At 34.0% G+C, this 55,853-nt stretch carries 44 protein-coding genes and 1 pseudogene; 28 read left to right on the top strand and 17 right to left on the bottom strand.

The features are described from left to right. Window positions 1-17 precede the first annotated feature (17 nt). The 9 genes from K5S59_RS23160 (at window position 18) to K5S59_RS23125 (ending at window position 9,670) form a co-directional block, all read left to right on the top strand. On the top strand, window positions 18-1,106 hold the full coding sequence (locus K5S59_RS23160) for a DUF6094 domain-containing protein (RefSeq protein ID WP_220784093.1): 1,089 nt from the start codon (window positions 18-20) through the stop codon (window positions 1,104-1,106). Between the two features lie 15 nt (window positions 1,107-1,121). Then, window positions 1,122-1,349, top strand: coding sequence for a hypothetical protein (locus K5S59_RS23155; protein WP_000114818.1), 228 nt, complete (start codon window positions 1,122-1,124; stop codon window positions 1,347-1,349). 71 nt (window positions 1,350-1,420) lie between these two features. Continuing rightward, the gene (locus tag K5S59_RS23150) at window positions 1,421-3,100 is read left to right on the top strand and encodes a DEAD/DEAH box helicase family protein (RefSeq protein ID WP_061129934.1); all 1,680 of its coding nucleotides are present in this window, start codon (window positions 1,421-1,423) and stop codon (window positions 3,098-3,100) included. Window positions 3,101-3,800: 700 nt separating this feature from the next. Next, on the top strand, window positions 3,801-5,600 hold the full coding sequence (gene ltrA, locus K5S59_RS23145) for a group II intron reverse transcriptase/maturase (RefSeq protein WP_001272779.1): 1,800 nt from the start codon (window positions 3,801-3,803) through the stop codon (window positions 5,598-5,600). 60 nt (window positions 5,601-5,660) lie between these two features. After that, window positions 5,661-5,891, top strand: coding sequence for a hypothetical protein (locus K5S59_RS30490; protein ID WP_309295228.1), 231 nt, complete (start codon window positions 5,661-5,663; stop codon window positions 5,889-5,891). Window positions 5,892-5,894: 3 nt separating this feature from the next. Next, a complete protein-coding gene (locus K5S59_RS23140) occupies window positions 5,895-7,343 on the top strand; it encodes a DEAD/DEAH box helicase (protein ID WP_309295229.1) in 1,449 nt (482 codons plus the stop codon). A 16-nt stretch (window positions 7,344-7,359) separates the two neighbouring features. After that, window positions 7,360-8,073, top strand: a complete 714-nt coding sequence (locus tag K5S59_RS23135; RefSeq protein WP_000494457.1) for a hypothetical protein — start codon at window positions 7,360-7,362, stop codon at window positions 8,071-8,073. A gap of 332 nt (window positions 8,074-8,405) precedes the next feature. Then, window positions 8,406-9,035, top strand: coding sequence for a hypothetical protein (locus tag K5S59_RS23130; protein ID WP_000586356.1), 630 nt, complete (start codon window positions 8,406-8,408; stop codon window positions 9,033-9,035). Then, window positions 9,035-9,670 carry a hypothetical protein gene (locus K5S59_RS23125; RefSeq protein ID WP_220784092.1) on the top strand — a complete coding sequence of 212 codons (636 nt, stop codon included), beginning with the start codon at window positions 9,035-9,037 and terminating at the stop codon, window positions 9,668-9,670. The genes K5S59_RS23130 and K5S59_RS23125 overlap by 1 nt, the downstream gene beginning before the upstream one ends. A gap of 50 nt (window positions 9,671-9,720) precedes the next feature. Here the strand turns inward: K5S59_RS23125 and K5S59_RS23120 are convergent, their stop codons facing one another. After that, window positions 9,721-10,335: a hypothetical protein gene (locus K5S59_RS23120; RefSeq protein WP_000377937.1), complete on the bottom strand. Its 615-nt coding sequence runs from the start codon at window positions 10,333-10,335 to the stop codon at window positions 9,721-9,723. Continuing rightward, window positions 10,319-10,909, bottom strand: a complete 591-nt coding sequence (locus K5S59_RS23115) for a hypothetical protein (protein ID WP_000916415.1) — start codon at window positions 10,907-10,909, stop codon at window positions 10,319-10,321. The genes K5S59_RS23120 and K5S59_RS23115 overlap by 17 nt, the downstream gene beginning before the upstream one ends. Before the next feature lie 125 nt (window positions 10,910-11,034). Here K5S59_RS23115 and K5S59_RS23110 point away from each other — a divergent pair, with 125 nt between their 5' ends. From K5S59_RS23110 to K5S59_RS23040, 15 genes are all read left to right on the top strand, one after another. Beyond that, window positions 11,035-11,418, top strand: a complete 384-nt coding sequence (locus K5S59_RS23110; protein WP_002163370.1) for a hypothetical protein — start codon at window positions 11,035-11,037, stop codon at window positions 11,416-11,418. A gap of 16 nt (window positions 11,419-11,434) precedes the next feature. Further along, window positions 11,435-12,073: a nuclease-related domain-containing protein gene (locus K5S59_RS23105; RefSeq protein ID WP_000865998.1), complete on the top strand. Its 639-nt coding sequence runs from the start codon at window positions 11,435-11,437 to the stop codon at window positions 12,071-12,073. Window positions 12,074-12,421: 348 nt separating this feature from the next. Beyond that, complete coding sequence (locus K5S59_RS30285; protein ID WP_000439354.1) at window positions 12,422-12,742, top strand: hypothetical protein; 321 nt, start codon at window positions 12,422-12,424, stop codon at window positions 12,740-12,742. Window positions 12,743-12,797: 55 nt separating this feature from the next. Next, entirely contained in the window at window positions 12,798-12,971 is a 174-nt protein-coding gene (locus tag K5S59_RS23095; RefSeq protein ID WP_002163368.1) for a hypothetical protein, read from the top strand. Between the two features lie 56 nt (window positions 12,972-13,027). After that, entirely contained in the window at window positions 13,028-13,453 is a 426-nt protein-coding gene (locus K5S59_RS23090) for a hypothetical protein (RefSeq protein WP_001082099.1), read from the top strand. Between the two features lie 41 nt (window positions 13,454-13,494). Further along, the gene (locus tag K5S59_RS23085; RefSeq protein ID WP_000339405.1) at window positions 13,495-13,890 is read left to right on the top strand and encodes a hypothetical protein; all 396 of its coding nucleotides are present in this window, start codon (window positions 13,495-13,497) and stop codon (window positions 13,888-13,890) included. 4 nt (window positions 13,891-13,894) lie between these two features. Beyond that, window positions 13,895-14,155 carry a hypothetical protein gene (locus K5S59_RS23080; protein WP_000930819.1) on the top strand — a complete coding sequence of 87 codons (261 nt, stop codon included), beginning with the start codon at window positions 13,895-13,897 and terminating at the stop codon, window positions 14,153-14,155. Between the two features lie 91 nt (window positions 14,156-14,246). Then, entirely contained in the window at window positions 14,247-14,510 is a 264-nt protein-coding gene (locus tag K5S59_RS23075; protein ID WP_011167263.1) for a hypothetical protein, read from the top strand. A gap of 222 nt (window positions 14,511-14,732) precedes the next feature. Further along, on the top strand, window positions 14,733-15,152 hold the full coding sequence (locus K5S59_RS23070; protein ID WP_001104249.1) for a hypothetical protein: 420 nt from the start codon (window positions 14,733-14,735) through the stop codon (window positions 15,150-15,152). A 292-nt stretch (window positions 15,153-15,444) separates the two neighbouring features. Beyond that, a complete protein-coding gene (locus K5S59_RS23065) occupies window positions 15,445-18,108 on the top strand; it encodes a type IA DNA topoisomerase (protein WP_000520746.1) in 2,664 nt (887 codons plus the stop codon). Window positions 18,109-18,298: 190 nt separating this feature from the next. Continuing rightward, on the top strand, window positions 18,299-18,943 hold the full coding sequence (locus K5S59_RS23060) for a thermonuclease family protein (RefSeq protein WP_000708141.1): 645 nt from the start codon (window positions 18,299-18,301) through the stop codon (window positions 18,941-18,943). A 33-nt stretch (window positions 18,944-18,976) separates the two neighbouring features. Continuing rightward, window positions 18,977-19,177 carry a hypothetical protein gene (locus K5S59_RS23055; protein WP_001014120.1) on the top strand — a complete coding sequence of 67 codons (201 nt, stop codon included), beginning with the start codon at window positions 18,977-18,979 and terminating at the stop codon, window positions 19,175-19,177. A gap of 76 nt (window positions 19,178-19,253) precedes the next feature. After that, complete coding sequence (locus K5S59_RS23050; RefSeq protein ID WP_000078380.1) at window positions 19,254-19,541, top strand: hypothetical protein; 288 nt, start codon at window positions 19,254-19,256, stop codon at window positions 19,539-19,541. Window positions 19,542-19,617: 76 nt separating this feature from the next. Next, the gene (locus K5S59_RS23045) at window positions 19,618-20,037 is read left to right on the top strand and encodes a disulfide oxidoreductase (protein WP_000454806.1); all 420 of its coding nucleotides are present in this window, start codon (window positions 19,618-19,620) and stop codon (window positions 20,035-20,037) included. Window positions 20,038-20,133: 96 nt separating this feature from the next. Continuing rightward, window positions 20,134-20,427, top strand: coding sequence for an ArsR/SmtB family transcription factor (locus tag K5S59_RS23040; RefSeq protein ID WP_000207870.1), 294 nt, complete (start codon window positions 20,134-20,136; stop codon window positions 20,425-20,427). 305 nt (window positions 20,428-20,732) lie between these two features. On the opposite strand, the gene hfq is transcribed toward K5S59_RS23040, so the two are convergent. From hfq to K5S59_RS23025, 3 genes are all read right to left on the bottom strand, one after another. Then, on the bottom strand, window positions 20,733-20,918 hold the full coding sequence (hfq, locus tag K5S59_RS23035) for an RNA chaperone Hfq (RefSeq protein WP_000557400.1): 186 nt from the start codon (window positions 20,916-20,918) through the stop codon (window positions 20,733-20,735). Window positions 20,919-21,093: 175 nt separating this feature from the next. After that, a complete protein-coding gene (locus K5S59_RS23030; RefSeq protein ID WP_001233271.1) occupies window positions 21,094-21,234 on the bottom strand; it encodes a hypothetical protein in 141 nt (46 codons plus the stop codon). Continuing rightward, complete coding sequence (locus K5S59_RS23025) at window positions 21,231-22,325, bottom strand: Rap family tetratricopeptide repeat protein (RefSeq protein ID WP_000561969.1); 1,095 nt, start codon at window positions 22,323-22,325, stop codon at window positions 21,231-21,233. The genes K5S59_RS23030 and K5S59_RS23025 overlap by 4 nt, the downstream gene beginning before the upstream one ends. A gap of 347 nt (window positions 22,326-22,672) precedes the next feature. Here K5S59_RS23025 and K5S59_RS23020 point away from each other — a divergent pair, with 347 nt between their 5' ends. Continuing rightward, a complete protein-coding gene (locus K5S59_RS23020) occupies window positions 22,673-23,068 on the top strand; it encodes a hypothetical protein (RefSeq protein ID WP_000549611.1) in 396 nt (131 codons plus the stop codon). Window positions 23,069-23,244: 176 nt separating this feature from the next. Beyond that, window positions 23,245-23,571 (top strand): hypothetical protein, encoded by a 327-nt coding sequence (locus K5S59_RS23015; RefSeq protein WP_000749219.1) that lies wholly within the window; start codon window positions 23,245-23,247, stop codon window positions 23,569-23,571. Window positions 23,572-23,642: 71 nt separating this feature from the next. On the opposite strand, the gene xerS is transcribed toward K5S59_RS23015, so the two are convergent. The 9 genes and pseudogenes from xerS to K5S59_RS22975 all read right to left on the bottom strand — a co-directional run bounded on the left by xerS (window position 23,643) and on the right by K5S59_RS22975 (window position 33,209). Continuing rightward, on the bottom strand, window positions 23,643-24,728 hold the full coding sequence (gene xerS / locus K5S59_RS23010) for a tyrosine recombinase XerS (protein ID WP_000066152.1): 1,086 nt from the start codon (window positions 24,726-24,728) through the stop codon (window positions 23,643-23,645). Between the two features lie 27 nt (window positions 24,729-24,755). Further along, the gene (locus tag K5S59_RS23005) at window positions 24,756-25,841 is read right to left on the bottom strand and encodes a PD-(D/E)XK nuclease family protein (RefSeq protein WP_002073815.1); all 1,086 of its coding nucleotides are present in this window, start codon (window positions 25,839-25,841) and stop codon (window positions 24,756-24,758) included. A gap of 187 nt (window positions 25,842-26,028) precedes the next feature. Then, complete coding sequence (locus tag K5S59_RS23000) at window positions 26,029-26,433, bottom strand: hypothetical protein (protein WP_000701128.1); 405 nt, start codon at window positions 26,431-26,433, stop codon at window positions 26,029-26,031. A 310-nt stretch (window positions 26,434-26,743) separates the two neighbouring features. Next, a complete protein-coding gene (locus K5S59_RS30280; RefSeq protein ID WP_001021329.1) occupies window positions 26,744-26,953 on the bottom strand; it encodes a hypothetical protein in 210 nt (69 codons plus the stop codon). Window positions 26,954-27,435: 482 nt separating this feature from the next. Then, window positions 27,436-28,446: a zinc-ribbon domain-containing protein gene (locus tag K5S59_RS22995; protein ID WP_000609152.1), complete on the bottom strand. Its 1,011-nt coding sequence runs from the start codon at window positions 28,444-28,446 to the stop codon at window positions 27,436-27,438. Between the two features lie 13 nt (window positions 28,447-28,459). After that, window positions 28,460-28,762: a hypothetical protein gene (locus K5S59_RS22990; RefSeq protein WP_000263523.1), complete on the bottom strand. Its 303-nt coding sequence runs from the start codon at window positions 28,760-28,762 to the stop codon at window positions 28,460-28,462. Between the two features lie 1,080 nt (window positions 28,763-29,842). After that, window positions 29,843-31,685: pseudogene (locus K5S59_RS22985) on the bottom strand (sensor histidine kinase). Continuing rightward, complete coding sequence (locus K5S59_RS22980; protein WP_000756749.1) at window positions 31,685-32,365, bottom strand: response regulator transcription factor; 681 nt, start codon at window positions 32,363-32,365, stop codon at window positions 31,685-31,687. Before K5S59_RS22980 ends, K5S59_RS22985 begins: the two are co-directional and overlap by 1 nt. 28 nt (window positions 32,366-32,393) lie before the next feature. After that, the gene (locus K5S59_RS22975) at window positions 32,394-33,209 is read right to left on the bottom strand and encodes a C39 family peptidase (protein WP_001997354.1); all 816 of its coding nucleotides are present in this window, start codon (window positions 33,207-33,209) and stop codon (window positions 32,394-32,396) included. A gap of 2,414 nt (window positions 33,210-35,623) precedes the next feature. On the opposite strand from K5S59_RS22975, the gene K5S59_RS22965 reads away from it, so the two are divergent. Together K5S59_RS22965 and K5S59_RS22960 are read left to right on the top strand one after the other, a co-directional pair. Then, window positions 35,624-36,154 carry a cysteine hydrolase family protein gene (locus K5S59_RS22965; RefSeq protein WP_000589748.1) on the top strand — a complete coding sequence of 177 codons (531 nt, stop codon included), beginning with the start codon at window positions 35,624-35,626 and terminating at the stop codon, window positions 36,152-36,154. Between the two features lie 477 nt (window positions 36,155-36,631). Continuing rightward, the gene (locus tag K5S59_RS22960) at window positions 36,632-51,664 is read left to right on the top strand and encodes a beta strand repeat-containing protein (RefSeq protein WP_001123145.1); all 15,033 of its coding nucleotides are present in this window, start codon (window positions 36,632-36,634) and stop codon (window positions 51,662-51,664) included. Between the two features lie 327 nt (window positions 51,665-51,991). Here the strand turns inward: K5S59_RS22960 and K5S59_RS22955 are convergent, their stop codons facing one another. The 3 genes from K5S59_RS22955 to K5S59_RS22945 all read right to left on the bottom strand — a co-directional run bounded on the left by K5S59_RS22955 (window position 51,992) and on the right by K5S59_RS22945 (window position 55,838). Next, a complete protein-coding gene (locus K5S59_RS22955) occupies window positions 51,992-53,152 on the bottom strand; it encodes a Ger(x)C family spore germination protein (RefSeq protein ID WP_061531599.1) in 1,161 nt (386 codons plus the stop codon). Between the two features lie 842 nt (window positions 53,153-53,994). Then, window positions 53,995-55,149, bottom strand: coding sequence for a Ger(x)C family spore germination protein (locus K5S59_RS22950; RefSeq protein WP_000766211.1), 1,155 nt, complete (start codon window positions 55,147-55,149; stop codon window positions 53,995-53,997). Continuing rightward, the gene (locus K5S59_RS22945; RefSeq protein ID WP_000290474.1) at window positions 55,146-55,838 is read right to left on the bottom strand and encodes a spore germination protein; all 693 of its coding nucleotides are present in this window, start codon (window positions 55,836-55,838) and stop codon (window positions 55,146-55,148) included. Before K5S59_RS22945 ends, K5S59_RS22950 begins: the two co-directional genes overlap by 4 nt. Between the last annotated feature and the right edge of the window lie 15 nt (window positions 55,839-55,853).

The raw sequence follows: 55,853 nt of genomic DNA, 5'->3' as shown, positions 1-55,853 counted from the left end.
AGACTTACCTATCGACAATTTTAGGAAATGATTTAGCGGCGGGATTTTATCCAACACCACTAACAGAAGGGAATCATTTAATACAGTTATTACAAATGGAATCAGAGCGAGCTTATGCTTGCTTTGATCCATGTTGTGGAGAAGGTACAATTTTACGAAGTTTTGCAGATGCGGTGAAACAAGTTGGTATACAACTTGATACATATGGTGTGGAATTAGATGCAAATCGATATAACAAAGCAAAAGAGCAATTAGACGTAGTAATACGCTCTAGCTTTGAAAGTATGATGATTAGTCATGACTATTTTCCACTTATCTTTTTAAACCCACCGTATAATACAGAGCTTCGGACAGAAAAAAAGAAATCAGAGAAAATGGATTTTAACTTCTTAAAGCGTGCACACCATTATTTACAAGACGGTGGCATTATGGTGTATGTCATTCCATACGATCGTTTTGCTCGAGATGAAATTAGCTACTTTTTAGCTAAGAATTACGAGGAAATCGGGTTAATGCGTTTTGGTGATGAAAATGAAGAATTTGAGCAATTTAAACAATGTGTCTTTATTGGCCGTAAGCGTGCAGCTACGAAAAATGATACATATTTTAACGATCGATTCGCTAATTTTTGTGAGAATATGTCAGAACTAGATTTTGTTAGAGAACATGTAAATACATTAGCGCAAATGGTGAATCGTAAAAGTTGGACTATACCTACATTACGAAATCAAAATAAATTAATTTTCACATCTCGCGTAGATTATAAAGATGCTTATGAAGGTGTAGGTAAATCAGAGGGGATCTTAACATTAAAGAAACGCTTAAATAGAGGAAATGGTTACTCACTTCAAGCTGAGAAAACAGCTGCAGAGAGAGCAAAGATGCCAATTGCTTCTGGACAATTAGGACTATTGCTGATAACGGGTGTGGCAGATGGATTGCTTGGTGAAGGTGATACACTCCATGCTGTTCGTGGTTCTGAAAATGTGTTTTTTGAAACTTCATTCGAGAAACTGGAAACAACAACGAAAGAAGTTGTATTACAAAAACGCCGCGCGAAATTTATCATCGCAACACCAACTGGTGAAGTCAAAGAACTTGTCTAGGAAAGGAAGAGAGATATGTCTGTACTGTTAGGGATAGGAGCACTATACATTGTATGGGAGTTTAGCAATCGTATATTTCGTATTGCTATTGTACTTACAGTTATTTGTTTATGTGCTTCTCAATTAGGTGCAGGTACATCTTTGGAAGTATTAGAGCAATTCTCTGTTTTTCAAGGTGCCAGTGATATGCTCCATGCGGCTGAACAATCATTACCAGAGTGGAAACAGTTTATAGATTTTTAACCAATAAATTGAATGAGTAGGACATGAAACGTATCGAATAAGATGCGTTTTTTATTTTAGGAGGGAAACTTATGTTACAAGAAATAATTCAACAAGATACATTTGACCAGGAACAAACACCAGCGATGTTGCAATTGGAGACAGGCACTGCTTCACATTCAGCTTTCTGCTTTGCTATGGCAGTTAATCATAACAACCAAATGCAATTTGCAGTGTTAGGTGCGAATGACAGTACATTAAAGTCATTCAGAGCAGCCATATCAATGGGTACTAGTCGTTTGTATTTTGGAGAGGGGCAAAAAGAAGAATTACATTATGTATTAGGCAAAAAAATGAATGTAAATTCGAAAGGGCAATTTGAGTTTATAAATACACAAACAGTAAATAGAAAAAAGGCAATTATTGCGTTTTCTAAAGAATTAGAAGAAAAGTATATTGTGGCAATTGATGAAGCACCAGAAATGCAAGTAAGAGATTTCTTAATGGCTCCTCCATATGGTCTCCCAATTTTAGAAGAATGGGCGAAACCAATTTATGAAGAGATGTTAACAAGAAATTTGTTACAACCATTAAATGTGTATTTTGATAGAAATGAATTTACTTCTCTATCTATTGCGCAGGTAGCGTTAAAAGAGGAGGATTGTAAAGAGTTTTTATCAGAAATGATACGTACTGGAAAATGTCAATTCCCGCAAGAGGGTACAGGTGAAAAGATCAATGAAATTAATGATTTAAATGAATATCTATTGGAATATTCGCCTGTCATGCTTGATAAAGTAACAAAATTAGATGAGCCTTTACATCAACCGATGAAAGAACAGGCATTATCTCATTTTGATACATACCAAAGACCATTATTCCCTGTACAGGCACATGTAGCAACAGGTGCAGCAAAAGCATTACAAGTACAAAAAGGGATCATTATACAGGGGGAAATGTCGAGCGGAAAAAGTGCAATTATGACAGCGACAGTAGATGGATATTTCCATTTGACAGGACAAAAAGGATATCGTACCTGCGTATTTGTGCCACCGACTCTAACTGAGAAGTGGGCAAAAGAAGAAATACGACACTTAATACCAGACGCAGATGTACATCTGATTAAACGTACAGAGGATTTAATTCGCATTCATCAATCTTGGATCCAGGCAGGAAGACCAAAACCAGAAAAGCCAACCTTCTTTGTCATTAGTTTTACTACAATGCGAGGGGATTCTATTAAACAGATGCCATTACCTTATAAGCAAATTGCACTTTCCAAGAAATCGGAGGAAGAGGTGCAAAGATATTATAAGAATGGATACTATTGTCCAGATTGTGGTGCTAAGTTACGTAAAAAAACGTCTTCTATTATAGTTCAACAAGCTAATGGTGAACAGAAAGAAGTCTGCCAGTATAAAGATTTTACAGCAAGTGACTTAGATTCGAAAACAAATAAAAATAGTGTATGTGCTGATTGTAATTCAAACATTTGGAGTCCAAAAGTAAAAACGAAATATGCGAGTTTTAAAGATTGGACCAAATATGAAAATAAATTAGTACAAGCAATAAAAGAGGGAAATAAACCGCTGCAAAAACAACTAGAGCTAGAGAATCGTGTGAAGCCATATGATGCGAAACAATCAGGAAGAGCATATCGAAAGGTAGCTACTGTTGAGTATATTCGTAGAAAAATGAAACACTTCTTTGATGCTCTTATCGTTGATGAAGTTCACGAATGTGTGACACGTTACCTTATAAGTGTCGCTTAATTGATACGAAATAGGTGGCCTAAAAGTATTTTAGGTACAACTGATATACCGATGTCAGGAATGAAAGCCGTCATGTTGAGCTGAAACTGACAGTCTAATACTCCTGCATGCATTTATCTTGATAGAGATACATTGCGTTATGTATGAAACTAGGTGAAGTCGGCTGAATCTAATTCTAAAGCCACTCTTACAGAGAGGGTATGGTTAGAGATAGGCCGGGACGCTATAAAATACCTATGATGAGAATGTTCCATGGGGAACTGACGAAGACTGCGAATGTACGCGCCTATAGGACTAAAGAATGGGAAACCTTTCTTGCTACTTATGTAGTGTGAGATACCGATGAGTAAGATTATTCGTTATGAAAATCGGCATAGTCAACAAAGAGACTATAAGGCTCACAGGTGTAAAGCAGCCATCTAAGGGTATATGTAAAGCTAGGTATATTGGAACGTGGTAAGCAGCCAACTTCTATACCAAACACCTATCAGTGGGAAGTTCACTATAAGATTCAATAATGAATCGAAATGTGTTTATGGTTGTGAAAGTAGGGTCACAGTACCGTTGAAGCTATGGAAACATAGTGGAGGGATAGGCCCAAGTCTAGTTTTACTAATAGAAATTCGAGTTAGAGTTGTAGCTCATATTTCGGGTAAGAAGGTGAGTTGGAAATCACTTAGAGGAGCTGATTTCTACACCAATGAGCGCGATAGCAAATCGACATAAACAATACTACGATTTCACAGGAATACAGAATGATTTATTCCAAAGAAGTCGTGAGGGTACTAAGAATTTCAAGAACCTACTAGAGATTGTCATTTCGGATGAAAATATTTTATTAGCATATAGGCAAGTTAAATCAAACACCGGTTCAAAAACCCCGGGTACTGATGACAAAACAATTTGGGATCTTGCTAATACTAATCAAGATGAGTTCATTCATTATATGAGAGAACTAGTGTTAAACTACAAACCAAAATCGGTTAGACGTGTATGGATAGATAAAAATTACTCAAAAGGGAAAAGACCTTTAGGTATTGCTTGCATACAAGACAGAATCGTCCAACAAATGTTCCTGAACGTTCTGGAACCAATATGCGAAGGGAAATTCTACAATCATTCTTATGGTTTTAGGCCAACACGTACTACACGACATGCGGTTGCAAGAGTTCAAACATTAGTAAATATCAATAAATATCACTACACGGTTGATATTGATATAAAAGGTTTCTTTGATAATGTAAATCACTCCATTCTTCTTAAACAAGTCTGGAATATTGGCATAAGAGACAAACGAGTAATCGCTGTAATTAGCAAAATGCTTAAAGCACCGATTAAAGGAGAAGGTATACCAACAAAAGGCGTACCCCAAGGTGGAATTCTTTCACCACTGCTTTCTAACATTGTCCTCAATGACTTAGACCAATGGGTAGCCGATCAATGGGAATGCTTTGAAACGAGGTACCAATACTCCGTCAACTATTCCAAATACGTTAACCTTAGAAGAAATTCTAAACTTAAAGAAGGATTCTTAGTGAGGTACGCAGATGATTTTAGAATCATGACTAACACTCACGATTCAGCGGTTAAATGGTTTCATGCAGTAGTTGATTTTTTAAATAAAAGATTAAAGCTTGAAATCTCACCAAATAAATCAAAAATTATTAATCTTCGAAAGAAGTCTTCTTCCTTCTTAGGTTATAAATTTAAATCTGCTATCAAGGGAAACAAAAGGGTATTCTTCTCGCATATAGATGATGACAAACAAAAACAAATCATCACGAAATTAAAAGAAAGAATCTATGAGATACAAAAGCATCCTTCGGCCGGCAATGCAAATCTTTACAATTCAGTAGTATTAGGAGTCCAAAATAATTTCCAATATGCTACTCACATTGTTAAGGATATGAGCGACATTGAATATAGGGTTTTACGAACTCTTAACAACCGACTGAAAAAAATTGCATGGTATGGCAAGCCCAATGAACTTCCAGAGAAAGGGGCATACCTAAAGTTTTACAAAAATACACGTAAAACATACAGGGTAGCAGGTGTATATCTTTTTCCTATAGGACAGGTTACAACAAAGAATAATCTAAATTATTCACAGTCCATTAACCCCTATACAGATGAAAAAGTATTCGATTGGGACAAAGAACTTACCGAGCTGATGAAATCCAGACTTCCTAATAGAAGCATCGAATATATGGACAATAGACTATCCAAATATTCCGCACAAAAAGGGAAATGTTTTATTACTGGATTACCGCTTAAAGCAAGAGATGTTCACTGTCATCATAAGAAACCCACTTTCCTTGGTGGAACAGATGAGTTTCAGAATCTTATCATCGTTCATAAAGATATCCATACACTAATCCATGCATCACTAGAAGGCACCATACTAAGGTATGTTAATAGATTCCGATTGCACACAAAACAAATTGAGAAAATCAACCAACTCAGGAAGCTATGTAAACTCGAAAGAATTACTATTAGATAAAACTAGAGGGAACGCCGTATGAGCTGAAAGGTTCACGTACGGTGTGGAGCGGGGGAAAAGGTGGAGATTACTTCAAAACCTTACCTATCGCTATTAAAGAGTGAAACAGCACAAGGAACTGCTTTAGGAAGTTTAGCAAGGGTTTGTAAGAAAGTCGTAGCTGGAACAGGTACATTATTTGGTGGGCGCGCAAGCGACGTATTCTATACGTTATGGCGTCTGTTCCCTCAAAAAATGGTGAAAAGTGGGTTTGAATATAGTTCTTTAATGGAATGGAATGAAACCTATTGAAATATCGAGAGAACATATTACCATGATGGTGAGGTCACATCTAATATAGCTTCACGTGGAGCACAAGGTAATTTAGATAAAACCAAGGTCGTACCTGGTATTTCACCTTATGTGTTTACCCAATTTTTAATGGATACAACCATTAATGTGCGCTTAAAAGATGTGTGGCCAAATCCTGTGGAGTTAATTAATGTACCTACGATTCTTGTCGATATGTCGGAAGAACAAAAACAGGCTTATGAGCATATGAAAGAATCTTTTGAGAAGGCGATTGAAGGGGCGAAAGGTACACCAGATGTTGGGAAACTATGGCTCTCTTATATTCGTACAGGAAATTCGTATCCAGACAATATGAATCACTACCCAAACTATCACTTAGATAATGCGGAAAGAGAATTAGTTTGGTCCAACGAAGAATTCAGATTTGATGAGGATTGTATACAGCCGAAGGAGAAGAAGCTGCAAGAAATATTGCATACTGAAATCTCTGAAGGCCGTCCAGCCATCATTTATGTATCTGATACAGGATCTACAGTGAAAGAACGAGACATTCAGCCTCGTTTACAAAAGGTTGCAGAGCAAGTGCCTGGGGCAAAAGTAGCTATACTTCGTACGAATACAGTTACTCCGCCAAAGCGCAGTGCATGGTTAAAAGAGCAAGTAAATAGCGGTGTGAATGTTATCATCTGTTCACAAGAATTAGTTAAGGTAGGATTGGACTTGCTGGCGACGCCAACATTAATTTTCTACCAATTATCATTCAGCTTATTTACATTAAATCAGGCTGCAAGAAGACATTGGCGCATTGGTCAAACAAAGCAATGCAGAACTTTCTATCTTGGATATCGAGAAACATTCCAAGAACAGATGGCGCAATTAATTGCCCAAAAGAATAAAGCTGCTGAAGCAATGAATGGTGATGCAACAAGTGATGGACTGAATGCAATGCTTGGTGATACAGGAGATCTTCAGACGTTATTAATCCAAAATATTAAAAGCGGGAATCAATTAAAAGGTTCAACAGAAGAGTGGACACAGGCAGCATCGGAAGAATCTAAGCGAGTACTTGCAAATATCGGTAAAGTAATTACACCAGTGTTTGAATCAATTGAGATCCAATTTACAAACTGGGTGAAAACATTACCGAGTACATTTGACGTATCGTATATGGAAGATGCGAAATTTGTGCAAAAAGCCGTTGAATATATCCAAGAAGAAAAAGTTCCTGGCGTTGTAGTAAAGCAACGTAAACTTGAAATTGACGGGAATGTAGAAGATATCATACGTACTTTAACAACATTGAATGCCGATAAGCGTATGCTTGTACAAAAACAAGACATTACACTCTGGGATGAATTGATTGTGGAAGTAGATGGTTCTCAAAAGAAAGGAAAAGGAAAACAAAAAAATAAAGTAATTGAAGGACAATTTGAGTTTGATTTATTTGGTTAAACGAGAGGGGAAAGTCATGTTTACGAAACTTCTTATCGCACTAATTTGCTATATGGTTTATGTAGTTTGCAAAACCAAAAGAAACATGTTGATAGAAGAGAAGAAAAAAGAAAAAGGGCCAGAACCGGTGGAACGACCTGTTTATTGGTGTCCGAGAGAAAATAGACCTATTGGTAGGGAACAAGAACGTGTTACTGTTCCAACGAAAGAGATTACCTTAGAAAAGGATGTAGCCAATATATACGATTTAGTTGCTACATCTATTCGAATAAATGTAGGCGAAGAAGAAAAAGCGTTTGAGCAGGACAAGGAAGTTGCAAAAGAAGTGGAGTATGCTGAAGAATTTCATCATACTCCTGCTTCTGAAGCAGAATATGGAATTCCTTTTCCGAGCGATGAGGATATACCAGAGGAAGTATTTAAATATGAGGAGACGTTTTCGGAACTAAAACAGTTGCCAATCCCACTAGAAACAGAACAGAATCTACCTTTTCCACAAGGAGTATCAGAGGTAGAAGATATGAATCGGGTTGGGTGGACTGCAAAAGTAATAAGACGAGAACAAGGACTGACACGCGTACTGAATATGTCGGATAACAAGCGTTATTGGATTCATACAGAGGGAGAAATCTTACCAGAAAATCAACCGTTGTATTTAGAATTACAAATTGATTCACCGTATTCTTATACATTAGTTGAATGGAGTGATAGACAACTAGGGAATATATAAATTAATTTCCTAGTTGTATTTTTATAGACAGATAGTATGAATGCAGCATTTTTCCACTCATTTGTACAAGGATAAAACATTTTTTTATTTTTGTACAAATGAGTGGGACAGAATGATTCACCATATAAGAATATTCGACTATAATGAGACATTGTACGTCATTGTAATATTAAAATGTTTAAGATTAAGTGATTATAATCTTAAAACAGGAGAACTGAGAACTCTCCGCAATATTACAATGCTTAAAATAGATTAAATCCAAACATGAGGATTATATGAAGTAAAAAATATTTATGAGTTAAAAAAATAACAATTTTGAAAGGTGAATGTAAATGATTATTAATTCCCTAAGTAACAATGTAGTAGAAAAATTAGAACAAACGGTGCGCTATGAAAAGAAACAAGTTCAGGTATTACGTGTAAGTAAAAGTAGCTCAAATGTACATGCTTATATGATTTTTCCGGAATTCTCAGAGGTTAAAATTTCAAATACCGAACTGGATGAATATATAGAAAACCTGTCAACAAGCGTGAAGTATGTCATTGATCGTAAGTTGAGTCAACAAGAAATCGAAAAGCAAAATCATTCTTTCATTATGACGTGTGAAGTTGAGGAAGATGGTGTGATAGATGATGAAACTCTTCATTTTAATACGACTTATGTTAAACCACCAACAATTGCAAATAAAGTATTTAAATTAGTATGTGGATTAGGAAATCGTCTAGATAGCCTAAAAGAGTTACATATCACAGTACTAAATAATAATATTAATCGAATTGAAATTGAATTTTACAATGAAAATGAAACATACATTGCAGTAGAGAAGGAAGAAATTGCGAATGCTATTATGGGAGCATATACGAAAGCAAATATCTATTATGCAGCAGATCTTTATTATGTTGCGGAAGGAAATCAAATCAAATTAAAAAGCGTTAAACCGAAATTAGCGGGTGATGTGTGATGAAACAAGAAAAAGGGATGATTGGAGTCCTATGTACGCTTATTTTAATGATTTTACTACTTATACCCTTACAAGCGGCTCAAGCTTCTGTAAAACCAAGTTTTAATGAAGGAAAAGGGAGCGAACTTTCGTCGTCCTTTCAAAAGGGATTAAACAATCGAGCAAAAGCAACAGAGAAAGATGATTCATTTGGCTCATCAATCATACAAAAGATTGAAGGTATGTATGCACCGGCTTTTAAAGTAGGAGTAAATATCTTTTCTATTTCATTCGTATTAGGCGTTATTGTCATGGTTATGGCATTAATTACAAAGAATGGTCAATGGATGAAGTGGGCGACTGGGAGTATGATTTTCTCATTTATTAGCATGATGTCCATGAGACTAAGTGTGTACTTCTTATTTAGTTCCGATGTATTTTCGTTTATGAACATCTTTACGGATTTTTTAGACCTGTTTAAAGCAACAGCACTTATTTTCACACCATTTATGTTAATTGCAGGTAGTCGTTTAAGAAAGATTCATGAAAGTACGAAACAGCCTGAGTATTATCGTTGGTCTAACCGTGTCATAACAGGATCTTGTTTGCTGTGTATGTTAGCCGTACTCGCTCCATGGCTATTTGCTAATATGTAAAGAACCATATATAAAGATGGAAAAGGTACTGAATCTAAATTCAGTACCTTTTATCTACCCATTAGGTTACTTCTTTCATATTCCGCAAATGTTTCCTTAGTTATAGGAGATAATATGCCACTTAGATACACTGCTCTATATAAAAAATATTGTTCATCTTTAGTTTGAATGGTAAGAGTTCCGTGTTCCTCATTATAGGGAATAATTCGATCAATTTTTAGTTGTTTTTTGTCGCAAATGATTTCTTGTATTGTATAGAGATTATGTATTGTCAATCTTTCGATATACAGACAACTACGCTCTAACAGATAGAAAGTGAGTGCCATTTGTAGAATGAACACAACTTGTAGTAGAGCTGGTATGCCTGCAAAACTGACAAGGAAAATGGAAACTAAAATAATATTTAACTCGGAAAACCATTTCTCGTATTGTTTCATAGAAAGAATACTTGTCTTTGTTTGAAAGACTAGGAACCTCGTTATAAGGAACAGAATTGTAAATATCCCTTCATAACTAAGCAAAATATGCCACTCCGAATTAGAAAGTTCCATGGCTAAATATATGATGCTGGTTGAAATAAGAATTGGTACGAGGTGTACCAGGGTAAATACTATTGTATGTTCTAACATTCTTTTCTTATAGATGTGATTAGTCATTGAATCCAAGTTTTCTAACTCCTTCTGCAATTTTCATGATGACACCGCCAATAAGTAGATGGTATTCGCCTATGCCCTTTTCGTTCACATACCAGCACATATAGTGTCTGATGCCTTCTTTTGCTCCGTGATCATGTAAAGGGAAAGGAGAAGCATATTTTTCTGGGCAGTTATTATTAAAAGGAACTTGTTCTGCAAGAGTAAAGCGTTTTTTTGAGTCATTTACAATCCAACAACCAAAATCTATTGTTCCATACCACATTGCATCTTTATGAATCGGATCAATAGAAGGTTGTGCTGGATAATTTTCAGCTAACATTTGCGCTTTTTCTTCACGAAGTCGTTGATGTATATGTGAATTCAATGGATCTTCCGTTCCAATTTCATAGGTTTCTTCAAAGTTCCCACATTCATAAGGGATAAGGGGATTATTTGAATCAGCTGCTAATTGTAGACTGCAAGAATCTGATTTTGAAAGATAATATACGCAGTCTTTGCAGGTGAAAAAGTTAGAAAAAGCTGAATCTGTTTTTGGTTCTGGTTCTGTTTCTGTTACGGTATTATCTACTACAAGTTTTAACATATCTATCACAATCCTTTATAGGCTATTTCAAAATTTAATATAGACGTATCATATCATGCTTATTTTTAAATGTAAATATTTTCCATTTAAAAATACCCTAATTTATTTTGAAAGGAATGTTTGTTTTGAGAAGAAATCGGGAATATATTGCTTTGCGAAATTCTATTTTAATAGGTTGGCTGCTTACAATTATCGTTATAAGTCTATCTATCTATTTTTCATCTATCGTATATTTACTAATTGGATGTTTCATTTTATCGCTAAAATACGGATTAACGGGCACTGTAAAGAATGTGGAAAAGCGTTTGCCTACCTGGGCAAATTTTGGGGTTATTGAAAAACCAGTAAATCGAAGAGTGACAAGACCGTTTCCGTTTAGGGGCGGGCTCCTTCTTTCATTAGCCTTAGGATTTGTAGAGATGGTGATAAAGGGCTTATGTATCTCATATTTTATTTTAGGATTAGAAACGTATATCTATCGTCTAATGCGCAAAAACGTAAGAGTGTGAAAAGGAGGATTTTACAATGAAAGTATTGATATTCGAATTAATTCTCATTGCAATTCTAATTCCATTGAATATTGTTGTGAAAAAACATGTACCAAAATGGAAAGCGAAAGTTGGAGAAAAATTAGTGAAGCGTACATTGAGCAAATTGGATTCAGAAAAGTATTGCGTGTTACATGATGTTACGATTCATACTGAGTATGGTGATACAACGCAAATTGACCATATTGTTATCGCGGAAACCGGTGTATTTGTTATAGAGACGAAAAACTACGAAGGTTGGATCTGTGGAAATGAGAAATCTGCAAGGTGGACACAGAGTATTTTTAGAAAGAAATCTTCTTTTCAAAATCCATTTCGACAAAATTATAAACATATAAAAGCTATTGAATGGGTAATGGAACAACAACTGCCGACCATCTCTATTGCAGCGTTCCATCCAAAATGCAGTCTAAAAAGAGTAAATGTTCAATCTAATGATAAACATGTCCTGTATTATAACGAACTACAAAAATGTATTGAATTATATACTGAAGCGCAACTAACAAATGATGAGGTCCAGCACATCTACCAAACAATATTGCGAGCGAACATTATGGATAAGGATATTGAAAAGAAACATGTGAAATATTTACATAATAAGTTCGCTAAACAATAAGAAATGGGGAAAGAGAGACATGTTATATGTAATAGGGTTCATAGTAATCTCCATAGTATCTATTCGTCTTAACATGAAGTATTATAAGCTAAAAGGAAACCAAAAAGATTTTGAGATGAAAAAGAATGATTAAAAATATATTTTAGAAATAAAGGGTGTATTTTGAGATGTCTGATGGAGTAAATATTATCTGTGATTATATAAATTAAATTGAGTAAGAATATAAAAAGTGTTATAATTAACGTAAGTTAATATATTGATATTACGTTGCAAAAGGACACACCTACGCAGACCACTGCCATAGGTGTGTCCTTTTTTAATGAAATATTAAATAAGGAGGGAGATACGGTGGAAAGATTTAATATTATGCTTAATGGTTGTCTCTTTCTGATCGTGTTTTTGGTTTTAATAATTACAATATATCATTTTACCTTATTTATAGTAAAAAGGAATATGAATAAGATGAAAAAAGAAATTAAAGTTGAAGTAACAAAAGACTCCTATATTTATAATAATAAAGGTGAAGTTATACAGGGTTTAAAAGAAGGTGAGCAATTTGTTGTAAAGTTGAATAATGATACATGGAAGTTCATTTGTGGTGAGATAGTAGTAGCGGAATATAATTACTTTGGAAAAATAAAGATGCATGATGGATTTAAATTAATTTAGGGGAAATTGTTAATTGGTTTTAAATTTGAAATTTGTAGAAAAGGAGCGAATCAAAATGAAAAAAATCAAAAAACGTCAAAATAATTCTCTTGTTCTCGGGAAACCCGGGAAAGGTACAAAGGTCCATTTTTTTGAAGAAAGTAACTTTAAACCGGAGCTTGCACCAAAAGGAGCTAATTTAAAACATATTCAAATTAACGGTAATAATATAGTAGTTATGTCCTATTAAAAATCCGATAATATTCCAATCACCCTGAAAAGGAATAAGTGAGGTGTAACCAATTGATGAATCGTAGTTTGATATATTGGAATGTTGAAGAAATCGATAGAAATATAGTTTTAATTACTTTGAAGAAAAATATTACTGTAACTAAAAAAAGTGTCTTACAACTCTATCAAAGATGCTTAACAATAGGTGAGAGTAGTATACAAATACCTATTACACCACTAAAAGCAAAATTTCACCGGGATTTTTATTCTTTTTATAAAGAGTATGCTCGTAAGAGCGAGGTAGATAACTATATATATTATGAAGAAACAAAGGTTGATTTTAACGAATTAATTATTTTTTTACCTTTCCTCGGTGTTATAGATTGTGATTTTACCAAGGGAGTAATGTTTGGTTACCGAAATGAAAAGGATTTAACGAAACTGCTTAATTTGTTAGATAAATCCTATGCAACTTTTCTTAATGGAAAATTACATAATTAACTTTCGCATAAATCATAATTAATCCAATAGGAGGCAATAGAATGGATGCGCTACAAGAATTAATATCAAAACATAATTGGAATTTACAATGTTGGGAAGATAGATATAGTAGAGGCATATGGGCAGTGGTTGCACCTCATCCGAATCACACATATGAAGTAAGAGAGATTACAGATGGTGAAGGAAAATTGAGTACGGAATTAGGGTTTTATTTCTATAATGAAGGCTCTTGGCTCCCTGTTGCTAATGGAGATAACCTAAAGGATGTATTAATGAAGCTAGATGACAAAATTAAACCGATGATTGATAACACTATATGGAGAAGAAGTGTATATGACACTTTTCAACACTTCCTTGAAGAAAACTATAGTTATTATGAATTGGAAGGTGCTCTTAAAAATAAAGTAAAGGTTTTACTAAAACCAGAGGGACTATAAATAGATGTTAAATTGCGAGGAAAGTGAGGATGAAGAGTTAATGGCAACTGGGAAACATTTTTATAAACATTTAGATAAGGAACAATATTGTAATGTAAATATCGAATTAAATATGGAGCAATTGGCTCAAATGGTTTGTAAAACAAACTATGGACTACATCGTTTTATCTCTGAAGTAATCGATATAAAGAGAACAAGTAAATGGCAAGAAGATAAAGAGTTTGCGGACGGTTTAGAGAGTTTATTGAATAAAGGTTATTTTTAAAGCTAATTGTTATTGTAATTGAGGTTAAATAATATTTTTAAAAATCCATTCGAATGTAGTAGCAAATAATTAAAAGCTTTAAATATAGGAGATGTTTATAGTGGGATTACTTTTTCAATGTGAAGATTGCGGTAAGGAAAACAATATTTCCGATATTAAGGGCACATGTGGAAATTGTGATAATAACAAAATGAAAAATTTTAAAGTTATCATAACTAGTGGAGAGTTAAGAGGAATGAGTGGAATGTATACTCTATCTAAAGCAAAAGAAATATTAGAATCGGCATTGAATAAAGAAAAAATTTTAATAATAGATCCTAAGAGTAATATTAATATGATTTTTATACAGAAATGAGATGATATTTATTGAGTCACGGAACTTTTAAAAGAGTGATTGTATTTATGACAGTTGTTTTTATTATTACTATGGGAATTTCATTTATTCTTAAAATGTTTGGTTGGCTTTAGATTCGAATAAAAATTATTACTTTAATTTAAATATGAGTTGATAACATGGGGACGTTTACAGCATTTCGTGGAAAAGTAATCACTGATGATAGAAAGGTGTGATTTTTAGATGAATTGGAAAGTGAATGCAGGAGCAGTTTTGTTTGGGATCTGCTTGGTATTTGGTTTTGTTTGGTACAGTGAATACCAAGGTAATAAATTGGTGGATCATATGTTGCAGGAACAAAAGGAACACTTAAGTGGCGAAGATAAACAAGGAGTAGTATTAGGGAAAGAGGAAAAGGAAGAAGATCTTGAAATGGATACAACCTTTGATACGTCTTCTATGTTTGTACCGGGTATTAACATGAGTGTACCGATGACAACGACAAGTACAAGCGTTTCTGATGGTGAGAAAAGGTATTATCTAAAAGTAAATGTAGAGGAGAAAGAATATAAAGTGTCAGTTGAGAAAAGCTTGTATGAACATATAAATATTGGAGATAACATCGATGTTGTGGTCGGTGATAATATGATTAGAACAAAATAAGGATATTTTAATTCAATTAAAAAAACAAGAACGATACTTAGTTTGAACAAGGTGAACTTAATAATTACCCTATTGGAGCAATAATATTAATAAGTTTATTATTTGCTAGCAATCTTAGTCTTAATTTCTTTTATTTTATATATATATATAAATACTATGTACGAAACATACAAACATAGATAATGTGCTATAATAGAAATAATCCAATACTAAAAAATCATATTGCAAAAGGACACACCTACGCATAACCATAGCGTAGGTGTGTCCTTTTTTTGTTTAAGGAGGAAAAGTTATGGGGAAAACGCTATTTATTGCAGAAAAATCAAAAGTGGCCAATGAAATTATGAAATCGCCACGATTCCGTCACTCACAAAAGTACATTGGTAGCAAGCCTTATTATGGTTATTATGAAAATGATCATTATATTGTCAGTTGGTGCCGTGGACATTTGCTGGAACTAAAAAATCCGGAAGAGATGGATCCAGAGTATAAAATGTTTAAGTTAGAACATTTACCTTTAATTTATCAGCCAGCTTATAAAGTGATACAAGAAAATGCTGAACAATTACAAATCCTTGTTAAACTACTGCAACGTCCTGATGTTGACCATGCGGTGAACGTATGTGACGCGGACCGAGAGGGAGAGTTAATCTATAGGGAAGTGTACGAATATGCAGGTGTGAATAAAAAGCAATCTCGCGTATTTAAATCCTCTTTTGAAGCTGCAGAACTTGAAGCAGCTCTCAATCGATTAGAAAGCGCATCTAAATACGATGGACTGGCGTATTCTGCTAAAGCAAGGCAGTATCTGGATTATCTATTAGGGATGAATATAACCAGGGGATGTACCACAAAATTAGCACAAAATAAATTCTTATTGTCATCTGGCCGTGTACAAATGTGTTTATTAAATGAGATACGCCAACGCGAATTAGCAATTGAAAACTATAGAGAGCAATCTTATTATCATCTGCAGCTAATAACAGATTTAGGACTTACACCGGTTATGAAAACAGAAGATCAAGTGTTAAACCCATCGCCATTAAGAAGTTTGGGAGAAAATTTGAAAGGGCAATATCTTGTAGTAGAAGAATTTAAAGAGGGAACCAGGAAGAAAAATCCTAAATTGCTATATAACTTAACAGATCTGTATAAAGATGCCCATGCGCAATTGCAAATTAATGCTGAAACTGCAAAAAAACATATTCAGAACTTGTATGAAGAAGGGTTTATTACATATCCTCGTTCATCTTCTAGGCATTTGCCTACAGAGCAAGTAGAGCGTGTAAAAGGTGTTATGCAGGCACTAGCTAAGAGTCAGTATTCTTTACTGGTACAATCCGTAGATATTGAAGCAATTGATGTGAAACATAAAACATTCAACGATGAGCTTGTATCAAGTCATTTTGCTATTATACCTACGACTAAACAATATCAAGAGGAAGGTCGTCCAGAGATTGAAAAACAACTATATAGCCTCGTAGTAAAACGTTTTGTGGGTAATTTCATGCGTCCTGCAGTATACCTGGTAAGAGAAGTATTACTTATTGACGCGATGGGAAATATCTATCAAACAAAAGAAAGTGTACTTCGAGAAAAAGGATTTCTAGAAGTGTTTCAAGAGGAAGTAGAGGAAGAAAGTGTGGAAGTATTTAAAATTCCTATTATGCAGAAAGGACAGGAACTTCAAATCTGCGATTTTGAATTACTAGAATCCAAAACAAAGAAACCTGCTCTACACACAGAAAGCTCCATTCTGACCTTTATGGAAACAGCAGGACGTAAAATAGACGATGAACATTTAAAGGAATTAATGAAGGGGAAAAGAATTGGAACCGTTGCAACCGAAGCAACCTTTATTCCAGCTTTACATGAGAAGAACTATATAGCCATTGAAAAAGGGAAAATTACTACGACTCCAATTGGACGTGCCTTTATTGAACAATTTCCTGTTCAACAAATTAAAGATCCACTATACACAGCTGAAATGGAAGGAATGATACACCGTATTGAAAAGAATGAAATGAGTTATGAAGACTTCATTGCCCAAACAAATACATTTGTACAAAAAATAGCACAAGAGATTATAAGAATACCTGACACGGTTTCGCACAATCTAATAGAGACCTGGAAGCAACAAATAGAAGTATGCCAATGTCCTTGTGGAAATGGAATAATTTTAGATAGAGGGAAATTTTTCGGGTGTAGCAATCATCCAAACTGTAACATTGGATTACCCAAAAGAATAAAAGAAAAAACGATTCCTGCAGCACAAATTAAAAAACTGTTTGAAGAAAATAAAACGGACATTATAAAAGGATTTAAATCTAATGGCAAAGAATTTTCTGCTTATTTAGCATTCGTTAACGGTGAAGTCAGCTTTAATTTGCCTTCAGTTGAAGAATTATCGCTAGGTCAGTGTCCAAAGTGTCAAAAAGGACAAATCCTAAACCGTAAAACGTTTTTTGGGTGCTCAGAATATCAAAACGGATGCGATTTTATGTTGCCGGCTAAAATTAAAGGAAAGAAATTATCCGATAGCCAGATTAAAAAACTAGTGAATAACAATGTAACAGACTTCATTAGTGGTTTTAGTGGAGAAAAAGGAGAATTCACAGCTGCGATTCGATTAAACCCGGACCTTAGTATTTGTTTTGAATTTCCAACTGCAGAGGATCGTACAGTAGGTAAATGCCCATTATGCCAGAGTAGAGTCATAATAGGGAAAACAAACTATCTATGCGAACAGTACAAGAAGGGCTGTGATTTCATTGTTTCAGGAATGATACTTGAAAAAAGAATTACAGCTAGTCAAATCAAGAAATTATTAGAAAAGAATATGACGGATACAATAAAAGGATTCATATCGAAAAAAACAGGAAAATCATTCGATGCGAAATTAACATATGACTCTACACAGAAGAGAGTCACGTTTATATATGAGAAGAAGAAATAATATCGCAAAATCTTAAATTTCATATATAAAATTAATAAGAAATATGATATGATGAAAGTAACAAAATACTTCTAAAACTATCTTGCAAAAGGACACACCTACGCATATATATGCCATAGGTGTGTCCTTTTTTATTTGTTTTTGAGATGCAGCTATTTACGAATTTTGATTAGGAGGAAGAAATTTCGATATGAAAATATGGATTAAGGCTATTTGTTTAACATCATTCGTACTTCAAATGGCAGCATGTAGCAATTCGACACAAATAAATAATGAATCAAGACCTGCCCAAGCAGTACAAAACGGGATACAACAGCACATGGAAGGGAAAGGTATTGTTGATGTTCCAGAAGCTTATAAGGGAAAAATAAAAGACTTAGAGACTGTTAAAGGGAAGGTATTACATATAAAGGACGGAGATACGATAGACGTGAACGTAAAGAGGCAGAAACAGACGGTACGGTTACTGTTATTGGATACTCCTGAGTCTGTATCTCAAAAAATCCCACCACAAAAGATGGGAAAAGAAGCCTCTTCCTTTTTAAAGAAACAACTAGAAGGGAAAAGTGTAACTTTGGTTTATGATCGGGGACAAAAAGAAGACAAATACGGTAGGAAATTGGCTTATGTATTTTGTAACGGAATACATATTAATGAATTAATGGTCAAGTCTGGTTATGGGATTATAGCCTATATCTCTAGACTTAATACTACATTTCTACCTGAAATGCTAGAAGCAGAAAAAGAAGCAAAAGAATTAAAGGCTGGTGTGTGGGGCATTAAAGGATTTGTAGATGAAAAGAATCGGCATTATAACCGTAATGATGCAGCTTAATATCAATACTTATTCCAAAAGGAGGTTTCTTGAATGAATGGGAACAAAAGAAACATGCTCTTATCTTTTTTTATTTCTACTTTTTTTATTTTTTTGAGTCTATTTCCATTTAGCGGTAATGAATTTGTATATGTTATTGCAAAAATTGGAGCTGCAGCCGGTGTAATAAATATTGTGATGATGAGTGTGGTCTTGTATTTTCAAAGCAAAAAAATGAGACACCTCTTAAATTAATACGGCAAAAACGCTTGTTTTCCTTACTCGTATACAAAAGAAAGGGGTAAGGAAAACCGAAAGGGGCATTTTTTAGATGAGTCAAATTCCAGGGTTTTTGAAGTTCGTTTTAGCAAAGGAAAGACGATATGTATATTTGGCTGTAGCAGAAAAGAAAAACAAACGAGTGAAAACACATATTGTATATAGATTCGGTCCACTAGAAACAGCATTAGAAACTATGTACGGAATGCGTGATGATTTTGAGAATTGCTTTCCACCAGAGTTGAAAGATAAGGGGTATGACTGGGAAGATCTAAATGATTGGATACTATCCATTGAAACCGGTTATTCCAAATACGGAAATAAATTAGTGACATTCTAAATAGATAATTGAGATAATATTGCATCCTTATTATAAAACCTTCAATACAATTAAAATCGTGTGAGGAGAACATAAAATGGAATGGATTCGTAAGTACCACATTGCAATTGCTTGGATGATAGCTACTAGTGCAATGCTAATTAGTTTATTTTTTAGTGAATGGATGAAGCTGCCGCCATGTGATTTATGCTGGTACCAAAGAATGGCCATGTATCCATTAGTATTAATATTGGGGATAGGAATGTATAGAAAAGATCCGCGCGTCAGCATGTATGCATTTCCATTTACGTGTATCGGTTTAATATTATCTGTATATCAAATTACAATACAAGCATTTCCTATTAATGAGATGAAGATTTGTTCAGTAGGAGTTTCATGTACAGAAGATTACTTAAATTTATTCGGTTTCATTTCGATACCTATGCTATCTTTTATTGGATTTTTAGTCATCATAATACTTATATATATTGAATCTGATAGAGAGACAAAAGAATAAACATTATAGTGGTTATGAACAATGTACTCAAGTAAACACAACATACTTAAAAATAGATAATTAAAATAAAACAAAATTATAAAAGGAGAAATTAAAATGACAACTATTCAAGCAAGTAATGAAATGTACAAAATCCCAGAGGCGGATGTAGAATTATTAAAGATTATGGCCCATCCAGTTAGGTTACAAATTGTGAAGGAGCTAGAACACCGCAAAATTTGTAATGTAACACAATTAACAGAGCTATTAGATGTCCCTCAATCAACTGTATCTCAGCACTTATCTAAGATGCGTGGCAAGATTCTCCGCTCGGAAAGAAGAGGGTTAGAGATGTACTATCATATTGCAAATTCCAAAGCATGTCAGATTGTTAGTGTACTAGGTTTATAAATACCTCAAATTAAATAGCGGATTATGAAATTAAAAATAAAATAAGGGCAGCCTAGCATAGCTGCCCTTATTTTATTTGTGATTTTGCATATATTTGTGCGCATTTAGTATAGCAAACATTATTCTTTGCTTTCAACCTTCAATATTTTTTGTTTCTCAATATGTTTAGTATGCTTTTATTTTATAATAAACTTAATTCTTTTTATTTATCTATATTTCCTGGGGTGAATCCTTTTATTAAGGATTCCTTTTTTGTTTTTACCACTTTTTAAATTAAAAAAATTCAATTTTAAGCAGATTTATATTTATAAAGAAACCGTTGAAATAGCTTGTTTATAAAGGAATTGTTGCTTTCCGTTACTGGAGACTAGCACTGAAAATTTATCAACAGCAATAATAATGCCAGGTACTCTTACTCCGTTTATTAAAAATATTGTTACTAGTCTTTGTTCCTCTATTAATTTTTTATAGAAATCTTCTTGTGTATGCATTAATAGTTAATTCCTCTCTTAAAATTTTAAGCTCCCTTTTATGGATGCAAAAGGAACCAGTTACTTTTAATTTCTATATTAAGATTCTGAAATGATTGTATTTTGTAATTTTATAATAGGGATCCCCATATAAAAATAAAAGTCCTCACAATGAAGTGAAGACCCTTGTTTTTTATCATCCGCCAGTATGGCCGTGAGCATATTGTACAATTTTTTCCTCACTAAGCGCTTTCTGTGTATCAGTTGCATGGCTAGAATTCAAAATAAATGTGAATGCAGCTGTAATCCCGATTAAGCTAAAAATTACTTTTCTCATTTTAAAGCCTCCTTCTCAAAGTTTTTTTCTTCGGCTTGATGGCTAAGGTAAAAATAATCACTTGCTTTTGAACGGTTATTCTCTTGATGGAATAAAACTGCTAATTTTTTAGCGTATTCTTGTACGTACTCATGTAGGTTTTCTCTCTCAAAATAAGAGATTCCTGTTTTAATTGTCTTTTCTAATTCGTCAGCGGTTACTTTTTGATTTAACTTTTCTAAAATCCAAAAGTGATGTTCGTACTCTTCATTTTTAAGCTCTTTACAAACTTCTAATCCTTTATCTATAAGGTTAGAAGTTTCCTCTGAATCTCCCATTTCCATATGCTCTCTAGCCTTAATAAAGATTGCTTTATAGTCTTTAGGGAGTTCTTGTATTACTTCAGATAAGTATCGTATTGCTAGTTCAGATAAATTTTGGCCAGCATACATTAATCCTAAGTTGTGACGAACAAACGTAATAAATTTTTCTTCACCTGATTTTTTAAATGTATTAATAGCTGTAATAAAGTGTTCTTCAGCTTCTTCAAATTGTTTTAAGTGTGTACAAGCTAAACCAATTAAATTATCACATAACGCAATAGTAGCCTCATATCCTGCATGCTTTTTAAAAATCTCTTTTGCCTTAGTTGCTTCTTTGATAGCCGCCAATGGCTTATAGATATGATAATGGAAAGTGGATAGTTTGAAATAAAATTCTCCATGTTCAACTTCATCCGGGATATGGTTTAATAGTTCTTCAGCTTTGTTGTAATGTTCTTTCGCACTTGTAAAGTTACCTGTAATATTTGAATGAATAGCTTTAAAGAAATGGTAGTAGTACGATAAAAACTGATCTGCAGGCACCTCTAATGATTCAACCTTATCAAAACTGTCTTTTCCAATGCTTAAACTATCAACCATATATTGATGACGAAAATCTAAAAGAGAATAGTATAAAAGCAGGTTTTGGTCCTCTTCAATATTGTGTATTTTTTGATCAATTTCAACTTTTAATTTATGCGCCTTTCCAATATGTCTGGCACGAATCTCTATATACCAGTCATTTAACATTTTTGTGATTTGCTCATTACCCTTTATCGAAGCAATCATTATATATTCCCCCATCCTATAGAGTATCCTATTTATTACCATCATAGCAGAAAAGCAGGATATATTATGTAATTTTAATTTATTTATCAATAAAATTCTGAAAAAAAAGTTAATTCACTCATCGCTCAAAAAACAACAATAAACTTCATTAAGTTTATTGTTGTTTTTCGTATATATAAAATATATAATTTATATATATATTATTCTAAAATTAATACTCTGAAAGGGGGAGTGCCGAGATGAATATTAATAAGCTATAAGTGAAGAAGAAGGAATTCAACTCAGTAAAGAAAGAATTGTAGAAGTAAGAGAGAAGTGATTTTCATAACTGGGAAGGGATAAATATAATGCATAAATCTAATGAAAAAACCAATGCAAATGTTATAGTGTGTTTTTTTATAACTATTATTACGATTATAATTGTGTGGTTTATTTTTCCGGCAATACAGTCAGCTATGACAGAATATGAAATTGAAGAAGAGACAGTAAAAAAAGGAAGGTTAGTACAGGCGAAGGTTATCGATAAAAAATTTATTGAAGGCGATCCTGGAAATCCTCTTATGGGTGATACAGGTTCTCCAGACAAACATCTTATTACATTATATACGAATGAAAAGATGCGAATTATAGACGTGAAAAGTGATGTTTTTAACCAAATTGATGTAGGTAATGAAATAAAGGCTTATGAATATAAAGAACGCATAACAATAGAACAAGAAAAGAGAAAAAGTGGTTGGGATTAAGGGCAACTGCTCCAAGTGAATATGAAAATTTCACCTTTATTTAGTTAAGGGGGGATAGAAAAATTGAACGGTGATTTTTCGTGATTACATATATAATACATAATATAATGATATAATGTATTATATAAAAACCTAATACGTTTAGTTTACATAAATTGAAATGGGGTTGAACAAGAATGAAAAAGAGTTTACTTGAAAAGATTTTAAGTGCATTATCAAATAATATACCCGCTAAGGGGCTTTCAAATTACTTATACCAACAAATTCAACAGTTAACATCACAAAAGGATATTGAAGCCTTTTCAGCTAATTTACAAGAACGAGTCAAGAATATTGAGTCAGCATCTCAATTCGAATTAGTGAATTTAGGCACAGCACTATATGCAGCGTTCTCAGCTGATAGAGAGTATAAAAAAGGTTGGATCGTAGATGCTTATTGGGAAGTGTATAATAAATGTAATTCAGCCAATCAAGCTGTATTAACTGGTGTTTCAGGCTGGTAAGTTTTTTTATCACTGAGTAATAAATTCAACAGTATAAAAACAGGATACTTCTTTAAGGAAGTATCCTGTTTTTATTCAAATTGTCTTTTTTCTAATCGATCAATGGCTTCGCGTTTCTTCTCGTTATTAATATTAGTATAAATACTAGTAACTTCAACAGAGGTATGGCCAAGTTGATCGCGTAATAATACTAGATCCTTATTTTCTTTATAATGATTTGTAGCATAGGTATGTCGTAGTTTATGAGGACTGCGTTTTTCATCAAATGCACTTGTATATTTATCTACTAAATTTTGTATGGCACGGACAGAAAGCTGGGTGTATTTTCCTTGGTACCTTGTTACAAACATAATTTCTTCTTCTGGAGGACAACCATACCTTTCTTGGCGTACTTTCAAATACTCTTGTACATCATCTAGACTGGATTGAGTAGCAAGTATGGATGATTTTTTATTCCCTTTACGAATCACTTTGATAGTTTTTTGGCGGAAATTAACGCTAGATAGGCTAAGACTTGCTAATTCTGATACACGTAGCCCTGTACCTAAAATAAGGCTAATTAAGGCAATATCACGTTCTTTGTCACGTAAAAAGTAATTGTATTTACGAGTAGAAGTTTCTTTCAGAATAAATTCATAATCGTTTGCTAGAAAGCGCAGGAATGCAGCATCATCATTATTATTAAATATCATATTCGCTACATCATCTGCTCTTGCTGCAGCATCTATTTTTTCTTTATGTAATTCTATTTTATCCATTACATTTCGTGAAAGATAGCTATTCCCATATTCATCTTCAGTTTTTTGTGAAAGGTATTTAAAAAGAGATTTTAAAGCCGAAAAGGTCCTGTTAATTGCTTTGATTTCAATACCTTCACTCTTAAGGTACATATGAAATCGATTCACTTCATTTAAAGGTAGGCTTTCTAACAATTCAATTGGAATTTCATGTATTTCAGTTGCGACATTTCCATTTATGACCGCTATTCGTTTCTCAATCATCCATTTAAAAAACTTTTCAAATTCTGTTATATATCCATATAAAGTAGCAGGGGAGAGCATTGCTTTCATTTCTATATATTCTACTACATACCAGGGCATATTTTTTTTGTGCTTTTCGACAAGTGATTTAAAGCGTTCTTTTTCTTTGTTACTCATTTTATACACCTCTAATACTTTGGAGTATTATACTGATTTACTTTTGGGAAATTCCCAATTAGATTTTTTTAATTCGGGATGAATTTTTTGAATAATTAATTCTGCTTTCATCATTATCTCTTCAAAACTCTCCGTTAAAAAGTCAAACTTCCATTTATATAGGGAGTTATATACTCTAGGTATTGATTGCCTACGAGCAATATTTCCCTTAATTTGGGGATTTTTAGATACTATTGAAATAATATTTGATTTTAATTGATGTAATTCTTGACTTGAAAGATACCCTTCCGTTGGTAATTTAACTTTTAAAATAAGATCTTGATAATTAAATTCCCAATAGAATGTTATTTTTTTATTAGAAATGGTTTTATCTAACCATCCTGGTTCCCAATTCATAATTGGATTATTATTACCACTGTAAATATTCCAGGCTATTTCGTTTTTTGAATTGGATTTTAGATGTTTGTAAAGGTAATAAAAAGCAGTGAAATGCGTACGATACCCGTTCTTGCGCCAAGAATCTTTATCTTTAATATTAGTTAAAGTAGGAAGTAAGTTCTTAATGGTTTTACCTTTTTTTAACTCGACTTGCAAAGAGTCCATCCAATCCCTGTATATATAGTGCTCACTATCAATGTTATTAAAGGCAGACATGATATCATTTAAGCAAAAAGTATTAAAGTGCTTATGTTTTGGAATCTGACAAATTTGAGAAGATCCAAACAGGAAAAGAATAAATATAGCATCTTCGCTGCTGTGAAAACCATCGTAGGTTGCAGTAAGTTGGTCTTTTTTGGCTATAGTGTCAACTTTCATTTCGATTACTATATATTTTAGGTCACCATTATTTAGTGTTATTTCAATAACAAGATCCACTCTTTTTCCACTTCCGATAGAAAATTCGGGTTTACACTCTATAAAATCAATATCCGAACTTTTGAAAGGGGGGAGGATGCCACACATTTTATATAAATTGCGAAGCACATTTGATTTTTCGTTGTGATCAATCAATTCATTGCTTGAGTCTAACAACCATTTTATAGCACCTGTATGAACTTTTTCAAACTGATACCCTACAATATCTACAAAATTAGATCTCACAGTAAAAAACATCCTTTCATAGTGGGAAATTTGATTATATACGAAGAATAAAAAAACAGCTATCTATTCTTCACGTTAAATACAATTTTAACGAACAAATGTTCTTGTCGTTTTGAAATCATATTCTATTTACTAATTCGCTTGAAAATTTCATTATGGATGATTCATACGTCATTCATACTATAACATTTACAAACTATTATTTAGTGTTGGGAAAGTAGGACTCTGTACTATAAGGCACTCTTGTATTCATTACCTGATAAATGGTTAACTGATCAGCTAATATTTGTTTTTCACTGGCATGGTATTCTTTAAATACTTGTAGTAAATTGAAGTAGACGGGTGTTTCTTCATAATATAATTCATTGTATGCTTCAATAAGATCTTCGAAATTATACTTCAAACCTTTACTGAAACATACTTTTTCATGTTTAAAACGAGGTTCCTCAAAGTAATCTTTTATTTCATTCCAAGCTGTCTCAATGTCTTTTCCGTCTCGTATTCTAGGAATCATTAAACCACAGAATAGTTGTACAAATGTTTCTGCTTGCAAATATCTTTTTTCTACTTTTTTTGTTTTTTCTTTCATAAAAGGAATTTTCATATTAATTCTCCTCAACTTATAATAAATGACAATAACATCATAACATATAAATAAGACAATACCAACTGTTCGTTAAATCGGAATTTAACGAACAGTTGAGGAAATGTGAGTTAAACTCCCCTCCTATCTTAATGTACTGTACAAAGGCATGAAACTCTAAACTCTCATTTTTGGGACTAGCTTGGGCCAAGAAAATCCAAACTAAAGTTTTATAGATTTACAGAACTAAATACATGTGATCTTGTGTGAACGTATATGTTTAAATACTACGTTACTTTTATTTATAAAAAAGGCATCCTAAGATGCCTATCTATTCTGTAACAAATTTAAATACATAGTACATAAAAAATAGACAAGATAGATAGGCTAGCCTGCCAGCAACGGATTCTCTCATAAATTTCATAAGTATGACTTTGACAAGCAATGCTAAGAATAACGGTATAAATAGTACCATAGCAAGTTTGATCGCTATGTCATTCATTATTGGATTAAATGGTTCGAAATTAATTATAATATTCACTTACCTTTCTCTTATCGTTCTATTTAAAGAATAAAATTATACAAATAAACTCGCTAAAAAGATACCATAAGGTTCCTTCCTCCAACTGAACAATCTTAATTTTAACCGGTTCTTTTGCAAATATAAGACGCATTTCAGGGAACAATCAGGATTCCTACCGAAATTGTTCTTTTTTGTCATATGCATGGCTTCTACTCCTATATAATATTATCCTTTATAACAAAAAAGCACTGCTATGATTTCTAGGAGTATTGAAAATGTTCTATCGTACTAAATTCACTTTATAAATAGAACATATAATAAAAGACCTTGCTACACAAAATAGCAAGGTCTAGATATAGTAAAATAAGCACCTTAGAGATTTATAGGTGCTTTTATTTAAATTCATTTCCACAAAATAAAATGTAAAAAACTAAAAAAGCAAAAAGGACACTTTTTTAGTTTTTTAGCTTCCCAGCACAAATTTGAAAAAAGATTTCAAGCTATCCTTCACTATCTTTAAATTTTCCTCTTAAATTCTTCTCAAAGATAACCCTATTATCTTCCATCTTATTATAAGTTTGAAATAAAGCTTCTCTTTTCTTTTTTCTTACCCTTGGTTCTGGAGGATAACATGACGGACATTTTGCAGCCCCTTCATGTCTAGCTTTGACCATTGCTTTATATTCATGTCCACACTTACCACAAATCCACCATGCTCTTTCGTTACATCTGGTAGATGTCTCCTCTGGTGTTGTTACACCATATACTTCTTTATTCTTTGTAGGATGCCATTCTTTTGCTATTTCTGGGTTATGAAGAGCAATTGACTGTTGATACTTTTCACAAGTTCTACATCCCTTACCATTTTTCACTCTTAAATTTATTTTTTCTCTCCACATATGACCTTCTTTACAAACCCACATTACTTCTTCATTTGAAGTATAAATTGCCTCATATGGATTTCGGAATTTCTGCCGATAACATGTGTCAAAGATACAAAACTCCTTTGCTATCTCTGGATACATTGTTGCTAATGAGTTGTCTTTGCAAACTTTCTTATTTGAACAGTATGGACACACAGTTTTATCATGAAGTCTACTTCTAACAGACTCCTTCCACTCATGACCCTTACCACATATCCACCATCTAACATTCCAATTCTCTTCATCAATCATCTCATTATCAGGTGTTACATCTGCATTTCTTTTGAAATTCCATTGCTTAGATAAATCTGGATCAATACATCTAAGTGATTTAGCTTCTATTTTATTAACATTGTTTAATTTATCTAGCTGCTGCTTTTTCTTCATACACTTTGGACAAAGCTCATCTTCAACTTTCAGCCTATCATTAGGAGTTGATCCCCAAACATGTCCCTCAGAGCACTCCCACCAAATATATTCGTAACTTCCATATGTAATATCTTCAGGATTCAAGTGACCATTCTTGATAGGATGCCATTCACTTAACAGCTTTTTAGAAAGACCTGTATTTATAAGTAAATTAATCATAGTATTCTCACCTCTATTTTTCTGATTCAATCCACCATTTGTCTGCGTTCAATTCTTCTGTAGTCATCTCATACTCATCTAATTTAACAATTTCATTTTCCCTATTAAAAAAGCAAGGCTTTACAAATATAGAAGCATTTCTATAACTATAACTTTCACCTTTATACGCTTCAATTTTAGAAATTTCTAGCTTATAAACATATAATGGATGTGAATATATTTGTCCAACTTTAAAAGTTTTATCACTATTGTTTTCCGAAGAAATCTCTTCAACTATCACTTTACTTGGAGTACCATGGAAATGACTATCCCACATTACGTTTCACCCTAACTTTAAATTTATTTAATTCTATTGTATCAGAATATTCACACGTGCAATTAGGAAAAAGGTATAATTTTATCATTATTTTCATCTATTATAATAAAATAAGTTAAAGATATTACTGGCTAAGTAGTTAAGAGTTTTTTGTCCTATGTTCAAAAGGTTTAGACTTTCATGTCCTGTTATTAAGACATGAAAGTACCTACAAAATTTATAATAATGGCTATTTATCAAAGATTCTTTATAAGTTTTTAGTTTAGAGTTTTTTGGAACTTGATTGGATAAGAAAATCAAGTTCCAAAACTTTATTGATATACAGAACTAAATACATGTAATCTTGTGTGAACGTATAGGCTTAAATACTACATTACTGTTATTTATAAAGAAAAGACATCCTAAGATGTCTTTCTACTCTGTAACAAATTTAAATACATAGTACATAAAAAATAGACAAGATAGATATGCTAGTCTGCCAGCAATCGATTCTCTCATAAATTTCATAAGTATGACTTTGATAAGCAAGGCTAAGAATAACGGTATAAAAAGTACCATAGTAAGTTTGATCGCTATGTCATTTATTGTTGGATTAAATGGTTCAAAATCAATTATAATATTTACTTACCTTTATGCAACTTCTTATTTATATAGTTTAATATAAATAAACTCGCTAAAATGATACCATAAAGTTCCTTTCTCTAACTGAACCACCTTAATTTTAACCGGTTCTGGTGCAAATATGCATGGCCTCTACTCCTATATGATATTACCCTTATATAACCAAAAAAAGCAACGCTATGGACGCTTTAGCCTACATATTCTTCAACTTTACTAAAGATACCATTAATAGATGGAGGGGTATAATTATAATCGTTATCAGTGAACATTAAAAAAGATGATTCCGATTGAATATCGGAACCATCTTTTCCGGGCTTGATTTTTCAGTTTTTTTTTATTAAACTGTCCATTTTAAAGGGTACATTTCAGTTGACTCCGCACCTTTTTAAAAATAATTTATATGAATGTAAATCGCCTTTAACACCACAGTAAAATCTATAATATCAATGTTACATCTTACTACTTTGTATCCCATTTTTCTAAATGGAAGTAGAACAATACCCCATCTTTTGTATTAGTTACACCGTACTTTACATTATGTAAATCTAATATATTTTTTACAATTGAAAGTCCAAGACCCGTTCCACCATATACTCTTTTTCTTGATTTATCCACTCTATAGAATTGATCCCATATTTTATCTATGTTTTCTTCTGCTATATGTGCCCCTTTATTTTCAAACCCTATATATACGTCATGTTGTTTCTCGTTTACATCTATCACAATGGTTCGATTCGCATCTGTATAGCGAATCGCGTTGGTAAACAAGTTTGTTATGACCTGTTCTAACAGATGTGTTTTACCTTTAACACAAACATTATCTATATTTAATTTGATGTGTAGTGATTTTTCTTTAATTTGAACTTGTAAATCTTTTGCTGCCTTTTGAATTAAATTCCCTATATTAACCTGCTCCATCTGTATTTGGTACGTTCCGGATTCATATTTAGCCAAATTCAACATTTCATCTATTAACACATTCATTTTCTCTATTTCTTTTTCTAATGCTTCCCAATAATATTGATTCATTTCAGGCGCGATTCCATCTTGCAGCATAGATGCAGATATTTGCATGACACTGAGTGGCGTTTTTAATTCATGCGAAACGCCTGCAATGAAATCTTTTCGTGTCTGTTCTAATTTTTTCTCTTTTTCTAAGTCTGTTTTTAACTGATTGATATATCCTTCCATTCTTTCTGAGAGTTGATTAATATTAGAGGAAAGCTCACCAATTTCATTTTTTGATTTGATAGAAAGCTTATCTTGAAATTGAAATTGCATTATTTTTTTCGTTGCTTCATTAATTTTTAGTAATGGTTTGGTAATAATTCTTGAATAATATAAACATACAACCAGCGATAGAATCAGCACAAATGCTATAATATATATAATAATCACTCATTACATCTGTCACTTTTGTAATCGGTTGTAACGAAGACAATGTATAAATGAATTCATTTACTTGTCCATTTTGCATGAGTGGTTTTATCGTTTCTAGATACTTGATTCCATCTATACTGATTTCATTCTGAACCCATTCGTCTCCTTGTAATTTCACTTTATCGCTGATCCATTCCGATTGAAATTGCAAAATACGATTTGCAAACACCTCATTACTATACAATGTATTATTCATTTTTGAATTGAAGTAAACTGGGAAATTTATCTCTGTTACAATTCCCTCTAAGAAATAATATTTCTCACTTTCTTCTTTTGAAAAAACCTTCATACCATTTTTAGCACCAGACATCATATATTTATCAATCTGATAATAAGTAGGTGCAACAAAATTTCCATCATAACCTTTTATTCTCAATGTTGTAGGAATCACTATGTCTTTATTCGATCTTTTACTTACTGTATCCATGATAGCTAGTTTAGTCGTTTTATTGAGTAAACTTGTAATTAATATACTGAAATTAGGATCCATATCTTTCTTTGCATTGATTAAATTATTAAACACAACCTTAGAGGATCGACTCGAATCATTTTTATCAACTGTTTTTATATAATGATCTCCTGATGGTAATTTCTTGATATTGGCTTCTTTATCGAGCCTAGCAATCATAATACCCTGCTGATTAGCATACGAGAGTTCCTTCCTCTGGAGTGTATTTTCATCCTGTTTATGAGCTTCATAAAATGTATAGTACCGTTGTAATTGCTTCTGAACATTTTCTTTTTCTTTATCTATATATAAGTATTTCATCACATACATTTGTCCGAAAAAGATAGCTGCGATAATCATGCAACATAGTAAAAAGGTAAGAGAAAATAACTGAAACACAATCTTCTTTCTCATCATTTTTCTACCTCAAATTTATAACCCGTACGAACAACTGTAATAATGTGTTTTGCTTTCTCACCAAGTTTTAATCGTACATTACGCATATGTGCAGTTAGTGTTTTATCATCTCCATCATAATCGTATCCCCAAATATTTGTGATTAACTGCTCTCTTGATAGTACTTGTTCCTTGTGTTGCATTAAAGAGTGTAAAATTTCATATTCTGTATGTGTAAAATCTATTTTTTGTCCATCTATTGAAACAGAACGTGCTGATTTATCTAAGCGAATACCACATAAATTAATACAGTCCTGATATTGTACTTGTTGATTTGTATCTTTGAACAAACGTTTTGCTCTCGCTAATAAAATAGACGGTTTAAATGGTTTTGTTACATAATCGTCTGCCCCAAGTTCAAATCCAAGTAACGTATCATCTTCATCACTTCGTGCCGTTAATAGGATAATAGGAACATTAGAATTCTTTCGAATACGTCTACACACTGACCATCCATCCATTAATGGGAGCATAATATCCAAAATAACTAAACTGATATTATGCTCTTGTTCAGCAAACAAATCTAGCCCAATTTGACCATCTTCCGCTGTAATTACTTCATATCCATCATGCGAGAAATAATGGGCTACAGTCTCTCGGATAATCTGTTCATCTTCAACTATTAAAACTTTTTTCATCTCTATTCTCATCCAATCTACGTTCGTTTTACATTGAAACTGTCATCGCTTGTCTTCCCATTTGAATCCAGGCTTGTTCAAAACTATTCCGATCAATTGCTCTGTGTTTGTCCTTCTTTAGTGGATCGTTAATATATACATATTGTTCATCATAATCGGTCACAACGACACTATGCTGGTGATATGTCACTTTCATTTCTCCTGCATCTGTACGCCATGTATAAAATTCATCATCAGGTAACCGTTTAAAACGGGCATTTGTTAATACCCATACAGGTTGCCCTCTGTCTATCGCCTCATATATTTGCTGAGGTTCTTTGTGACTTAGATCCTTCACTTTCTCTTCTGAAACATACTCCTTTGCCAATTCTAAAATCGGCTCTACATAAACACCTAGTCCAGGTTTATCAAATGTAGCTATATCCCCAATAAACCCTTTGTGCATATTCCCCTTTATACCCTTTCCCTGAAATGGTACAGACTTTATCTTTGCAGCGAGTTCCATCTTATCGACTTGTACACCTGAAAATTGCAACACCATAGCAAGGCTCGTTACTTCACAACCTCTCATCAATTCTGGTTTTTGTAGAATCAGCGGCACATCCAATGGCCTTACTATCACTTTTTCTTGCTCTATGGGCCTATTTTCTTTTTCAAGTACCTTTTCTGATTCTACTGATTCATTTCTCATATATTCTACTTCTGATTTTGCATTCTCCTCTTGTGGTATTGCAGGTTGTATTTTAGTAAATATAGGAATATCACCATGTGACATACCAATGTTTGTATTTAGTACTGATAGTGTAAATACAAACAGGGTTGTTTTTCTAAATGGATTCATCATTATCTCTCCTCGATGCTTTATAAGGAGAGTGTAATTTGTTTATATTTAGATAAAATCATATTTATAGAAAGACAAAGTAAAATTCATATCAAGATTATATAAAGATAATTGCTTTACGTATTAATCTTATGTGCTACAAATATTGCTTTCAACAAGCAATATTTAACTTCTTTAAGTTCACGTTCTAATTTTTCGTACTTTGCAAAAAGTCCTCGAATTCTTTTCATTAAAGTATAATCTTCGAGATTTTAGGTATGTGGTTTGATTATTATTTACAAATCCTATTGCTATATGGTAATTACTATTTATCAACAATTATTTGTGAGATTTTAGTTTAGACTTTTATGTCTTTCTACACTTGTACATGGACATAAAATAGATACTTTTTAGAAGAGAAAGTATCCATTTTCATGAATATCTTTTGTTACTTATGTAGAATTAAATTTTAGTTGAATTTCACATTTAATTAGGTTTTACTATTTAGTTTTGTTTCAAATGCAGTTAAATTAGTTGAAGCCTTACTAAAATTTGGTTCAGAAAGTTGTTTAGGTCTTCGTACTTCTGTCTTCTATTGGAGCTACACCTTGTATCTCTTGTAATATAGAATTTGCTACATTTTCTCTATAAAATTCTTCAACTATATTTTTCAAATAAATACAATTTCTTTATTCCTTGAATAAAATCAATAACTCGGCATACAATACCTCTGCATCGAGCAGTTAGACTGGGCTAACTGCTCTTTTATTGAATAAATTTTTAGGGCATGTTAACAATATAGGTAATCCAAGTTTGAATACGAATAAACATTGTATTCATAGTATTTACTAGAGCAGTTAGTTTTTTCTAGCTGCCTTTTTGAGTTTTTCCGAATAAAATTCTAAATTATGTGTTCACGAGTAATAATGGTAGATAAAGAAATAGGAATTCATCATTTATTTAGTTGAGTGGATATGCAGGGGAATTTACTCCGTTATTGGATAAGGACGGAAAGTCAATGTTAAAACTATATATTCGAATAAAACAATTTATATTATTCAACTATATGGTAGCTTTAGTTTCACAAGGAAATAAACAACTTTATTATCTGTTTTGATTTCAGAAGTAAAGCTGAACTTAACTTTTTTAAAAGGAGATACTACAATTTAAGCAGTGCCTCCTTTACGTTTTTATAAGTGAGTTTTAATGACCTTATTGTTTCTATTCATTATGTCCAATGCTATAGATGGGCTGATGCAGCTTGAATTCACAGTGACTTCTTTAATTTTGTTTTTCCTTTTCTTCTAGGAATGAGCAGTTAGTTTTCTGCTGAATGCTCTTTTATATTAACTTGTTTGTCATCATATATTACGGATATGTAGCTATTAACTCATAGGGTCTTCTTTTAAAGAGCACTTGTACCTAGTGCTCTTTTTAGTTTCCTTATTTAGCTCACTTTTAATTTTACATAATATTTTTAATTCCGTTTATACTATAGTTGTAACTTTAAGTTACAACGTATTGTGGGTATCGTTATTGTTGGACAATAAAGCAGTTAGTTCATTGAGCTAGCTGCTTTATTATTTAAATAATAACAACATTAAACCTCTCCCTATAAATTGTTATTCATAACATCATTAGTTACTATATTTTAGTTTTATTTCCCACTTTTCCAGCATATTCTTTAAGAAGGGTGTTTAGCTAAAAAAGTTACCTCCTTATCGATGAGCACTCACTTATGTAGTGCTCCTTTTCATGCTGTACAATTCTGTTTTACTTGTATAATTATATATAGTTTCTTTTTTGAACCTCCCACATTCTTTTTTACAAGTTGCAATGAAACAGTTAGCTTTTTTCTAACTATCCTGTTTTTATTTTTCACTTTTTAGTTAAACGTACATATATTAACTTTGAACAATGGCCAATAGGATACTTAACCTACCTCTCTAAGAGCACATTTATATCTGTGCTCTTTTTTGAGTCACTTTAAAATAACGATTTTGTTTAGTTATCATTTGATTAATCATATTTAAAATTTTTTAACATATCTTAATTTTAATCAGGAATTACACTACCCCCCAGTAGATCTGTAGTTCCTGTAATTGAGCCTATAACTCTGATTAGAACCTGTTATAAACAACAGGTTCTATTTATGGTCATTCTTCATCCCCATCGTTGCGATAGGTAAGACTTTGAAGTTATCTCCATCTTTTGCGCCACTTAACACTGTACGTGCGAAATTCACTACATTCAAACACCTCTAGGCTACATTAAGCAATACAAACTTTATTAATGTATTCATTTCTAGCTTGAAGATAAAAAAATTCATGATTCCACATATTTATATTCTCTATCCATTTTGGATACTTTAAAAATGGATACTTATTTTATACATATTTTACTTGTATGATTTTAATCAAAATGTGAGGTGGTCGTTTATGATAAAAGGCTATGCAGCATTGCTTATTATAGATGTACAAGTGGGTTCATTTAAAGAAGAAAGAATGCTATATAAAGGAATTGAATTATTAAAAAACATTCAATTGTTAATCCATAAAGCTCGTACTGTCCAAGCGCCTATTTTTTACATGAAGTTTAATGGGAAAACAGGATCTTTATTAGAGCATGGAAATCCGGAATGGGCAATTCATGAATCTGTAGCTCCACTATCTGAAGATATCGTTCTTGAAAAAAACCACCCTGATTCATTTCATGAAACAAGTCTTCAACAAGAATTGAATAAAAGGGACATCGAACACATTGTGATTACAGGCGTTCAGTCTGAAATATGTATAGATGCGACGTGTCGACGTGCATATAGCTTAGGGTATGATGTTACTCTTGTTGAAGATGGGCATAGTACATATGACACTACATTATTATCGGCATCCCAAATTATTAAGCATCATAACGATATAATAGGTGAATGGTTTGCTGATTTGAAAAAAGCTCAGATAATTGAATTTTAATTAATCTTGAATAGGTTTTTCTTGATAGATATAGTACGAATCATTTAAATTTAGCTAAGGTATTAATCCTGTTTCCTATTATTAAATATATGTTTTACTGTATGCGATAATGTAATAATTATATTCTAATAATTAAATGCCCCTTTTAGGGCTACAGACACACCGTTATTAAGTAACAAAAAGCTTATTTTTTTCATTTTGGGGTAATTCTAAATTCTTAAGTTGATGGGCATGTGGTGCTATCCAAAAGTCAAAATAAACAAAATAGAGGAACAAATGCAGTTTTATAAATCAATGTTTGTGTCCCTGGAGTTTCCTTTAATGTTAATATTAACTGATTTAAAAATAGCCCTTGTTACTATTAAATTCCTTCCAATGATTAAGGAAGGAATTTATAGTTCAATTATACATGTTCCTTTTGATTGTTTATATGCATATCGTATTTTGACCAAAACTATATGCAAATGAGGTGAAAAAATGCCCATTACGAATCGATTTTCTACCACTACTAACGGGGCACTTGCGATTACAGGGAACACACTAGGTTTAAGTAAAATTAGTAACCAAAACCGTGCTGGTACAATCGGGGCAATTGGTGCATTCGTAACTACGAATACCGCTTTACAAGTACCTACTTTTCCTGCTGGTACAACGTTAAACTATACACAAAATAGTTCTACCGCTGTATTAAATATCCCTGCTGGTAGTACGATTCTTTACGCAGAACTCGTTTGGGGTGGAAACTATTTATCTCGTGATCAAAACATTACGAGTGTTTTAGGAAACCCTGTTTCTTTTACTACACCTGTTTCAACATACCCAATTACCCCTTCGGCTGTTACAGCTTCAAATCAAACTTTCGTTTCTGGATCTGTCACATTTGGATTCTATACACGTTCTGCAGATGTAACATCTCTCGTTCAAGCTGCTGGATCTGGCTCTTATACAACTGGCTCTGTCCCTGGACTTGTTGATCCTTTAGATGCTTCTAATGGGGCTATCAATTCTTCTGGATGGACGCTCATTGTCGCTTATCAAAATGGGACATTGCCAGCAAGAAACTTAACCATTTATGTAGCGGGTAACCGTGTTTCTGCTGATACCGGTAGTGCAGATGTAGCTGTTTCAGGATTTTTAACACCTTCCGGAGGACCTGTAAGCGGACGATTATTTTTGAGTTCTACCGAAGGGGATGCTGATTTAATTGGGGATCAGGCTCTATTCGGACCAAATTTCAGTTCATTAAACGCTTTATCCGGACCAAATAATGCCATAAATAATTTCTTCGGTTCCCAAATTAATAATGCTGCAGGAAACTTAGATACAACAGGGACATTTGGAACGCGAAATCAAAGTGCTTCTTCAGGTACAAACATCTCTGCAGGAAGACAAGGCTGGGACATTACTTCCATTGATATTTCTCCCTATTTAACAAATTCTCAAGTATCTGCCGCAATCCGTTTAACAACTAACGGAGATGCATACATGTTAAATACAGTCGGTTTACAAATTAATATAAACTCACCTAATATACAAGCAACGAAAAGCGTGAATAAAAGTGTAGCTACAATTGGAGACATTCTCACTTATACAGTTACTATCCCTAATACCGGACTTCTTCCCGCCAATAACGTTATTTTGACAGACATTCTCCCTAATGGGACTTCCTTTATACCTGGCACTGTAATGGTAGATAACATACCACAAACAAATGCAAATCCTGCCGCTGGTATATCTCTTGGAACAATCAATAATGGTGCTTCTCGTACAGTAACTTTCCAAGCGACTGTCGTTTCTCTGCCAAATCCAAATCCGATTTCTAACACTGCTAATATTACATTTCAATATACACCAATCGCCGGTGGAACGACCTTTAACGGTCTTGCAACAAGCAACTCTGCTGGAACACAAGTTAACCTCGCAGATATTAATGGCACAAAATCAGTTAATAAACTTTTTACCGATATTGGTGAAACGCTAACTTACAGTATTGCCTTAGCTAATATAGGAAATATCGCTGCAACAAATGTTATATATACGGACCCGATTCCTAGCGGGACTACTTTCATTCCAGGGAGCGTAACTGTGAACGGAGTTACCCAAGCTGGCGCAAATCCCGCTACTGGTATATCAATTGGATCTATTGCTGCTAATTCTACGACTACGGTTTCATTTCAAGTATTCGTTCCTTCTATCCCGCAAACAAATCCCATATTAAATAGTGGTACAACAACTTATCAATACATTCCTGTGCCAAATCAACCGGCAGTAAGCGGGACTGATACGACGAATATTGTCTCCACTCAAGTGAATAATGCTACTGTAACAATGACGAAAGCAGTAGATAAAAATTTTGCAGATATTGGTGATATACTAACGTACACCGTTTCCTTTACAGGTACAGGTAATACGAATGCAAACAATGTTATTTTTACAGATGTCATTCCTACTGGAACAACTTTTGTTGTAAACAGTGTAACAATTGATGGCACGACACAAGTGGGCGCAAATCCCGCTAACGGTGTGAACATTGGATCCATCCCAACTGGTACAACAAAAAATGTTTCATTTCAAGTAGTAGTAAATACAATACCCGCGTCAAACGTCGTATTTAATGGATCAAGCGCTTCTTATCAATATACCGTCAACCCTAGCCAATCACCAGTTACAAAAAACATTTCTTCTAATCTCGTTTCCACTCAAATTAATAATGCGAATGTAACATTAACAAAATCAACTAACAAACAATTTGCCACAATTGGCGAAACGATAAGTTATACAATCCTTATTACAAACAGTGGAAATACAGCTGCAACTAACGTACAGCTAACAGATTCACTTCCAAATGGAACGATATTAACACCAGGTTCGGTAACACTCAACGGTGTTTTACAAAATGTAGATTCACTCGTTTTCGTACCTATTGGTACAATACCAGGAGGAGCTACTTTCACCTTATCCTTTCAAGTAACAGTCATCAATATTACGACCCAAAATCCTATCATTAATAACGCCTTCGCTTCTTATCTATATACTGTAAATCCAAGTTTGCCACCGACTTCAAAAACAGCAAATTCTAATTCTGTTACATCAACAATTAGACTAGCAAATCTCCATGCTAATAAATCTGTAGATAAAACGTTTGCGGAAGTTGGTGATGTATTAACTTACACCTTTGCTCTTACTAACGATGGAAATGTTGCAGCGAACAATGTATTACTATCTGATTCAATTGCGAATGGAACCGCTTTTGTCCCAAACAGCGTTATAGTTAACAGTGTTACTCAGCCAGGCGTTACACCAGCTAGCATCAATATTGGTAGCATCAATGCTAATACTACAATTACAGCTTCATTCCAAGTAGTAATCACTAGCATTCCAAATCCAAACCCTATTTCAAATAGCGCTTCCATCTCCTATAACTTTATCGTTGATCCAAACACTTCACCTGTAAGTAAGAACACTACTTCAACCACTACATTTACTCAAGTAAACGATGCAAATGTCATTTCAGCCAAAACAGTGGATCGAGCGTTCGCTACCGTAGGGGATATATTAACTTATACTGTTACTTTGACGAATGCAGGAAGTGTTTCTGCTGATAGCCCTACTTTCGTAGATACGAATCCAGACGGTACTACCTTTATTCCAAATACTTTTCTTATTAATGGTGTACTTCAAAATAACGCAGATCCAAATATAGGTGTTCCACTACCTTCCATTGCTGCTAATGGCTCACTTACTGTCTCTTATCAAGTAACCGTCACCTCTTTACCAACACAAAATCCAACATTAAATTCATCTAGTACACAGTATAGCTTTATTCTAAATCCGGGCGATCCACCAACTATAGAAACATCTGTAAGTAACACTGTAAGTACACAAATTAATTTAGCAAATGTAGTGATTGTCAAAGAAGTAGATTTAACTATCGCCGATGTCGGGCAACCAATCACATATACAATTTCTTTAGCTAATCTTGGCAATACTACAGCAAATAATGTTATTGTTACCGATATAATCCCTAATGGCTCCACTATCGTACCAAATAGTATTTTTATAGGTGGTACTTTACAACAAGGTGCAGACCCTAGTACCGGTCTTCAAGTCGGCTCCATTCCTTCAGGTGGTTTTACAACGATTGTTTTTCAAATAAGTGCAAATAGTTTACCTTCACCAAATCCAGTTCAAAATAGCGCTGCACTTCAATATAGCTTTATCGCAGATCCAAGTTTACCTGCCGTTGTCAGAAACGCTACTAGCAATATAGTAACGACGCAAATTAATACTGCTAATATTGTTGCCACAAAACTAACAAGTACAAATTTCGCTGATGTTGGCGCTGTCATAACGTATGCAACAATTTTAACAAATAACGGCAATATCCCTGCTTCTAACGTAACGTTTACAGATATCATTCCAGCTGGTACCATCTTCCTTCCTAATACTGTAACGATTAACGGTGTCCCTATAGCAAATGCAAACCCTGCTAATGGCATTTTAATTGGGACGATAGGAGCGAATTCATCACGTACTGTTGCATTCCAAGTTTCTGTACCAACTATTCCTAGTCCAAATCCGATTACGAATCAATCGAGCACTACATTCCAATACACATACGACGCATCCAAATCAGTTGTAACGCAGATGGTGGCCTCTAACACCGTACAGACAACTATTAATAACGCTACGATTGCCGCTGTAAAATCGGCAGATAAACACTTTGCTAACGTAAATGATATTATTACGTATACAACTACTTTAACGAATAACGGGAACACACTTGCATCAAATGTAATTTTTACAGATGTAATTCCAAACGGAACATCATTTATTCCTAATAGTGTAACAGTAAATGGCAATACACTTCCTAATACAAACCCAGCAAGTGGAATTGCAATTGATCCAATAAACCCTAATACAAGTGCAACAATCTCATTTCAAGTAATAGTAAATTCCATTCCTAGTCCAAATCCAATCCCGAACCAAAGCAATACAGCGTACCAATATGTCATAGATCCTAACTTACCTCCAGCGTCCGCCAATGCGTTAAGTAACGTAATAACAACTCAAATTAATAACGCTACAATCGTCGCTACGAAGTCAGTGAATACACCGACAGCTGCAATTGGGGATATCGTTACTTATACGATTGCAGTTACGAACACAGGGAATATCCCTGCTAGCGCTACAGTTTTAACAGATGGACTCGGTGCAGGCGCCTCATTTGTGCCAAACTCTGTAACTATCGATAATATTCCGCAGCCAGGGTTAGATCCATCACTTGGTATTCACTTAGCAGATATTCCCCCAGGAGATACTGTATTCATTACTTTTCAAGCACAAATTTTAGCGATACCACCTAGTGGCACATTAACAAATAATGCTCTTGTAAATTATGAATATACCGTAAATCCAAACCAATCACCCGCTGTTGGTAGTACAGTTACGAATACGACGGTTACGCCAATTATTGATGCAACTCTTTCTATAAATAAAACTGTCAATTCAAGATTTGCTACTATTGGAGATACACTGACTTTCACTGCTATCATTACTAATTCCGGTAATACTACCGCAAACAATGTTATTTTTACAGATGTAATTCCAAATGGTACATCATTTATTCCAAACAGTTTTACGGTAAATGGAACAACTATTCCTAATGCAAATCCACAAAATGGTATCAATATTGGCAACTTGAATTCAAATGCATCTGCTACACTCAGTTTTCAAGTAAACATTACATCACTCCCAAATCCGAATCCAATCCCAAACCAATCATCGCTTCAATATAGCTTTATTGTAGGTATAAATGAACCGCCAGTTTCACGAACAGTTCAATCTAATAAAACTTTTACACAAGTAAATACTGCTTCCGTTATCGCAACAAAAACTGCAAGCAGTGCATTTGCTGCTGTTGGAGATACAATTACGTATACAACTACCCTCACCAATAGCGGAAATACTACCGCAAACACACCTGTTTTTATCGATATATTACCACCTGAACTTTCATTCGTTCCTGATAGCGTACAAATTAATACCATCCCACAACTTGGATTTAGACCAGATAGCGGGATTTCTTTAGACTCAATTCCAGTTGGAGGAACGACAACAATTAGCTTTCAAGCTATCGTTGGCTCAATACCAGTTACAAATCCAACTTTGAACCAGTCTAGCACGACATACTCGATCATTGTTGATCCTACCCAGCCGCCGGTGACAGAAACAGCTACAAGTAATCCAACTTTAGTTCAAATTAACGAAGCGATTATTCAAGCAACGAAAAGTGTGGATCGACTATTTTCTGACGTAGCACCTGGAAATTCATTTTTAACGTATACTGTTTTATTGGAGAATATAGGAAACACAACTGCTACGAATATCATTTTTACAGATCCGATTCCAAATAATACAGTGTTTATAGCGGATAGCGTTCGAGTAGGCGGGGTTTTATTACCTGGGGTAAATCCAGCGAATGGGGTACCAATTGGGGATATTATTGCAGGAGATTTTACAAACATTACCTTCCGCGTGCAAGTAGTTAGCATTCCAAATCCAATTTTCACAATTGGACCTGGGGGGCCAAACTCACCAGTTGTAAATGGCGCTTCTATTGATTATCAATTTATGACAGGACCTAATTTACCACTCGTTTCAAGAAGTACGACATCCAATCCGGTTTCGACACAAATAAATTCCGGAGAAATTACACTTGTTAAATCTGTAGATAAAACTTTCGCAACAATTGGCGATACAATTTCTTATACGATTACATTAAGTAACCCTGGAAATGTTACTTCACAAAATATAATTTTCACAGATATTTTACCTGACGGAACGACATTCATATCTGGCACTCTTACAAACGATTCTGGTACACAGCAGATCGGAAATCCAGCTAACGGGATTCAGATTGGAAATATAAATCCAAACGGAACGGCTGTGATTACTCTCAACGTACTTGTTACAAATATTCCAAGTATAAATCCAATTTCTAATTCTAGTTCTGTACAATTTTCACATGTGGTCGACCCTAGCCAACCTTCCGTATCACAAATGAATGTATCTAATGCTGTTTCGACAACTATTAATAGTGCAATTTTAACAACCCAAAAAAGTGCTGATAAATCTATCGTTTCAGTTGGAGATACGATTACGTATACAACTACTATTACAAATACAGGAAATACAGCCGCTACGAATATTACTTTCACAAGCGCTATTCCAGCTAGCATTACCTTTATACCAAATTCATTCACGATAAATGGCGTTCAGCAGTCTGGTGCACAACCAGCACTGGGAGTAACTATACCAAATATCGCACCGGGTGAAACAGTAACTGTTACTTTCCAAGTAAATGTTATTTCTGTTCCCCCTTCAAATTCGATTATGGGTAATGACACAATTTTATATTCTTATACTGTCGATCCAAACGGAACTCCTATTACAACTTCTATTTCAACAAATATCGTTACAAACCCGGTACTAGATGCTATGATAACGATGGTGAAATCTGTAGATCAAACACTTGTAACACTAGGTGATACCATTACCTATACGACAATTTTAACGAATAGCGGTAATACAAACGCTACGAATATTACTTTCACTGACCTCATACCAGATGGTACGACGTTTATAACTGATAGCGTTACAATAGATGGCATCACACAAATCGGGCTCAACCCTAATACAGGTATTACAATTGGATTAATTGCTCCTAACAGCTCAATATCTATAGCATTTCAAGTTACCGCTACTTCTACACCAGCCCAAAATCCTATTGCCAATTCCGCTACTGCTTCTTACACATTTATCGCTGATCCTAATGCCCCTATTGTTTCAAGGACCGTTACTTCAAACACAGTGTTCACTACGATTAATACAGCTACCATTCTTTCATTAAAACAAGTCGATAAATCCTTTAGTCGTATTGGAGACACACTCACTTATACTGTCGCTTTAACAAACAATGGAAACTCATCTGCGCAAAATGTTATATTCACAGATACCGTACCGAGCGGAACAGCATTTATTGCAGACACATTTTCTATTAATGGAATTCTTCAAAGTGGTGCAAATCCAGTGAACGGTGTAAATATCGGAACTATAACAGCTGGGACTACAGTAACAATTTCGTTCCAAGTTACTGTAACGTCATTACCAACTGAAAACCCCATTGTAAATTTCTCATCAACATCGTACCAATTAGTCTCACCGCCTGATGCAGAAACTTCAATTAGCAATCCTGTTTCAACGCAAATTAAAGAAGCACTATTATCCATGACGAAAAATGAAAGTGTATCCTTTGCAGATATCGGGCAAACTGCTTTTTACACTACTTCTATTTCGAATATAGGAAATACAGATGCAACTAATATTGTATTCACAGATGTATTACCAAATGGAGTCACATTTGTTCCTAACACATTAACTGTCGATGGTGTTTTACAACCTGACGCGAATCCAAATACAGGTGTATTACTTGCAACACTTCCGCCTAATGAAATATATAGTATCGTCTTTCAAGTTACAGTGAACAGCATTCCCCCTATTAATCCAGCACCAAATACAGCATCAACAACATATGAGTTTACTGTTGATCCTGTTAATCCTCCAGTATTAAGTGCGGCTACTTCCAACACTACGCTTCTTCAAATAAACAACGCGAATATTATAAGTACAAAAACAACAGATCTTACTTTTGCGGATGTTGGTAATACAATAACATTTACACTTAACCTCCCGAATACAGGGAATGTGACTGCAACTGATGTTACCGTTATCGATACGCTTGATAGCAATTTAACTTTTGTTCCAAACAGTTTCACAGTTAATGGGCAAACCATTCCAAATGCTGATTTATCTACTGGTGTAAATATCGGTTCAATTAACGGTGGTACTGCAGCAATTATCACATTCCAAGCTACCGTTACAACCCTACCAATCAACAACCCTATTTCTAATTCAGCTCTTACCACTTATCGTTATATTGTTGATCCAGACCAGTCACCTATTACAACTTCCAATCAATCTAATACAACGACAACACAAATTAATAGTGCTATTCTTACTGCACAAAAAAATTCAAATGTGTCAACAGTAGATATTGGGCAAGATATCATCTACTCCGTTACAATTACAAATAGCGGAAATGTTAATGCAACGAATGTTATTTTTACCGACGTTATTCCAGACGGAACTTCCTTTGAACCAAATAGTTTTACACTTAATGGAACTATTATCGAAAATGCAAACACCATTACAGGTGTCCCAATTGGTGATATCGCGCCAAACGAATCTGCCATTGTAGAATTTCATATTACTTCAAATGAAATCCCGGCTATTAATCCAATTACGAATCAAGCTAGCGTTAGCTTTCAGCATATCGTTAATCCAGATAATCCTCCTGTTTCAAAAAACATTACTTCAAATAGTGTTATCACAACAATTGAAAGTGCTATTTTAACTACTACTAAAATCGGTGATAAAGCTTTTGCAACGATTGGTGATACAATTACGTATACAACTACAATTACGAATACTGGAAATATCCCTGCCAATAACGTTATTTTCTCAGACCCGATACCATCGTGGACACAATTTGTTGCCGGATCCGTTATTGTTGATGGCACTCCATTACCATCCACTTCTATTACCAGCGGTATTGGCATAAATACGATCATTCCAAATCAAACTGTAACAATCATATTCCAAGTTCAAATCGTAAGCAATCCATCAACATTCACACCTGAACTCCAAAACTTAGCATTTGTTAACTTCCAATATAACGTAGGCAATGCATTACAGGCTCAGCCTGGCAATGTGGAAACGAACGTCTTCGTTACTTCTATTCATTCAGCAATACTTTCAGCTGTAAAAACTGCTAGTACAGCCTTTGCGAATATTGGAGACACGATCACTTATACAGTTTTAATACAAAATAGCGGCAGTACAAACGCTACGAATGTAAATTTCTCAGACCTCATTCCAGCTGGAACGACCTTTATTGAAAATAGTTTTGCCGTAAATGGAAGTACCATTCCAGGTGCAAATCCAAATAACGGAGTTAATATCGGAACCGTTAGTACGAACAGTTCCTTAACCGTTACTTTCCAAGTCATAGTTACATCTACTCCGCCTTCAAACCCAATTACAAACGTTGCATCCGTTCAATACGAATTTCTTGTTGATCCGACTTCTCCTCCTGTTACAGGCACAATTACTTCTAATAGTGCTTCTACACAAATTAATAATGCTACTGTTACAACGGTTTTAGAAGCAAATCGAACAATTGTATCTATCGGAGATATAATTACGTATACAGCAACATTAACAAACACTGGAAACTTCCCTGCAAACTCGGTATTACTCATTAACGGTGTTCCTGAAGGGGCATTATTTGTTCCCAATAGTGTTACGCTTAACGGAATTTCACTTCCAGATGCAAGTCCAACTCTCGGTATTCCAGTTGGCATTATCGCACCAGGTGATTCTGCTACAATTACGTTCCAATTTCTTGCAAACTCTATTCCGCCACAAGGAGCAATTATAAATCAAGCACTTACAAGTTACACATATATTGTCGATCCAAGTCAACCTCCAGTTACAGCAACATCTTCATCTAATACGGTTAATACAGCTGTCGTTGATGCATCACTATCTGTAATTAAAAATACAGATTCCCTCGTACAGTCTACTGACGGTACAATCACTTACACTGTAGTCGTTCAAAATAACGGGAATACAACTGCAAATACAGTTACTTTAACAGATTTGGTCCCAGAGGGAACTGCATTTATTCCGGATAGTGTGACCATTAATGGTGTTTCAGCTCCAGGTACTGATCCAAACGTAGGGATCTCATTAAACTCCATTGCACCTTCGGAAATCGTCACCGTCACATTCCAAGTTATCGTTCAATCCATTCCAAGCGTGAATCCAATTTCTAATATAGCTCGTATTGACTATACTTTTATCGCTGATCCAACTGCTCCTATCATCTCTCGAACAATTACGTCTAATCCAGCTTTCACACAAATTTCGGATGCGAATGTTCTTTCTTTAAAAGCAGTCAATGCACAACAAGCAACAACAGGTGATATTTTGACCTATACGATAACGCTAGAAAATACCGGAAATATTCCAGCTACGAATCTCATATTTTCAGATACGCTTCCAGAAGGGACTACATTCGTAGACAATAGTTTTACACTTAACGGAACAACTATACTTGGTGCCAATCCAAATGTAGGTGTTACTTTGCCTAACCTAGCAGCAAACGCTACTCACCTTATTGCTTTCCAAGTTCTTATTAACGATCCATTCTCGCAACAATCGATTACAAATCAATCTAATACAACATATACAATTCAACCAGATCCAGGGCAACCGCCTATTACTGAAACATCTACAAGTAATATTGTCATTACAAATTTCGTGCAAGCACAATTAACAATTACAAAAACGTCCAATCCAATAACTGTAGATATTGGCGGAACTATACTTTATATTTCTGAAGTGAAAAATAGCGGCAATGTTGACGCAATAAATATTATTTTTACAGATTCGATTCCAGTTGGGACTACATTCGTTCTCGACAGTGTCACAATTAACGGTGTACTTCAGCCTGATGCAAATCCCGAAAACGGAATACCAATTGGAAAGATTCCACCAAACAGTTCCAAAACAATACTATTTCAAGTACAAACAAATAATCCACCTACTGAAACCGAAATTGTAAATCAATCTTCAGTAACTTACCAATATATAAGTATTCCTACAGCTCCACCAGTGAATCGCTCTGCAAATTCTAACATTGTTACAACATCACTTCAAAATGCGAATATTATTTCCGTTAAAAGCGCAGATGTAACTTTCGTCTCCATCGGGCAATTTATTACCTACACAAATACACTACAAAATATCGGAACGGTTCCAGCTAACAATACGGTGTTCATTGACAACATTCCAGAAGGGACAATATTCATTGAAGATAGCTTATCAATAAATAATGTCATTCAGCCTGGTACGAATCCTGAAAATGGAGTAACTCTCGGCACGATACAACCAGATGAAACAGTCACTATTTCATTCCAAGTACAACTTACAAATATACCTGAAGACAATACAGTCATTAACATCTCAGACACTTCATATGAATACCAAATTGACCCTAGTTCTCCAATTATTCAGCGTAGATCATTATCAAATACAGTAAACACGGAAGTCCGTACAGCAAATGTTAGTGCAATTAAATCTGCTAACAGATCCATTACACGCATCGGTCAAATTATCACATATACCATCGCAGTTACAAATGCTGGTACAGTACCTATTACAAATACTCTCCTAATTGACGCAATCGCTGCTGGCACCACATTCGTTCCAGATAGCATTCTTGTAGATGGCATACCAAGACCTAACGAAAATCCAAGTACCGGAATCTCACTTAATATTATCCTTCCAAACAATACAATTATCGTTACATTCCAAGTAAATGTAGACTCGATACCTTCTCAAAATAACATGAATAATATCGCCGTCATCCACTATGAGTATCAGCCAGACCAAAGCTTACCACCAATTTCAGAAACGACATCTTCCAATACTACAAATATACAATTTATTGATGCCATTCTTATCGCTACAAAATCCGCTAATACAGTATTAGCTAATATTGATGAAACTATTGAATATACAGTACTCATTCAAAATAACGGATCCACTACAACTAACTCCATCTTTTTTACTGATATTATAGAAGATGGAACAGTATTTATTTCGGGGAGTGTAACAGTTAACAACACTGTACTTCCTGCAGCAGATCCGAATATCGGCTTTTCCATCCCGAATATCACATCAGGTCAAGTAGCTACAATAACATTCCAAGTTTCGGTTACGAATTTACCTGCTGCAAACCCAACACCTAATACTGCAAACATCGTCTACGACTTTATTTTCAACCCTGACTTTGCACCAATTCAAAAATCGACTACTTCCAACACTACTTTCGTTCAAATTAATGATGCTGATATCGTTTCACTTAAAACTGTTGATTTGACTTCTGTAACAATTGGTGATGTTTTAACTTATACAACAACTTTAACAAATACAGGGAATACGGATGCTACTGCTCTTGTATTTACAGACAATATTCCTGGTGGAACAACCTTTATAGACGGTAGCGTTTTAGTAAATAACATTCCGCAGCTTAATGCCAATCCAAGTACCGGTATATTGTTAGGAACGATTGCTCCTAACATTTCTATCCCAGTCACATTTTCTGTTACTGTCGTAGCGCTTCCAGCTAGTGGTCGTATTCAAAATCAATCCACTTCTCGTTATACAATTAATAGCGAAGAACAAATATCAACTAGTAATATTACCTTCACTGAAGTTATTTCTGCTAATATAATTGCAACAAAAACAACGCCTATCCAATACGCTGACCTACAAACGATTATCCCTTACACTATTTCCATCACAAACAATGGGAATATACAAGTGGAAAATATTATCGTTACAGATATCATCCCAGCAAATACGAGCTTTATAGAGAATAGTGTTATTGTGAATGGAAGCGCTCGTCCAAATGATAATCCACTTAGCGGGATACAACTTGATAACATTCCGCCTAATACGACAGCAACTATTCTATTCCAAGTACGGGTTACTTCAATTCCGCAAACAAATCCAATCTCTAATACGAGTACAATTGAATACCAATACACGTTACCAAACCAGCCGCCTATTACCGAAACTATTATTTCATCAGCTGCCGTAACAACAATTAATCATGCGACTTTGAATAGTAATAAAACTGTTGACCTTGCATTTGCAACGGTTGGTGATGCGTTAACGTATACGATTACACTAAATCAAACCGGTAATGTTGCAGTAAATGATGTAATCATTCAAGATATTATTCCTCAAGGTACTACGTTTATAGAAAATAGCGTCATTGTAAACGGAGAAACTCTTCCAGGAGTGAATCCAGTAAGCGGCATACCAATTGGTACTATAATTGTAGATGGAGATGCTATCGTTTCATTCCAAGTAACTGTGACTACTATTCCAACACCAAATGAACTAAACAACAACGCAATTACTACTTTTAACTATATAGTCAACCCAAATAACGTACCCGTTACAAATACGACTACAACAAATACCGTCACAACTACTGTCCAAAATGATAATGTCATTGCCATAAAATCTGTTGATGTAACGAATGCCTTACCTGCTCAAACTTTAACGTATACAATTACGATTATGAATAGCGGTAATGTAACGATTGAAGACCTTCTTGTTATAGACACCATACCAATAGATACGACTTTTGTTGCTGGTAGTGTTACGATTAACGGAATCAATCAGCCTAATGAGAATCCGGAAAATGGTATTACGTTAGGAAATCTTGCTCATAATGACTCTGTCATTATTACGTTCCAAGTGACAATATCTTCTTCTACTCTTCAACCTACAATTAATAACGATGCTACTGTTTCCTATACCGTTATCATTGATCCAGATGAACCACCTATTACAATTACAAAGCAAACAAATACCGTTACAACAACATTAATCGAGCCAATAATTAACATTGAGAAAACAGCAGACAAATCTATCGTCGTTATAGGAGATGTTATTACATTCACATTAGAGGTATTTAATGATTCCACAATTCCGACAATTAGTACTTCTGTTATAGACACAATTCCAGCTGGTACAACATTTATAGAAAACAGCGTAACTATTAACGGTACTTCGGTTCCAAATGTTCGTCCAGACACTGGTATTAATATTGGTTCTTTATCTGCAGGTACAGTAGCAACTATAACATTTCAAGTCCTCGTAACTTCTATTCCTTCAAACAGTACAATTATAAATTCTGCAACAGTTACCGCTGCTTTTCAATTGACACCACAGGATCCAATTATTACTTTCATTGTTAATTCAAATATTGTTCGTATACCAGTTCAATTTATAACTACAACAGTCACGAAAAATGCTTCCGTCAGCTCAGCTTATTTAAATCAATATTTTGATTACACGGTACGCATTACAAATACTTCCAAAATTTCACTCTCAAATATTTCGTTACAAGATACTATTCCAGCAGGTTTACAATTTATAAACGGCACTGTCTTTATTAACGGTGAACGCTCTCCACTAGCGAATCCGAATATCGGTTTCCTAGTTGCCACTAATTTAGAGCCAAACGAAACAATTATCGTGTTATTCACAGTACAAGTAATAAGTCCACCTGTTAATAATGAGTTTAAAAATACGGCCAATATTTCGTTACAACTTCAAGTCTCGCCTACCGATCCACCAATTACAGTAACCGTTACAAGTAACGAGAACATCGTCACCTTTGTTCCAGAAAATCCAGATGAAACACTTCCAAATTTAAATTGCTTCTTTGACGGTGAACGCTTCATTCGCATTACTCCTCGAAATATAAGAAATTACCTTTGGGCTTGGATTTGGTGGCAGTAATTAAATAAAAAATAAAAAGCTTGTAATTTGGATGTTATCCAAATTACAAGCTTTTTTGACATGGTACCTCTAGTTACTTAATCTATTTCAAACCTCTGATAAAAAATTATTCAGTCAATTTTTTAGTTGAAAAGAAAATATTAAGAAAAGTAAAAGGTGAAATTGAAAGAAAAGTGTAAAAGCTTGTTCACTTATATAATTTATGTAAGAAATACAGGTAATGTATATGAAGCAATCGAAGTTATGAAAATAAAATATATAATACGGGGTATAGCTAGTATTGATATTTGGCAGCTAATATCTAATTCGGTAACCAATCAAATTAACTCATTTTACTTTCTTGGGTAAAGCTGAACCTGAATGTTCAATTATTGAATGAACATGAACATTAATTTGGGCATCACTAAAATAATTTTCGCCTTGATCCCAATTCTTACGTATTTTCTTCCATTTTTTATAATTATGCCGCTTATATACTTCTCCTAACGCTAATACATCTACCTTATATTTTTTTTGAACAAGCTTTATTGATTTTTGAATCCTTTGTTCCACCTCTTTTGAAATATCCTTCGTTAAGCGTTTTTCATTCATGAATTTTTTATGATCACTAAAATGCAACTCCGCTAAAGCACCTTCGAGAAATAGATGAATATCAAACTTCGGTTTTGTAGTATTTTCAGTAAATACCTGTATTTTTCGGTGTAGCTTATGAATTTCATATGTAATAAGCTGGTCCTTTTTACGTATGGTAAAATAACCTCCTAATTTTTCACCGATTATAAAGTTTATTCCCACTGTCTGTTCGCCGTTTAACATTCCAACACACTTGTTATCCTTCCCACGAAACAACGCAGCCCCATCCATTTCTATCCCCTGTTTTGTAGGTTTTAAGACAGGTAGTACAAAACTTCGGTTTGAAATTATCTTTTCCTGCACGTCACCAATTCTTGCTGCCTCAACCATCTGAGCATTTTTAGGAGGGTGTTCAGCTAGCATATCAATATACTGTGCCGGTAAATTTTCTGATTTTGCATTTTGTTTCAAGATTGCTTCTGCATTTTTCTCAGAAACAAATAGACGAATATTTCTTCTCATTTCATGATCTCGAATGTATACATCTAACGTATTTTGTAAAACATTTGGATTCGATAGTAATTCTTCAGAAAAAATGATTACTTGTATATGTGGAAAAAATAAAGTACGACTAATCTTTTTAGCGATTATTCGTATTTGTTCAAACACACTATCTCCTTTTGCACTCACATCAATATAATTATTCCCTGCGCCTTTTCCACCTTCTTGCGTTAACTTACTGGGAAGTACCATTTGATACGTCCCTTTCATAATTGGATTAGATTTCTTTTCCTTAACAATATCGTAAGCGGCACCTACTACAAAGCCTCTTTCTTCTATCTCCGCTAACTCAGAGCAACCGCTGATAGCCCCAGCTATAAGCGCAATTGTTATAACTTTAAAAAGACATTTCATTTCCACCATTCCTTCATTTTATCTTATATACAATAAAAATTAGTAAAGGCGCTAACACAATAAATCTCATATCAAATCACTTAAAATCCAAATAAGCCCACTGTGTGAAAAGAAAGTTTGGATAGCGATATCTCGAGGCATAGAAGATGCACCTATACATCACTGGTTGAAGATGCCACAAAAAACAAGTTCCCAACATCTAAGTTTTTCATCTCTATACTCAAATGATTTCAATTATTTTTGCTTCTCAAGATTCATTATAGAACCTTTATTTTTTTGATTAACTTAACAATTAATCTTCATGTAATTAAAAAGATAGATTATTGATTTTTATGAAAGGAAAAGATGTTTATGACACTACATGGACGTTCAGAATATTTACTGAAAGAATGAATGAAAAAATTACACTGTAAGAATAAATTTAATTTTGTGTTTTTTGAAGACAGCAGATGCAACGGACCTGAAGGTAGCTGTTTTAAGATGGGTGGTGAATTCGAACTTTTATTACAAAGAGCAGCTAAATTAGATCCCTTGTTTATTATTCATGGAGGAGACAAGGTTTATACAGTAGAAAAGAAATATGTATAACACTAAACAAAATCATTATCCCTAAAAACAAAATATACGGATTAAATAATTATAAAGTAGACTATTTAGAAAAATAATTATATCTTACCCGGCTTAATCCTATTTTAGCAATGCATGCGCAACCTAATATAGGGGTAGCGTCAGGAAAATGCGGATTTACAACGTTAAGGAATTCAATATAAAAAAGCCTAATTTCTCGGTGTTGCAAGAGCTTAGGCCTTTTTAAAAAACTATAAATACCGTTTGAATTAATATTAGGATCCATCTTGGTACTTCAACTTTCCGGAGTTAACTAAATTAACTTTAACTTTTAAATTCTTTATACTGTGTTCATTTAAGTAAAACGAGTCTGTTTTTACTTCTTCTTTCCATTTTCTTGGATTCTGACGGTATAATGATTCACCTAATTTGTAGATATCTGCATTTATTTCTATTCCTTTTTCAAAGGATTTTAGAATTTCTAATTTGATAATATCTTCAGTTTTTGTAATCAACTCTTTATCACTAATTTCCTTGATCTTCTCATTTATTCCAGCTTGAACTTCAACTCGAATATTAAAAAGTATGGGCTTACTACTCATAATAGGGGAAATTGTAATCTTAGGTTTCTCTATCACTACGGAAACAACAGCGCTATCATTCTCAATAATCCACACAGGAGATCGAACGTTTTTTTCATCCATCCATCTTAGACCGTTTAAATCAGTCTCAGAAAGCCATCCTTCTAGGCGATTATTCCTTACAAAGAACGCTCCATCATTTCTTAATAATGGTGCTTTTTTGGATTCTTCTTTCCAATTTTCTGTTGAAATTTTAAGTGATGGGATATAAGCAGTTTGCCCCATCGGATCACTATCTCTAATAAATTGATAAAATTGTTTAGGTTGTATGTAAGACCGTTGTTTATACCTTTCCTTTGGTTCATGGAGAATGGTAGACAACCCCGATAATGTAAAAAAGGCTTTTGTTTTAAGTATATCATCAATGGGTTCCTTTGTAGCGTATAAGAGAATATTATAGCGTATTTCTCGGTACCGATTAATAAAATCAATAGAGTCTTTAATATCTTGTCTGAGCAGTCTTTCGCTTAATATTATTGTAGATACATGTCCCCAAAAAAGTCTTTGTTGAGCATCCTTATATAATTGATTTAATGCTTCCGTAATGGTAAAACCTTCACCTCTTCCTATCCACACTGGTGGTTGTTTATCAGGTCTAGCCCCCTCTAACTTAGCAACGTTAGAAAAGTCAAGTAACTGAGCATAAGCTATATATTTTCCTTCTTTAAAATCTATACCAAGAGCTGCAACATAATAAATATCTTGAACTTCTTTAATATTCCAACATCCAGATAACATTGCACTAGTGATAAGCATCATAATTATTAGTTTTATTTTGTGCAGCTTCACTGTTTTCCTTCTCCTTCGTCCGTTTTAGAACTATCATTGGTTCGGAGATAATCAACTCTATGTCTATAACTTCTCCACGGTAAACGAAACAATCCCTTGAAAAAATCTGAACTAGATTTTGGGAAAACTAAAGCTAAGTAAGGGATTCCAAAGGAACGTAATCTTGAGATATAAAGAACGATTACGAATCCGGCAAGCATAAATCCATATAACCCCATCAAAATTGAACATAATAGTACAAACCCTCTGAGTATGGATACTGCTCCTGCTAATATTTGGTTTACTAAGGTATATCCCGCAATAGCAGATAAAGCAGTAATAACAATGACAGAAGGGGAGATAAAACCCGAACGGATTGCAGCATCCCCAATGATTAGTCCGCCTACCACTGAAAGGGTTTGACCAAGGGGGGAGGGTAATCTTTGACCGGCTTCACGGAACATCTCAAAAAGGAACAAAACAATTATAAGCTCAAGTGGTGCTGGAAATGGTAGACCTGATCTTGCAACAGTCACAGTCGCAAGAAGAGGGAAAGGAATTTGATCTTGGTGATAAGCAAGTAATGCCATCCAAAATCCGGGTAGGAAGACAGCTAAAAGAAATCCTATCCACCGATAAAAGCGTGCAAATGATACAGTTAGAAAATTAAAGTGGGAATCTTCTGCAGCTTTTATTAGGGGTACCGCCACATGCCCATCAACTTA

The sequence above is a fragment of the Bacillus sp. BML-BC051 genome (genome assembly GCF_019656175.1).
Classification (GTDB): Bacteria; Bacillota; Bacilli; order Bacillales; family Bacillaceae_G; genus Bacillus_A; species Bacillus_A mobilis.
The sequence above is the reverse complement of the archived record's forward strand: the minus strand, read 5'-3'. Positions and strand labels throughout refer to the sequence as shown.

Bases quoted from the DNA above. Each gene is read 5' to 3' on its own strand.
- K5S59_RS23155 (WP_000114818.1), top strand. From the start codon at position 1,122: ATGTCTGTACTGTTAGGGATAGGAGCACTATACATTGTATGGGAGTTT.
- K5S59_RS23150 (WP_061129934.1), top strand. From the start codon at position 1,421: ATGTTACAAGAAATAATTCAACAAGATACATTTGACCAGGAACAAACA.
- ltrA (WP_001272779.1), top strand. From the start codon at position 3,801: ATGAGCGCGATAGCAAATCGACATAAACAATACTACGATTTCACAGGA.
- K5S59_RS23135 (WP_000494457.1), top strand. From the start codon at position 7,360: ATGTTTACGAAACTTCTTATCGCACTAATTTGCTATATGGTTTATGTA.
- K5S59_RS23130 (WP_000586356.1), top strand. From the start codon at position 8,406: ATGATTATTAATTCCCTAAGTAACAATGTAGTAGAAAAATTAGAACAA.
- K5S59_RS23125 (WP_220784092.1), top strand. From the start codon at position 9,035: ATGAAACAAGAAAAAGGGATGATTGGAGTCCTATGTACGCTTATTTTA.
- K5S59_RS23115 (WP_000916415.1), bottom strand. From the start codon at position 10,909: ATGTTAAAACTTGTAGTAGATAATACCGTAACAGAAACAGAACCAGAA.
- K5S59_RS23105 (WP_000865998.1), top strand. From the start codon at position 11,435: ATGAAAGTATTGATATTCGAATTAATTCTCATTGCAATTCTAATTCCA.
- K5S59_RS23095 (WP_002163368.1), top strand. From the start codon at position 12,798: ATGAAAAAAATCAAAAAACGTCAAAATAATTCTCTTGTTCTCGGGAAA.
- K5S59_RS23090 (WP_001082099.1), top strand. From the start codon at position 13,028: ATGAATCGTAGTTTGATATATTGGAATGTTGAAGAAATCGATAGAAAT.
- K5S59_RS23085 (WP_000339405.1), top strand. From the start codon at position 13,495: ATGGATGCGCTACAAGAATTAATATCAAAACATAATTGGAATTTACAA.
- K5S59_RS23080 (WP_000930819.1), top strand. From the start codon at position 13,895: ATGTTAAATTGCGAGGAAAGTGAGGATGAAGAGTTAATGGCAACTGGG.
- K5S59_RS23075 (WP_011167263.1), top strand. From the start codon at position 14,247: ATGTTTATAGTGGGATTACTTTTTCAATGTGAAGATTGCGGTAAGGAA.
- K5S59_RS23070 (WP_001104249.1), top strand. From the start codon at position 14,733: ATGAATTGGAAAGTGAATGCAGGAGCAGTTTTGTTTGGGATCTGCTTG.
- K5S59_RS23065 (WP_000520746.1), top strand. From the start codon at position 15,445: ATGGGGAAAACGCTATTTATTGCAGAAAAATCAAAAGTGGCCAATGAA.
- K5S59_RS23060 (WP_000708141.1), top strand. From the start codon at position 18,299: ATGAAAATATGGATTAAGGCTATTTGTTTAACATCATTCGTACTTCAA.
- K5S59_RS23055 (WP_001014120.1), top strand. From the start codon at position 18,977: ATGAATGGGAACAAAAGAAACATGCTCTTATCTTTTTTTATTTCTACT.
- K5S59_RS23050 (WP_000078380.1), top strand. From the start codon at position 19,254: ATGAGTCAAATTCCAGGGTTTTTGAAGTTCGTTTTAGCAAAGGAAAGA.
- K5S59_RS23045 (WP_000454806.1), top strand. From the start codon at position 19,618: ATGGAATGGATTCGTAAGTACCACATTGCAATTGCTTGGATGATAGCT.
- K5S59_RS23040 (WP_000207870.1), top strand. From the start codon at position 20,134: ATGACAACTATTCAAGCAAGTAATGAAATGTACAAAATCCCAGAGGCG.
- hfq (WP_000557400.1), bottom strand. From the start codon at position 20,918: ATGCATACACAAGAAGATTTCTATAAAAAATTAATAGAGGAACAAAGA.
- K5S59_RS23030 (WP_001233271.1), bottom strand. From the start codon at position 21,234: ATGAGAAAAGTAATTTTTAGCTTAATCGGGATTACAGCTGCATTCACA.
- K5S59_RS23025 (WP_000561969.1), bottom strand. From the start codon at position 22,325: ATGATTGCTTCGATAAAGGGTAATGAGCAAATCACAAAAATGTTAAAT.
- K5S59_RS23020 (WP_000549611.1), top strand. From the start codon at position 22,673: ATGCATAAATCTAATGAAAAAACCAATGCAAATGTTATAGTGTGTTTT.
- K5S59_RS23015 (WP_000749219.1), top strand. From the start codon at position 23,245: ATGAAAAAGAGTTTACTTGAAAAGATTTTAAGTGCATTATCAAATAAT.
- xerS (WP_000066152.1), bottom strand. From the start codon at position 24,728: ATGAGTAACAAAGAAAAAGAACGCTTTAAATCACTTGTCGAAAAGCAC.
- K5S59_RS23005 (WP_002073815.1), bottom strand. From the start codon at position 25,841: ATGTTTTTTACTGTGAGATCTAATTTTGTAGATATTGTAGGGTATCAG.
- K5S59_RS23000 (WP_000701128.1), bottom strand. From the start codon at position 26,433: ATGAAAATTCCTTTTATGAAAGAAAAAACAAAAAAAGTAGAAAAAAGA.
- K5S59_RS22995 (WP_000609152.1), bottom strand. From the start codon at position 28,446: ATGATTAATTTACTTATAAATACAGGTCTTTCTAAAAAGCTGTTAAGT.
- K5S59_RS22990 (WP_000263523.1), bottom strand. From the start codon at position 28,762: ATGTGGGATAGTCATTTCCATGGTACTCCAAGTAAAGTGATAGTTGAA.
- K5S59_RS22980 (WP_000756749.1), bottom strand. From the start codon at position 32,365: ATGAAAAAAGTTTTAATAGTTGAAGATGAACAGATTATCCGAGAGACT.
- K5S59_RS22975 (WP_001997354.1), bottom strand. From the start codon at position 33,209: ATGATGAATCCATTTAGAAAAACAACCCTGTTTGTATTTACACTATCA.
- K5S59_RS22965 (WP_000589748.1), top strand. From the start codon at position 35,624: ATGATAAAAGGCTATGCAGCATTGCTTATTATAGATGTACAAGTGGGT.
- K5S59_RS22960 (WP_001123145.1), top strand. From the start codon at position 36,632: ATGCCCATTACGAATCGATTTTCTACCACTACTAACGGGGCACTTGCG.
- K5S59_RS22955 (WP_061531599.1), bottom strand. From the start codon at position 53,152: ATGAAATGTCTTTTTAAAGTTATAACAATTGCGCTTATAGCTGGGGCT.